The organism is Aequorivita sp. KMM 9714 (assembly GCF_011065475.1).
Lineage (GTDB): Bacteria > Bacteroidota > Bacteroidia > Flavobacteriales > Flavobacteriaceae > Aequorivita > Aequorivita sinensis.
In genome coordinates this window covers 230,686-288,356 of sequence record NZ_JAAGRO010000002.1, presented here as the reverse complement: position 1 = coordinate 288,356, position 57,671 = coordinate 230,686, and the positions used below count along the sequence as shown (strand labels likewise).

Annotated in this window: 54 protein-coding genes (1 of these 54 running past the window's edge); 30 read left to right on the top strand and 24 right to left on the bottom strand. The window is 34.4% G+C overall.

Annotated features, from left to right (window positions below; all coding sequences use genetic code 11):
• Positions 1–166 precede the first annotated feature (166 nt).
• The 10 genes from G3A46_RS07520 (at position 167) to G3A46_RS07475 (ending at position 11,248) form a co-directional block, all read left to right on the top strand.
• On the top strand, positions 167–988 hold the full coding sequence (locus G3A46_RS07520; RefSeq protein ID WP_165148298.1) for a hypothetical protein: 822 nt from the start codon (positions 167–169) through the stop codon (positions 986–988).
• Positions 989–1,035: 47 nt separating this feature from the next.
• A complete protein-coding gene (locus tag G3A46_RS07515; RefSeq protein ID WP_165148295.1) occupies positions 1,036–1,926 on the top strand; it encodes a hypothetical protein in 891 nt (296 codons plus the stop codon).
• Between the two features lie 191 nt (positions 1,927–2,117).
• The gene (locus G3A46_RS07510) at positions 2,118–2,957 is read left to right on the top strand and encodes an ABC transporter permease (protein WP_165148292.1); all 840 of its coding nucleotides are present in this window, start codon (positions 2,118–2,120) and stop codon (positions 2,955–2,957) included.
• 257 nt (positions 2,958–3,214) lie between these two features.
• Positions 3,215–4,441, top strand: a complete 1,227-nt coding sequence (locus G3A46_RS07505) for an ABC transporter ATP-binding protein (RefSeq protein WP_165148289.1) — start codon at positions 3,215–3,217, stop codon at positions 4,439–4,441.
• Positions 4,434–5,183, top strand: a complete 750-nt coding sequence (locus tag G3A46_RS07500) for a sulfotransferase (RefSeq protein WP_165148286.1) — start codon at positions 4,434–4,436, stop codon at positions 5,181–5,183. The genes G3A46_RS07505 and G3A46_RS07500 overlap by 8 nt, the downstream gene beginning before the upstream one ends.
• On the top strand, positions 5,180–5,860 hold the full coding sequence (locus tag G3A46_RS07495) for a sulfotransferase family 2 domain-containing protein (protein WP_165148283.1): 681 nt from the start codon (positions 5,180–5,182) through the stop codon (positions 5,858–5,860). The genes G3A46_RS07500 and G3A46_RS07495 overlap by 4 nt, the downstream gene beginning before the upstream one ends.
• 13 nt (positions 5,861–5,873) lie before the next feature.
• Positions 5,874–6,878: a hypothetical protein gene (locus tag G3A46_RS07490; RefSeq protein WP_165148280.1), complete on the top strand. Its 1,005-nt coding sequence runs from the start codon at positions 5,874–5,876 to the stop codon at positions 6,876–6,878.
• 12 nt (positions 6,879–6,890) lie between these two features.
• Complete coding sequence (locus G3A46_RS07485; RefSeq protein ID WP_165148277.1) at positions 6,891–7,874, top strand: glycosyltransferase; 984 nt, start codon at positions 6,891–6,893, stop codon at positions 7,872–7,874.
• A gap of 3 nt (positions 7,875–7,877) precedes the next feature.
• The gene (locus tag G3A46_RS07480; protein ID WP_165148274.1) at positions 7,878–9,128 is read left to right on the top strand and encodes a glycosyltransferase; all 1,251 of its coding nucleotides are present in this window, start codon (positions 7,878–7,880) and stop codon (positions 9,126–9,128) included.
• A 353-nt stretch (positions 9,129–9,481) separates the two neighbouring features.
• Complete coding sequence (locus G3A46_RS07475; RefSeq protein ID WP_165148271.1) at positions 9,482–11,248, top strand: ABC transporter ATP-binding protein; 1,767 nt, start codon at positions 9,482–9,484, stop codon at positions 11,246–11,248.
• Positions 11,249–12,255: 1,007 nt separating this feature from the next.
• Here G3A46_RS07475 and G3A46_RS07470 read toward each other — a convergent pair.
• Both G3A46_RS07470 and uvrA read right to left on the bottom strand, forming a co-directional pair.
• Positions 12,256–13,530: a hypothetical protein gene (locus G3A46_RS07470; protein WP_165148268.1), complete on the bottom strand. Its 1,275-nt coding sequence runs from the start codon at positions 13,528–13,530 to the stop codon at positions 12,256–12,258.
• Positions 13,531–13,894: 364 nt separating this feature from the next.
• Positions 13,895–16,666, bottom strand: coding sequence for an excinuclease ABC subunit UvrA (gene uvrA / locus G3A46_RS07465; RefSeq protein WP_165148265.1), 2,772 nt, complete (start codon positions 16,664–16,666; stop codon positions 13,895–13,897).
• Positions 16,667–16,932: 266 nt separating this feature from the next.
• Between uvrA and G3A46_RS07460 the strand changes: the two genes are divergently transcribed.
• Together G3A46_RS07460 and G3A46_RS07455 are read left to right on the top strand one after the other, a co-directional pair.
• The gene (locus tag G3A46_RS07460; protein WP_165148916.1) at positions 16,933–17,517 is read left to right on the top strand and encodes a sigma-70 family RNA polymerase sigma factor; all 585 of its coding nucleotides are present in this window, start codon (positions 16,933–16,935) and stop codon (positions 17,515–17,517) included.
• Between the two features lie 59 nt (positions 17,518–17,576).
• Entirely contained in the window at positions 17,577–17,729 is a 153-nt protein-coding gene (locus G3A46_RS07455) for a hypothetical protein (RefSeq protein WP_165148262.1), read from the top strand.
• A 106-nt stretch (positions 17,730–17,835) separates the two neighbouring features.
• On the opposite strand, the gene nth is transcribed toward G3A46_RS07455, so the two are convergent.
• Positions 17,836–18,495 (bottom strand): endonuclease III, encoded by a 660-nt coding sequence (gene nth, locus G3A46_RS07450; protein ID WP_165148259.1) that lies wholly within the window; start codon positions 18,493–18,495, stop codon positions 17,836–17,838.
• A gap of 30 nt (positions 18,496–18,525) precedes the next feature.
• Between nth and bcp the strand changes: the two genes are divergently transcribed.
• Positions 18,526–18,981 (top strand): thioredoxin-dependent thiol peroxidase, encoded by a 456-nt coding sequence (gene bcp, locus G3A46_RS07445; protein ID WP_139854858.1) that lies wholly within the window; start codon positions 18,526–18,528, stop codon positions 18,979–18,981.
• Here the strand turns inward: bcp and G3A46_RS07440 are convergent.
• Complete coding sequence (locus tag G3A46_RS07440) at positions 18,978–20,432, bottom strand: TonB-dependent receptor (RefSeq protein WP_165148256.1); 1,455 nt, start codon at positions 20,430–20,432, stop codon at positions 18,978–18,980. The two genes, bcp and G3A46_RS07440, sit on opposite strands and share 4 nt — an antisense overlap.
• Positions 20,433–20,511: 79 nt before the next feature.
• Between G3A46_RS07440 and G3A46_RS07435 the strand changes: the two genes are divergently transcribed.
• Together G3A46_RS07435 and G3A46_RS07430 are read left to right on the top strand one after the other, a co-directional pair.
• The gene (locus G3A46_RS07435) at positions 20,512–21,288 is read left to right on the top strand and encodes an MBL fold metallo-hydrolase (protein WP_165148253.1); all 777 of its coding nucleotides are present in this window, start codon (positions 20,512–20,514) and stop codon (positions 21,286–21,288) included.
• A gap of 4 nt (positions 21,289–21,292) precedes the next feature.
• On the top strand, positions 21,293–21,787 hold the full coding sequence (locus tag G3A46_RS07430; protein ID WP_165148250.1) for a hydrolase: 495 nt from the start codon (positions 21,293–21,295) through the stop codon (positions 21,785–21,787).
• A 704-nt stretch (positions 21,788–22,491) separates the two neighbouring features.
• Here G3A46_RS07430 and G3A46_RS07425 read toward each other — a convergent pair.
• From G3A46_RS07425 to G3A46_RS07390, 8 genes are all read right to left on the bottom strand, one after another.
• Positions 22,492–23,151, bottom strand: a complete 660-nt coding sequence (locus tag G3A46_RS07425; RefSeq protein ID WP_165148247.1) for an alpha/beta fold hydrolase — start codon at positions 23,149–23,151, stop codon at positions 22,492–22,494.
• Positions 23,152–23,231: 80 nt separating this feature from the next.
• Entirely contained in the window at positions 23,232–23,555 is a 324-nt protein-coding gene (locus G3A46_RS07420) for a hypothetical protein (protein ID WP_165148244.1), read from the bottom strand.
• A 52-nt stretch (positions 23,556–23,607) separates the two neighbouring features.
• Positions 23,608–23,928: a hypothetical protein gene (locus G3A46_RS07415; RefSeq protein ID WP_165148241.1), complete on the bottom strand. Its 321-nt coding sequence runs from the start codon at positions 23,926–23,928 to the stop codon at positions 23,608–23,610.
• Positions 23,928–25,184 (bottom strand): dihydroorotase, encoded by a 1,257-nt coding sequence (locus tag G3A46_RS07410; RefSeq protein ID WP_165148238.1) that lies wholly within the window; start codon positions 25,182–25,184, stop codon positions 23,928–23,930. Before G3A46_RS07410 ends, G3A46_RS07415 begins: the two co-directional genes overlap by 1 nt.
• A gap of 29 nt (positions 25,185–25,213) precedes the next feature.
• The gene (locus tag G3A46_RS07405; protein WP_165148236.1) at positions 25,214–27,136 is read right to left on the bottom strand and encodes a BatA domain-containing protein; all 1,923 of its coding nucleotides are present in this window, start codon (positions 27,134–27,136) and stop codon (positions 25,214–25,216) included.
• 69 nt (positions 27,137–27,205) lie between these two features.
• Positions 27,206–28,441 (bottom strand): GAF domain-containing sensor histidine kinase, encoded by a 1,236-nt coding sequence (locus G3A46_RS07400; RefSeq protein ID WP_165148233.1) that lies wholly within the window; start codon positions 28,439–28,441, stop codon positions 27,206–27,208.
• A 122-nt stretch (positions 28,442–28,563) separates the two neighbouring features.
• Entirely contained in the window at positions 28,564–29,328 is a 765-nt protein-coding gene (locus tag G3A46_RS07395; RefSeq protein WP_165148231.1) for a TIGR02757 family protein, read from the bottom strand.
• Between the two features lie 24 nt (positions 29,329–29,352).
• On the bottom strand, positions 29,353–30,012 hold the full coding sequence (locus G3A46_RS07390) for an ABC transporter ATP-binding protein (RefSeq protein WP_139854847.1): 660 nt from the start codon (positions 30,010–30,012) through the stop codon (positions 29,353–29,355).
• 121 nt (positions 30,013–30,133) lie between these two features.
• Here G3A46_RS07390 and folE point away from each other — a divergent pair, with 121 nt between their 5' ends.
• Together folE and G3A46_RS07380 are read left to right on the top strand one after the other, a co-directional pair.
• Positions 30,134–30,733 (top strand): GTP cyclohydrolase I FolE, encoded by a 600-nt coding sequence (folE, locus tag G3A46_RS07385; RefSeq protein WP_165148229.1) that lies wholly within the window; start codon positions 30,134–30,136, stop codon positions 30,731–30,733.
• A gap of 103 nt (positions 30,734–30,836) precedes the next feature.
• Entirely contained in the window at positions 30,837–31,139 is a 303-nt protein-coding gene (locus G3A46_RS07380; RefSeq protein WP_165148227.1) for a hypothetical protein, read from the top strand.
• 72 nt (positions 31,140–31,211) lie between these two features.
• Here the strand turns inward: G3A46_RS07380 and G3A46_RS07375 are convergent, their stop codons facing one another.
• The 8 genes from G3A46_RS07375 to G3A46_RS07340 all read right to left on the bottom strand — a co-directional run bounded on the left by G3A46_RS07375 (position 31,212) and on the right by G3A46_RS07340 (position 38,763).
• Complete coding sequence (locus tag G3A46_RS07375; protein ID WP_165148225.1) at positions 31,212–33,425, bottom strand: TonB-dependent receptor; 2,214 nt, start codon at positions 33,423–33,425, stop codon at positions 31,212–31,214.
• A gap of 138 nt (positions 33,426–33,563) precedes the next feature.
• Positions 33,564–33,893 (bottom strand): hypothetical protein, encoded by a 330-nt coding sequence (locus tag G3A46_RS07370; RefSeq protein WP_165148223.1) that lies wholly within the window; start codon positions 33,891–33,893, stop codon positions 33,564–33,566.
• The gene (locus G3A46_RS07365; RefSeq protein ID WP_165148221.1) at positions 33,890–34,192 is read right to left on the bottom strand and encodes a DUF6787 family protein; all 303 of its coding nucleotides are present in this window, start codon (positions 34,190–34,192) and stop codon (positions 33,890–33,892) included. Before G3A46_RS07365 ends, G3A46_RS07370 begins: the two co-directional genes overlap by 4 nt.
• Positions 34,189–34,608, bottom strand: a complete 420-nt coding sequence (locus G3A46_RS07360) for a DUF6146 family protein (RefSeq protein WP_165148219.1) — start codon at positions 34,606–34,608, stop codon at positions 34,189–34,191. Before G3A46_RS07360 ends, G3A46_RS07365 begins: the two co-directional genes overlap by 4 nt.
• A 124-nt stretch (positions 34,609–34,732) precedes the next feature.
• On the bottom strand, positions 34,733–35,374 hold the full coding sequence (locus tag G3A46_RS07355; RefSeq protein WP_165148217.1) for a DUF937 domain-containing protein: 642 nt from the start codon (positions 35,372–35,374) through the stop codon (positions 34,733–34,735).
• Positions 35,375–35,491: 117 nt separating this feature from the next.
• Entirely contained in the window at positions 35,492–36,445 is a 954-nt protein-coding gene (locus G3A46_RS07350) for a D-2-hydroxyacid dehydrogenase (protein WP_165148216.1), read from the bottom strand.
• A 51-nt stretch (positions 36,446–36,496) separates the two neighbouring features.
• On the bottom strand, positions 36,497–37,564 hold the full coding sequence (gene serC / locus G3A46_RS07345) for a 3-phosphoserine/phosphohydroxythreonine transaminase (protein WP_165148213.1): 1,068 nt from the start codon (positions 37,562–37,564) through the stop codon (positions 36,497–36,499).
• Between the two features lie 152 nt (positions 37,565–37,716).
• Positions 37,717–38,763 (bottom strand): acyl-CoA reductase, encoded by a 1,047-nt coding sequence (locus G3A46_RS07340; RefSeq protein WP_165148210.1) that lies wholly within the window; start codon positions 38,761–38,763, stop codon positions 37,717–37,719.
• 63 nt (positions 38,764–38,826) lie between these two features.
• Here G3A46_RS07340 and G3A46_RS07335 point away from each other — a divergent pair, with 63 nt between their 5' ends.
• Positions 38,827–39,177, top strand: a complete 351-nt coding sequence (locus G3A46_RS07335) for a 4Fe-4S dicluster domain-containing protein (protein ID WP_139854836.1) — start codon at positions 38,827–38,829, stop codon at positions 39,175–39,177.
• A gap of 159 nt (positions 39,178–39,336) precedes the next feature.
• Here the strand turns inward: G3A46_RS07335 and G3A46_RS07330 are convergent, their stop codons facing one another.
• A complete protein-coding gene (locus tag G3A46_RS07330; RefSeq protein ID WP_165148207.1) occupies positions 39,337–39,897 on the bottom strand; it encodes a hypothetical protein in 561 nt (186 codons plus the stop codon).
• Between the two features lie 186 nt (positions 39,898–40,083).
• Complete coding sequence (locus G3A46_RS07325) at positions 40,084–40,560, bottom strand: hypothetical protein (protein WP_165148204.1); 477 nt, start codon at positions 40,558–40,560, stop codon at positions 40,084–40,086.
• A 199-nt stretch (positions 40,561–40,759) separates the two neighbouring features.
• Here G3A46_RS07325 and ychF point away from each other — a divergent pair, with 199 nt between their 5' ends.
• The gene (ychF, locus tag G3A46_RS07320; RefSeq protein WP_165148201.1) at positions 40,760–41,854 is read left to right on the top strand and encodes a redox-regulated ATPase YchF; all 1,095 of its coding nucleotides are present in this window, start codon (positions 40,760–40,762) and stop codon (positions 41,852–41,854) included.
• 88 nt (positions 41,855–41,942) lie between these two features.
• Here the strand turns inward: ychF and G3A46_RS07315 are convergent, their stop codons facing one another.
• Both G3A46_RS07315 and G3A46_RS07310 read right to left on the bottom strand, forming a co-directional pair.
• Complete coding sequence (locus G3A46_RS07315; protein WP_139854832.1) at positions 41,943–42,233, bottom strand: chaperone modulator CbpM; 291 nt, start codon at positions 42,231–42,233, stop codon at positions 41,943–41,945.
• The gene (locus tag G3A46_RS07310) at positions 42,233–43,138 is read right to left on the bottom strand and encodes a J domain-containing protein (RefSeq protein WP_165148198.1); all 906 of its coding nucleotides are present in this window, start codon (positions 43,136–43,138) and stop codon (positions 42,233–42,235) included. Before G3A46_RS07310 ends, G3A46_RS07315 begins: the two co-directional genes overlap by 1 nt.
• A 297-nt stretch (positions 43,139–43,435) precedes the next feature.
• On the opposite strand from G3A46_RS07310, the gene G3A46_RS07305 reads away from it, so the two are divergent.
• The 11 genes from G3A46_RS07305 to ppk1 form a co-directional block, all read left to right on the top strand.
• Positions 43,436–45,286, top strand: a complete 1,851-nt coding sequence (locus tag G3A46_RS07305) for a DNA topoisomerase IV subunit B (protein WP_165148195.1) — start codon at positions 43,436–43,438, stop codon at positions 45,284–45,286.
• Between the two features lie 137 nt (positions 45,287–45,423).
• Positions 45,424–48,099, top strand: a complete 2,676-nt coding sequence (locus tag G3A46_RS07300) for a DNA gyrase/topoisomerase IV subunit A (protein WP_165148192.1) — start codon at positions 45,424–45,426, stop codon at positions 48,097–48,099.
• Positions 48,100–48,503: 404 nt separating this feature from the next.
• Positions 48,504–50,354, top strand: a complete 1,851-nt coding sequence (rpsA, locus tag G3A46_RS07295; RefSeq protein ID WP_139854828.1) for a 30S ribosomal protein S1 — start codon at positions 48,504–48,506, stop codon at positions 50,352–50,354.
• 148 nt (positions 50,355–50,502) lie between these two features.
• Positions 50,503–52,959 (top strand): zinc-dependent metalloprotease, encoded by a 2,457-nt coding sequence (locus G3A46_RS07290; protein WP_165148189.1) that lies wholly within the window; start codon positions 50,503–50,505, stop codon positions 52,957–52,959.
• Positions 52,960–53,136: 177 nt separating this feature from the next.
• Positions 53,137–53,676, top strand: a complete 540-nt coding sequence (gene pyrR / locus G3A46_RS07285) for a bifunctional pyr operon transcriptional regulator/uracil phosphoribosyltransferase PyrR (RefSeq protein ID WP_139854826.1) — start codon at positions 53,137–53,139, stop codon at positions 53,674–53,676.
• Positions 53,677–53,797: 121 nt separating this feature from the next.
• Positions 53,798–54,733, top strand: coding sequence for an aspartate carbamoyltransferase catalytic subunit (locus G3A46_RS07280; RefSeq protein ID WP_165148186.1), 936 nt, complete (start codon positions 53,798–53,800; stop codon positions 54,731–54,733).
• Complete coding sequence (locus G3A46_RS07275) at positions 54,723–55,058, top strand: ribonuclease Z (protein ID WP_165148183.1); 336 nt, start codon at positions 54,723–54,725, stop codon at positions 55,056–55,058. The genes G3A46_RS07280 and G3A46_RS07275 overlap by 11 nt, the downstream gene beginning before the upstream one ends.
• Before the next feature lie 67 nt (positions 55,059–55,125).
• Entirely contained in the window at positions 55,126–56,031 is a 906-nt protein-coding gene (locus G3A46_RS07270) for a ribonuclease Z (RefSeq protein WP_165148180.1), read from the top strand.
• A 145-nt stretch (positions 56,032–56,176) separates the two neighbouring features.
• Positions 56,177–56,821 (top strand): pyridoxamine 5'-phosphate oxidase, encoded by a 645-nt coding sequence (pdxH, locus tag G3A46_RS07265; RefSeq protein ID WP_165148177.1) that lies wholly within the window; start codon positions 56,177–56,179, stop codon positions 56,819–56,821.
• Between the two features lie 71 nt (positions 56,822–56,892).
• Complete coding sequence (locus G3A46_RS07260) at positions 56,893–57,378, top strand: histidine phosphatase family protein (RefSeq protein WP_165148174.1); 486 nt, start codon at positions 56,893–56,895, stop codon at positions 57,376–57,378.
• On the top strand, positions 57,378–57,671 hold the start of the coding sequence (gene ppk1 / locus G3A46_RS07255; protein WP_165148171.1) for a polyphosphate kinase 1. Its footprint extends 1,803 nt past the window's final position; 294 of the gene's 2,097 nt are visible here — the first part of the coding sequence; its start codon is at positions 57,378–57,380; its stop codon lies off the right edge, out of view. The genes G3A46_RS07260 and ppk1 overlap by 1 nt, the downstream gene beginning before the upstream one ends.

Below are 57,671 nucleotides of genomic sequence, written 5' to 3'. Positions count from 1 at the left end.
CTAAAACTTGACAATCACGTCTATCTTTCTTAGTTTTGTGGACTCCCCGCAAAAAAATATTTTAATCTCCTTTTATACTATATCCCTTATGAAGCTGTACTTCACGCTCCAAAAATCCTTTCTCTTATTATTTTCTGTATTATTTATTTCTCAAGCTGTCGCTCAGGTGGGGATTGGGACAGAAACGCCTACAACTACATTAGATATTAATGGAGCTCTGTCTTTAAGGGAGGGGAGTTCATTAAATTTAAATAATAGTACCCACATTGATATTTCGCTAGGCTCAACTCAATATTCTCAATATCTTATAACTGGACCTGATAATGGTGCTTTCTCTATTGATGGAATTTCTAGAATTAATTCTGCTGCTGACGGACAAATAGTAAGGTTAATAAATACTACGAATAGAAAGATGACTATAGTTCATAATAGCTCAGGCAACGCTTCTAAAATTATATGTCCTTCAAACACTAACCTAGTATTAGGTGGTAAGAATACTTCTGTTACATTGCAATACAGTAAAGCATTATCAAAATGGACAGTCTTATCTTATGCTTTGTCGTTAAGTGCCTCAAATAATAAATATACAGTATTTGGTTCAACAAATGTGCAAAAAGATGATGAAGGGTGGGAAAATATCCAAGGGTTATCTATAACGTTTACTCCAACTCAGTCACCAATTTATGTAACTTATAACTTATACGGAGAACATAAAGGAGAGGCAAGATTCCGTTTATCTTCAGCTACTCCTAATTTACCAGGTATCCCATATACTCAAATGAGAGCATCTCGTATAAACGATGGATATTATCACGTTTCACTTCCAATGTTTCCAGTTGAAGTGGTTGTGGGAGAACCAATAACCATAAGGGTCCAATGGAGAGTTGATGAGAGTAATAGTGGTTCAGTTATAGAAAATAATCCTAAATCACTTTTAAATCCTAATGGTGTTACGTATCATGGTAGATATTTAACCATAATTGATTAAATTCAATAGAATAAAACTAGCTTGATAAAATTCTAAATCAGTTAATTATGAGAAAATTTAATGTTCAGACACTCATTTCCTTCGCTTTTATTTATTCTACATTAAGTTTTACTTTTATGGGTTATTCTCAAGTTGGTATAAACACTGCCTCGCCTACAACAACTCTAGATGTAAATGGAGGTATATCTTTAAGAGAAAGTCCCGTTCCTTTAGTTGTATCTGGAGTTAATAATAATATTGATTTATCTACAGCACCCTATTCAGTTTATAGAATTGTAACAAATTCTCAAATTCCTATTTCAATAGGTAGTATAACCCCAGTGCCTGGAGCAGATGGACAAGTTGTAAGATTGATAAACACTACAAATCAAGACATAACTATTAAACACAATTATATCTTGGGTTCTTCAAAAATATTATGTCCGTCGGAAACTGATCTAAAATTGGTTGGTGAAAACTCTTCAGTAACATTACAATTTAGCAAAACACTTTCAAAATGGACTGTTTTAAGTTATTCAAAATCGACTAAAAAGAACCATACTATTTTTGGAACTGAAAATATAACTTTTCATAACCCTCAGTGGAGTGATATACCAGGGTTAGAAATAAAAATAAGACCTTTAACGTCTAAAGTATATGTAACATATAATTTATTCGGGGAGTTAAGCCCAAATAATCAACAAGCATTTGGTCAGATTCGATTAACCGTTAATGGTGGACCTATAGCAAATTCTGAAATGAAGTTGAATGATAGTGGTTATTATCAAATTGCACTCCCTATGTTTCCATTAGATAAAAAAGTTGATATAAACGGTTTGATGACTATAAAAGTTCAGTGGAGATTCCATGGTGGAGGAAACATAGTAAATAACCCAGGAAATGGATATCATCATAGATACCTTTCTATTTATACTGATGATGTATTGATAGTTAATTAATTAATATCTATAATTAATATTTAACGGTTTAATTATTCTATTTCTTTTGAGCTATAGATTAACACATACGTTACTTTTATTCTTTATTAGCGCTATAATCATTAAAATATCTAGTATTGCAACCCCAATAGTTTTCTTTTTAAATACCTATATTAGCTACATTAAAATATTTCTTGTCTAAATAATTATTCTTGGAAACCAAAGTTTACCAAAAAGAAAACAATTTACATCTCGGGAAGCTTTTAGTGGATAGCTTAAAAGATATTCGTCGGTCTCGTTTCTTGTCATTCCAATTAGCAAAAAGAGACATACAAGCACAATATCGACAGAGTTATCTCGGGATAATCTGGGCGTTTGTAACACCACTAGCAACAGCATTTGTTTGGATTTTTCTGAATAGCTCCGGTACAGTACAATTAACTGATACAGGAATACCTTATCCAGTATATGCTTTTTCAGGAACACTGTTGTGGTCCGTAATTACCGAAGCAATCAACTCGCCAATAAGTAGTACTAATAGCGCCAAAGGAATATTATCGAAAATTAATTTCCCTAAAGAAGCCTTGGTGATGTCGGGAATTTTAAAACTTCTCTTTAATAGCTCGGTAAAAGTAATATTGCTGCTGCTATTCATCTTTTTCTACGGGGTTGGTTTCAACTGGAGCCTTTTACTTTTCCCTTTTGTGTTATTTGCAGGTATTTTCTTTGGAACTACATTAGGCTTATTTATCACCCCTTTAGGGATGTTGTATAAAGACATAGGCAGAATGATCACTTTTGGATTGCAGTTTTTAATGTATGTAACTCCAGTAGTTTATGCAATTCCAAAAAGTGGAATTATGAAAACCGTAATGGAGTGGAACCCATTTACGCCAATTATTTTAACGGCTCGCGATTTTGCTGTTGGAATGCCTCCCGCGTACCTCACTTATTTTTTTATTGTAATCGCCTGCTGCATTCCTTTGTTTTTTATTGCATTAATTTTCTATAGAATTTCAATACCAATTTTAGTGGAACGAATGAGTGCGTGATTTTTTAGACGTGAGACGTGAGATTCTAGATTCTAGACTCTAAACTCTAAATTCCTGTGCATTGTTTGTCTCTAACATGGAGTAATTGCTTAGAGATTGAAAATTTTGAAATTGATTAGATATAAAATAAGTGATAGAAAGTTGAAGTTTGAAAAGTATATTGCTATTTTTCACAAACTATAAACCACAAACGACCAAAGACCAACGACCAAAGACCAACGACCAAAGACCAACGACCAAAGACCAACCACCATCTAATGAACGAAAGTGAAATTTTAGTAAAAGTAGAAAACCTCTCCAAAAAGTTTTGTAAGGATCTTAAAACTAGCTTGTGGTATGGGGTGAAGGATTTGGCTTCAGGTTTATCTGGAAACAAAAACGAGCGAGAGCTGCGGCCAAAGGAATTTTGGGCGGTGAAGGATATTAGCTTCGAGTTAAGGCGAGGGGAATGTCTCGGACTTATAGGCCACAATGGCGCAGGGAAATCTACTTTGTTGAAAATCCTTAACGGACTTATAAATCCAGATGCAGGAAAGGTTACCATTAGGGGGAGAGTTGGCGCTTTAATAGAGCTTGGGGCTGGTTTTAACCCTATTCTTAGCGGTAGAGAAAACATTTATAACAACGGGGCTATTCTTGGATTCACAAAAAAAGAAATAGACGAAAAGATTGATAAAATAATAGACTTTGCCGAAATACGGGAGTTTATTGATATGCCTGTTCAGAATTACAGTAGCGGGATGAAAGTGCGACTTGGCTTTGCAGTAGCCGCACAAATGGAACCCGATGTGTTGATTATAGATGAGGTTTTAGCAGTTGGGGATTTGGGTTTTGTATTAAAATGTTTTAAAACCATTGATACTATTTTACCACATACCGCTGTGATATTTGTAAGCCATAGTATGCCTATGGTTTCTCGAATTTGTAGTCAGATTATTTTAATGGACCAGGGCAAGGCGCAATTTCAGGGAGATGATGTTGGAAAGGCAATTGATTTGTATTATACTAGGTTTGCAGATAATGAGAGTAATATTGTTTTTGATGATGGGACTATATCACTTGAGAAAGTTAGTTTGATGAATGTTGATCAGGCGCAAGAAATAAGTAAATTAGAATGGGGTAAAGATCTTTCACTATATTTTAAGTTTAAACTCCAAAGAGAAATTGATTTTATACCGGTTTTCAAAATTATTATTTTTGATAAAGAGCAAAGACCTGTAGCTGTTTTAGAAGAAAATAAAGGTGATGAAAATCAAAGAATTACAATAATAGATAACGTCATTGAATTTATTGTAAAACATAATAAATTAGAATTATCTAAAGGGGTTTATTCAATTAATATTTTAGTAGCAAAAGGAAGAATAAAAGCACCGTTATTGAGGATGAATGACATTTTAAAATTTCAAATAATTCATGACGATGAAATATGGCCACCTTTCTTATTAAGTTCAACCTTTGAAAGTGTAAAGTTTTCTGATGTTTAAAAACTTCTTTTTAAAACGAAATAAAATTGATTTTATAGTGGTAGGGGTTCAAAAAGCTGGAACTACTGCACTAGATTCTTATTTACGACAACATAGTGAAATAGGAATGGGAAAAATTAAAGAGTTGCATTTTTTTGATAATGATAAATACTTTAATAAAAGAAAAATATCATATAAAGAATATCACAAGTTTTTTGATTTTGCGGAAGATAAAAAGGTTTTTGGTGAAATAACCCCTATTTATATATGGTGGAAGGATTCAATTAAAAGAATTTATGATTATAATAAAAACATTAAGTTAATTGTTATTTTAAGAAACCCCGTAGATAGAGCATTTTCTCATTGGAATATGGAGGTTTCAAGAAACAATGAAGAAAGAGATTTTTATACATGTATTTCACAAAGTAATTCTGGTTTGCAAAACAGGATTACATCCTATAAAGAAAGAGGCTTTTATTCAGAACAGATTGAGAACTTATATAAATATTTTAACAGTGATCAACTTCTATTTATTAAATACGAAGAGTTCTTAAAAAAGCAAGAATCATATCTTAAAATAATTTTCAAATTCCTAAATGTGTCGGATTCAAGTTTTAATTATAACTTCAATAAATCTCATAGTATAAAATACAAGTCCAAAATTGATGATGAAAGTAAAATACTTTTACTGAAAGCTTATAAAAATGATATAAACAAAGTTGAATCACTTCTGGGATGGAACTGTAATGATTGGAAGTTATGATATCACACGAACATAAATGTATTTTTATTCATATACCAAAGACAGCTGGTACAAGTATAAATGAGTTTTTTCATCCAGGAGTTAAATTTAAAGTTACACCACCAGATTATGAACGTTTATTTGGTTGGTGCCCGATACGTAAATTGCATATGCAACATGCTACTTCTAAACAATTATTAGAAACGGGTCTTGTAACAGAAGAGCAATGGAATACTTATTTTAAATTTACATTTATTAGAAATCCTTGGGACAGAACTTATTCTGACTATCTATGGATGCAAAAATATTCTGGTATCAAAGGAAGCTTCAATAACTACTTAAATAAATCAAACGAATTTGCTGAAATTTTAAACGATAGATCTACTGAGAAGTATTTAGGAGACCATCTTTTAAATCAAACAGATTTTTTTGATTTTGAAGGAAAGTTCAAACCTGATTTTATTGGTAGATTTGAAAATTTTGAAAACGATATTTCTCTTGTTTTAGAACATCTTTCTATAAATAAAACTTTTAATCTGCATAAAAACAAAACTAAAAGGTATAGTCATTATTCAAATTTTTATACCAATAGCAGACAAAAAAAAGTAGCTAATATTTTTAAAAATGATGTGTCTCTTTTAAGTTATAGTTTTGAAAATAGGAGGGAAGGATTAAAAAAAATTAAACGATTTCTTTAATATATAATATTTAATGAAACTAGCTTTTACCATTTGTGCTAATAATTATTTAGCGCATGCTAAGACATTGGCAGTGTCCTTTAAAAAACATCATCCAGATGTAACTTTTTGTATAGCTATACTTGATGAGCCTAATGCAAGCATAAATTATGAGAGCTTAGGTGCTGATACCATTTTATGGGTCCATAAATTATTTCCTGAATTGGTTGCAGGTATAAAAGACACTTATAACATTGCCGAGATATGTACTGTGGTAAAACCAAAGCTATTTACACATTTCTTTAATAATAGCTACAATACCGTTTTGTATATAGACCCAGATATTAAGGTTTTCTCAGCTTTTACTCATGTTTTTGATGCACTGAAAGAAAATGAAATGGTGTTAACACCACATATCTGTTCTCCAACTGGCGAAACAGGGCATCCACAAGACAAAGATTTGATGCGTACAGGTATTTATAATCTTGGGTTTCTAGCAGTAAATAATACAGAACCAATCAAATCATTTATTAAATGGTGGGACAAAAGGGTTCAAGCCTATGGATTTCATGATTTAAAGAAAGGTTATTTTTACGATCAGATATGGTTAGGTTATGCTCCTGCTTTTTTAGATAAAGTTTATGTTTTAAGGCATTTGGGTTATAATGTAGCAAATTGGAATCTGCATGAACGAAAAATTATAAGTAGTGGTGAAAAGTATTATGTGAACGATAAAACTACTCCTGTAGCTTTCTTTCATTATAGCCATTATAAGATGGAAAATTTTCCGAGTATAGCGGTTTATAACCAGAATTTCGATTTGGAAAACAGAGAAGATATTGTTCCTATTTTTATGGATTATAAAAATAGTTTGTTGCAGAACGATTATGAAAAACTAAAAGAGATACCTTATAAGTTTGGTAAAAGAAAAGTAGAAGCGAGTCAAAATTCAACAGAACTTAGAGCTAATAAAGGGAGGATTTATAAATCATTTCAATTGTTAAAAAAGTCTTTGAGAATGGTTTTAAAAGGGTATTAAACAGGATTTAAAATGCAAAAAGGGGTTTCAATTATAATATGCACCTATAATGGTAAGGCTAGGTTAGCAGAAACCTTAAGGCATCTGGCTATGCAAAAAAGTCATTGCCCTGTCGAAATAGTGTTGGTAGATAATAATTCTTCAGACGGCACAAGAGATTTTGCAGATAATTGGTGGCGAGATAATGGTGTTTCAACGATAGAATACACTTCTTTCAGTCAGCCAATACCTGGGAAGTCTTATGCTCAAGAATTAGGCTATGCTAAAGCAAAATATGAATATCTTTTAATTTGCGATGATGACAATTGGCTTTGTGACAGCTATGTGCAAACTGCTTTTGATATCATGGAAAACGATTCGAAAATTGGTGCTTTAGGAGGGTGGTGTGAAGCAGTTTTTGAAAAAGAAAGACCGAAGTGGTTTGATACTTATGCAAAGTATTTTGCAGTTTCTAAGCAAGGAACAGAAAGTGGTGATATCACAAATAAGAAAGGTTGTTTATATGGCGCAGGAATGGTGATACGAAAAAGCCATTGGTTAGAATTAAATAACTTAGGTTTTAAACCCTTGCTTACTTGTAGAAAAGGAGATTCACTAAGTTCGGGAGGTGACACAGAATATTCTTACGTATTGCGATTACTAGGATATAAAATGTGGTACGATGAAAGACTATATTTTCAACATTGGATGCCAGAAGGAAGGATGAATCTTGGTTATGTGCAAAGAATTCGTAAGGCCATTTCCGAATCTAATTTTGTGGTAAGTATTTACACCGATGCTCTAAACAACAAAGAGTATGGTAAAGTTGATTTTTATAAACGTGCCTACCACATGATGAAAAAGGATATAACTAGGCAAACTCTAAATCGAATTAATGGTTCCTTTGAAGAGAAAGAGCTAGCTAAAGAATATTTCAGAAACCTAAGTAGGCTGCTAACTAAATTTTCAGATTATAAAAAAAATAGGGATACAATAAAAGTTTGGTTGTTAAAATAATTAATGGGTAATGTAAAGTCATTAAATATAGCTGTTGTTGTCGGTGTTTTTCCTACGGTATCTGAAACATTTATTGTTAATCAGATTACTTCCCTTATAGATAAAGGGCATTCCGTTTATATATATTCCTACCAAAAGACAATCCCCCAAAAATTACATAAAAGTATTATTAGATATAACTTATTAGATAAAGTTGTTTATAGAGAAAAACCACCAAATGGTAAACTTAAGAAGCTGCGTAGCTTTTTATTAATAATGATTAAAAACTTTTCTAACATAAATTGGAAACTTTTATTTAAAACTTTAAACTATTCAAAATACGGTAAAAAGGCTATAAATCTTAAAACGTTTTATAATCGAAAATTTTTTGTGTTGAATAAAAAATTTGATGTTGTTCATGTTCATTTCGCAAATAATGCTCAAAGTATTGCAAGATATAAAAGAGAAGGATTTTTACAGGATGCTAAATTAGTAGTCTCTTTTCATGGCTATGACATAAACCCATCAAAAACTGAAGCATATAAATTACAGTATAGAATGTTATTTGAGGAGGCGAATCATTTTACAGTAAACACAATATATACAAAAGAAATTTTAGATAAGGTTAATTCAAGTTTGACTAATGTCTCTATATTACCTGTTGGATTAGACAGTTCCTTATTTAGAAAAAAAGAATCAAAATTAAATTCATTAGGTGGTTTTAAGTTAGTTTATTGTGGAAGACTTGTACCTTTTAAAGGGGCTATGCTTCTCCCAACCATAATTAAAGAGCTTATAAGTAGAGGCTTTGATGATATATCACTAAAAATTATAGGTAGTGGTGAGCTTAAAACTCAACTTGAAATAGAAATAGATAGATTAGAGCTTTCTAATACCGTAGAGATATTAGGAGCTATGACTCAGGAAGATATTATTGATGTTTTTAATGATTCTAATGCCTTTATTTTACCAGGTATTTATAATAAAGTTGATGGTAGAGCAGAAAATCAGGGATTGGTTATTCAAGAAGCTCAGGCCATGGAATTGCCTGTAATTGTCTCGGATGTTGGTGGTATGAAATATGGGGTAGTGCCAAACAAAACTGGATTTGTTGTTAAGGAAAATGATGTTAAAGCTTTTGCTGATTGTATAGAATTACTAATTAAAAATCCTGAAAAGGCTAAAAAAATGGGGAAAGAGGGGAGAGAGTTTGTTATTGAAAATTATAATTCAAAAATTTTAATAGATAAGTTATTATCCATTTATAGAAGCTAGTTTTTTCTTGTTTTTATCAAACTCTTCATCATTAAGTATAATTACTCTTACTAAATTTAATAAATTTCAAATCTTTTTTATTCAACTATCTCTTCAAAACCTTTTAGAATCCAACTTGCGTTCGCACAATAAATGTTCAATTTGGAGTTTTTATGGTGATAATGCTTTTTTTCAATTCACCCCAAACCAACAAAACTTTATCTTGGTCTAATACATCCAAAAGCCCTAAATTTGCAAGTCGCATAAAATCTAATTTTTAGGCGAGGTATTTAAATCCAAATTAGCGCATTACAAACGGTCTATAGCTAAAGACTTCTACCGTTAATTTTAAAAATAAATCAAGTAAGTAACTAGTGTCAGAAAACAAAGGCAACGCATTCGATTTTAAGCTCTTTAAACGATTAATGAGCTTTACTAAACCCTACCGAGGCATCTTCATATTTGTTGCTTTTGCTGCAATTGTTATGTCTGGTTTGGCGGTTCTGCGTCCTTATCTTTTAAAACTAGCCATAGACGATTCGATAGTACCAAAAGATAGCGAAGGCTTTATGACCTACGTTATTCTAATGCTAGTGGTGCTAATTCTGGAAGTGGTGTTTCAATTTGCTTTTATCTTTTACACCAACTGGCTCGGACAAAGTGTTATTCGGGATATGCGACAAAAGCTTTTCCGATTAATGACAAGCTTTAAAATGCAGTACTTCGATAAAAGTGCGGTGGGAAGACTTACTACTCGTGCAGTAAACGACGTTGAAACCATAAGCAGTATTTTTAGCGAAGGCTTGTTTATGATAATTAGCGACTTACTAAAAATGCTAGTTATTGCAGGGTTTATGCTTACACAAAGTTGGCGATTATCGCTTATAGTATTTATCGTATTGCCTTTTATCTTGTATGCGACTCGCGTCTTCCAAAAAGCGATGAAAGTAGCTTTTGAAGATGTTCGTAACCAAGTAGCCAATTTAAATTCCTTTGTTCAAGAGCGAATCACAGGGATGAAGATTGTACAAATTTTCACTCGAGAAAAAACAGAATACGAACGCTTTCAGGAAATTAATAAAAAACACCGAACTGCTTGGATTCGTACCGTGTGGTATAACTCTATATTTTTCCCTATTGCGGAAATGGCAGGTGCAATTGCAACGGGTCTTGTAGTTTGGTACGGTGGATTAAATGTAATTGGAGGAGGAGCTGTAACCCTAGGTATTATAACGGCATTTATTCAGTATGCCGAAATGCTTTTTAGACCTCTTAGGCAAATTGCCGATAAATTCAATACCCTGCAAATGGGAATGGTGGCTGCAAACCGCGTATTCGGGATCTTAGATACCAGATCGCATATAGAAGACAATGGAACTATAAACTACACCAACACTAAGGGTGAAATAGAATTTGTTGATGTACATTTTGGTTATATTGAAGGGGAAGAGGTAATAAAAGGTATTTCTTTTAAAGCGAATCCAGGGGATACCGTTGCCATAGTGGGAGCTACAGGAGCAGGAAAATCTACAATTATCAATCTGCTAAATCGTTTTTACGAAATAAATAGCGGAGTGATTAAAATTGATAATATCGATATAAAAGAGTACACCTTAGCCTCTTTAACGAGTCAGATAGCTGTTGTACTTCAGGATGTGTTCCTTTTTGCGGATACTATTTACAACAATATTACGCTCAACAATCCAAACATCACCGAAGATGAGGTTATAGCTGCAGCTAAAGAAATCGGGGTTCACAAGTTTATAGAAAGTTTGCCAGGGGGGTATAACTACAACGTAAAAGAACGCGGAAGTATGCTTTCTTCGGGGCAACGACAGTTAATTTCGTTCTTACGTGCTTATGTAAGCAAACCAAGTATTTTAGTGCTGGATGAAGCTACTTCGTCTGTAGATACCTATTCTGAAGAGCTGATTCAAACAGCTACCGATAAAATCACAAAAGACCGTACTTCTATTGTAATCGCTCACCGATTAGCGACAATTAAAAAAGCCGATAAAATTATCGTTATGGATGCTGGTAAAATTGTTGAAGAAGGCACCCACCACGAACTCCTAGAAAACGAAAACGGATTCTATAGAAACCTATACGAAGTCCAGTTTGCCGATGGAGGAAATCCTTAGTTTTTAGTTTGTAGAGAAAAAATTTTAAAATTCAAATTCCAAATTCCAAATTCGTAATTCTAGTTTCTAGTTTCTAACTTCTAACTTCTAGCTTCTAGTAGTGAGAGGGGAGTTAGTAGTTGGTAATAATTAGTTGGGAGTGGGTAGTGAAGAAGATTAATTCCAAACTCCAAATTCCAAAAACATAATTAATAAAAGATTTGAGATGTGAGATTTGAGACGCTAGATACTAGACGTTTCGTCTTGATTCTTGGCTCCTGACTCTAGCTTCTAACTTCTAACTTCTAATTTCTAACTTCTAGTGTTGAGTTGGTAGTTGGTAGGGGAAAAATTTTAAAATTCAAATTCCAAATTCCAAAATCCAGATTCCAAATTCGTAATTCTTGATTCGTAACTAATAAGATTTGAGGCGCTAGATTCTAGACGTTTCGTCTTGATTCTTGGCTCTTGGCTCCTGACTTCTGACTCTAGCTTCTAACTTCTAATTTCCAACTTCTAGTGGAGAGTGGTAGTTGGTAGGGAAAAAATTTTAAAATTCAAATTCCAAATACCAAACTTCAAATACCAAACTCCAAATACCAAACTCCAAATACCAAATTCCAAAAGCATTATTAATAAAAGATTTGAGACGTGAGATTTAAGATGCTAGACTGAAGTCTTGATTCTAGTTTCTAACTTCTAGTATTGAGTGGATAGTTGGTAGTTATTAGAGAAGTATTAAACTCCAAATTCCAAATAACAAATAACAAATTCCAAATAACAAATTCCAAATTCGTAATTCTATTTTCTAACTTCTAACTTCTAATTTCTAACTTCTAGTGTTGAGTGGGGAGTTGGTAGAGAAAAAATTTCAAAATTCAAACTCCAAACAACAAATTCTAAAATCATAATTCTGAATTCTGAATTCCGAATTCTGAATTTTTTAAATCTAAATTAAAAAAGCTAACCCCCCGAGTTTCACGTTTTGTGAATTACGAGGGGTTAACAAACCAACCAAAAAACTATTTTTATCCTCTTCCTCTAGATCCTTTAGAATTAGATTCTCTTGAAGAACTTCCTCTTGAGGTATTTGCTTTTGTTCTGCTAGGAGCAGGTGCACTAGATTTTTTTACTGAAGTACTACGGCTTGTTGTGGTGCGCGTAGGAGCTTGAGATTTATTTCTAGTTCCTGTTCTGTCGCTTTTATTTGTTGAAACATTTCTAGTTTGTGTTTTAACAGAACTGTTTCTATTCTGTGAAACTGTTGTAGATCTGCTGGTATTACTTCTAGTGCTTTTTACTGCTTTAGGAGTATTTCTTTGCTCCACATTTCTTGTTCTAGTGTTCGAGCTCTTAACAGGTGTGTTGTTATTTGTACGAGTTAAAACACTTTTCTTGTTGCGATCACTGTTAGCATTTACGCTACTATTTCTAACGTTTCTATCAGTTTTTACGGCACCTCTACTAGAAGTGCTTACATCTCTTTTGACTGTATTGCTTCTTGTGTTTGAACGTACAGCATTGTTTGATCTATCGTTATTTCTAACCGAGTTTTTAACTCTAGTATTGTTAGAAATCATAGTGTTTTCTCTATTTGGGTTGAAGTCTTTGTTAATAGACGCTCTTCCTCTTTTATCATATACACGGCTTCCAGGACGATAAAAATCTCTACGACCATTTTGGTATGCTACTTTATGACTCTTTTTGTAATACACTATGTGTTCGTGGTAACTATATCGTACAGGCTTGTAGTATCTTCTATAAGGTCTGTCGTAAACTACACAATGAGTATAGAGTGGTCTAGCATAATAATCATGCCACGGACGGTAAACGTAATATCTGTTGTAAGGGTTTATATACCCGCTTACATGTGAAAAATGACCGTAGTGGTTATAAATTACGTGTAAGCCACCCACACGCACTAGACGTCGGTTGTTATAACGAATATCTACATTCCCAGCTTGAATAATACGTCCGTATTCGTCGTAGTAAATTGGTACATTTTCTACCTGAATTACCGCTCCATAATCGTCGTACTGAACATAAGCGTCATAATTATACCCTGAGTTGAAACTTATATTAACGTTTCGGGAGGTTATAGTTACATTAGAACCTTTTTGAGGTCCGATATAAACGAAATCGAATTGTCCATCTGGGAAGACAGAAAACTCTACATCGCCTTCTACGAAGATGTATGCGTTGCCGTCATAACTTCTTCTAATATTGTTTTCACTTTCTGGCGATGCTGCAGTAGCAGATAATCCCATAAAAAGTATGCTGAAGATAAGTGCTAAGTTTTTCATAAGGTCAAGATTTAAAGGTTTGTACTTTCTCTAAGTTCTTTGGTAGTTCGGTACGTTTTAGATTATTCAACGACCGTGCCAAAGTTTTAAAGTGTTGATTATCAAGTGGGGGTTGAGGGGGCAGAGAGAAGAGAGAAGAGAGAATAGAGAATAGAGAATAGAGAGAAAAGAACAGAGAGAAGAGAATAGAGAATAGAGAGAAGTGATTGGGAGGGGGTGTTGTATTTACTTTAGCTTGTATTTTATTGATCAAAAAAAACCCGCTGAAATGTATTACCATTTGCAACGGGTTTTTAAAACTAACCAACCAAAAACTAAAAGTTTCTGTTAGTTGGATTTCAAATAGTATGCCAAATTAGAAAAATTATAGCTTCTCTTTTAAATATGCAGCAGTAAATGATTTTTTGCTTTTTACTACCTCTTCTGGAGTGCCTTGAGCTACAATTTGTCCTCCATTTTCTCCTCCTTCAGGACCGAGGTCTATAATATAATCGGCGCATTTAATAAGGTCTTGATTGTGTTCTACCACAATTACTGTATGTCCTTTTTCTAATAAAGCATAAAAAGAAGCGAGTAGCTTTTTAATATCGTGGAAATGCAGCCCCGTGGTAGGTTCATCAAATATAAATACTGTTTTTTCTTTTGAAGTTCCTTTTACCAGGAATGAAGCAAGCTTAATACGTTGTGCTTCTCCTCCTGAAAGAGTAGAAGAGCTTTGTCCTAATTGTACATAACCAAGTCCAACATCTTGTAGGGGCTGTAGTTTTGCAGCAATTTTTGATTGTGCGTGTAAGCCAAAGAAAGCCACAGCATCATCAACCGTCATGCTTAAAACATCGTCTATATTTTTATCTTGAAATGTAACTTCTAAGACTTCTTTTTTAAAGCGCTTGCCATTACAAGTATCACATACTAAATGTACATCGGCCATAAACTGCATTTCTACAGTTACTTCACCTTCACCTTTACAGGTTTCGCATCGACCGCCATCCACGTTAAATGAGAAATGTTTTGGTTTAAATCCGCGTATGTCCGATAGTTTTTGTGAGGCGAATAGATTTCGAATATCATCGTACGCCTTAATATAGGTAACTGGATTACTTCGGCTAGAACGACCGATTGGGTTTTGATCTATAAATTCAATACTTTTTATGGTATTGAAATCTCCACTGATTTCAGAAAACTGACCAGGTTTTTCACCATAACCACCAATTTCACGCAGTAGGGCAGGGTATAGTATTTTTTTAACCAAGGTACTTTTTCCACTTCCAGAAACACCAGTTACCGCTGTAAAAACATTGAGCGGAAAGGTAATATCGATGTTTTTTAAATTGTTCTGTCTGGCGCCGGTAATAGAAATTTTATTTTTTGAAGTCCGGCGTTTCTTCGGAACTTCAATTTCCATCTCGCCATTGAGGTATTTTGCAGTAAGCGAATCAGATTTTAGTATCTCTTTATAATTTCCTTGAGCTACTACCTCACCTCCAAATGTTCCAGCTTCAGGGCCGATGTCTATAATCTGATCGGCAGCTTTCATAATATCTTCATCGTGTTCTACAACAATCACAGTATTTCCTAAATCGCGTAATGCCTTCAACACCACAATAAGCCTTTCTGTGTCCTTTGGATGTAGTCCGATACTAGGTTCGTCTAATATATACATAGAACCCACTAAGCTACTCCCTAAGGATGTAGCGAGGTTTATTCGTTGCGACTCTCCACCAGAAAGTGTATTCGATTTACGATTAAGAGTTAAATAGCCTAAACCAACATCTCTTAAAAAGCTAATGCGATTGTTGATTTCCAATAATAAGCGCTTTCCTACCTTAGCATCGTATTCTGATAATTCAAGGTTTTTAAAGAAATTGGCAAGCTTATCAAGTGGTAGCTCAACTAATTCTTGAATTGAAGTATTGTTTATTTTTATGTAGCTAGCTTCAGGACGAAGTCGTTTTCCCTTACAAGTAGCACATTTCGTTTTTCCTCGGTAACGTGATAACATTACACGATTTTGAATTTTATAACTCTTCGATTCTAAAAATGAAAAGAATGAGTTTAAGCCTTCAAAGTACTTATTCCCCTCCCAAACCAATTGTTTTTGTTCATCAGTAAGTTGGAACCAAGGTTTGTGAATAGGAAAATCGAATTTATAAGCGTTATTCACCAACTGATCTCGATACCAGCTCATGCTTTCACCACGCCAAGGGAAAATAGCATTTTCGTAAACAGAAAGGGCAGTATTTGGAATTACTAAATCTTCGTCTATCCCAATTACATCGCCATAACCTTCACAAACGGGACAAGCGCCGTAAGGATTGTTAAAGCTAAACAAGTGAGCGTTGGGTTCCATAAAAGACATCCCATCAGCTTCAAAACGATTGTTAAATTCAGTGATTTTTTTAGAAGATAGCTCCTCAATATACAATTCACCTTTACCTTCAAAAAAGGCTATTTCAACTGCATCGGCAAGACGGTTGTAAAAATCTTCTTCATTTTTTGTAATAACGCGATCTACAACAACATCAATTTTTTCTGGAAAAGATTTCAACTCATCTATGCGTATCACTTCATCTTTAACTTTTACACGAGCATAACCTTGTTGCGCTAGGGCTTGAATTTTATTTTCCATTGTTCGTCCTTCTTCAAGATGAATAGGAGCGAGGAGCAATAATTTTTCGCCTTCTGAAAAGGTTTTGATGAATTTTATTACATCGGAAGTGGTGTCTTTTTTTACTTCTCTTCCTGAAATTGGAGAAATTGTTTTTCCAATTCGCGTGTAAAGTAATTTTAGGTAATCATAAATCTCGGTGGAAGTACCTACGGTAGATCTTGGATTTGTTGAATTTACCTTTTGTTCAATAGCAATAGCAGGAGAAATACCTTTAATAGAATCAACTTTAGGCTTGTCTAGTCTTCCTAAAAACTGACGCGCATAACTCGAAAGGCTTTCTACATAGCGGCGTTGCCCTTCAGCGTAAAGCGTATCGAATGCCAAACTGGATTTACCACTTCCAGAAAGTCCGGTAATAACCACCAATTTATTTCGGGGTATAGCAACGGTTATATTTTTTAGATTGTGAAGCTTTGCCCCTTGAATAAGGATGTTGTTCTTAGTATCTACAGTTTCTGTTTTCAATGTAATATCTTTCTTTTTTATTCCCACTTGCTATCGGGATTGCAAAGATACTATATAGGTTTGAGCAACACACTTTTGCCGATATTATTATTTATTATAGAAAATTTTAAGCATTTTTTTGCTTTTGTGAAGCGAATGTTGTTATATTTACGCTTTACAACGTCTTATTTATAAATTATTGCCTATAGCTGACCTTTACTTTTAACAAATAAACATTTTATTAAACAACCAAATCATTGTTGTTTATTTATTTAGTAAGTATTGGTATGGAGCAACAAACGAACACTGACGCGTTTTTGGTAAGCGCTTATATTAAGGGTAATGAATCTGCACTTGGCGAATTAATAACACGCCACAAACAAAGAATTTACAGCTTTATTTATTCAAAAGTCTACGACAGAGATATATCTGAAGATATATTTCAGGACACTTTTATTAAGGTTATTAAAACACTTAAAAAAGGTGGTTATAATGAAGAAGGAAAATTTCTTCCGTGGGTTATGCGTATAGCACATAACTTGGTAATAGACCATTTCAGAAAAAGCAATCGCATGCCTAAATTCGAGAATAATAATGATTTCAATATTTTTTCTGTTTTAAGTGACAGTTCTTTAAATGCTGAAAAACAAATTATTAAAGGACAGGTAGAAGATGATGTCCGAAGACTGATTGAAGAACTTCCTGAAGATCAAAAAGAAGTTTTAGTTATGCGTATGTATAAAGACATGAGCTTTAAGGAAATTAGCGAGCAAACAGGTGTTAGCATCAATACAGCCTTGGGTAGAATGCGATATGCTCTTATAAATTTGAGGAAAGTTATTGATAAACATAATATTATATTAACCAATTGATACAATAATATGATTTTTGTTGCGTTATTTGGAAATAAACCATTAAACAACAAGAATCTATGCAAAAATTTTACTCTAAAATATCACGTGTGGACGACGTGAATAAAAATCTCGTTCCAAAAGAAGAAACCATAAAATTTCTTCTGGATTATTCGATGGCTTTAAGTGTTATAGATTACCAAAACAAGAAGTTTGAAGCACTTCTTAACTAAACTTTGGAAAAGCCCTGAAACTTTTGTTTCAGGGTTTTTTTATGTTTTAGAATGTCTATCTAATCCAAATTGAGGCTGAGGTTGAATCTGAAAAGCAGTATAAAAACTACTTCTTTTTCTTATTCCAATACTCGTTAATTACCGATTTTCTGCCAATTGTTTTTGTGATGATATCTTTCTCTAAGTCCCATCCGCGAGCAGGGGAGTATTGCCTTCCATACCAGATCATTTGAAGGTGAAGTTTATTCCATAAATCCTTAGGAAATAATCGCTTCGCATCTTTTTCGGTTTGCACTACATTTTTCCCATTAGAAAAGCCCCAACGATACATTAGTCTGTGTATATGTGTATCTACAGGAAACGCTGGAATATTAAATGCTTGGCTTACAACAACGCTAGCAGTTTTATGTCCTACGGCCGGGAAAGTTTTTAAGATTTCTATATCTGCCGGAACCACCCCGTTGTATTTTTCAATCAATATCTGTGAAAGACCATGTATTCCTTTTGATTTCATAGGAGATAGCCCTACGGGTTTAATTATTTCTCTTATTTCTTCAACAGAGAGTTTAACCATATCGTACGGATTATCGGCAACTTCAAACAGCAAGGGTGTAATTTGATTAACACGTACATCTGTGCTTTGCGCCGATAGCAGTACCGCGATTAATAATGTGTACGGATCCTTGTGATCTAGCGGTACAGGTATTTGTGGGTAAAGGTTGTTTAACGTATCTATAACGAATTCAACCTTTTCTTTCTTTGTCATTTTAAGTACTTTTATACAAAAATAAGGATAATGAAAACATTACAAGCTGGCGATAAGGCGCCAAATTTTAAAGTTAACGATCAAAGTGGAAATCCTATATCGTCTGAGGATTATAAAGGTAAAAAATGGGTAGTTTTTTTCTATCCAAAAGCTAGTACACCTGGTTGTACGGCAGAGGTTTGCAATTTGAGAGATAATTATCAAGCGCTACAAGATCAAGGTTACGAGCTTTTAGGAGTGAGCGCCGATAGTGAAAAGCGACAAACAAATTTTAAAGAAAAGTACAAATTGCCATTTCCTCTATTAGCCGATGAAAATAAAGAGGTGCTTAATGGATTTGGAGTTTGGGGTCCAAAAAAGTTTATGGGGAGAGAATACGATGGTATTCACCGCAAAACTTTCATAATTAATGAAGAAGGTATAATAGAGCGCGTAATTGATAAAGTAAAAACTAAAGATCACGCAGCTCAAATCCTGGAAGATTAATCTTTTATTTCTTCGGGATGGGGATTATAGTTAAATAATCTCTTTTTCTTAATAGTTTCAGAGACACCGGCTGGTAACATTTCTTCCCAGCCGTCTTTGTTTTCTTCAATCATATGTAAGACTTCTCTTGAAAAAATATCCATGTGTTCTGGATTGTAATCTTTAATATCTACAACTTTTCCGTTGTATTTAAAGAATTTGTACAACTCCTTCATTCGTGGATGAACTTTTAGGTTTTCACTATTAATATACTCCCCGGTTTCAGAATCTTTCATTGGGTATAAATAAACCTTAAGGTCTTTAAAGAATAATTTTCCAAAAGCTTCAAGAATTCCCCCGCTTAAGTGACGATAGTATTTTTCATCAAAAATATCAATCAAATTACTTACGCCCATCGCTAGACCCATTCGCAATTTGGTGTAACGCGCGAAATATTCAACCAGCTTGTAGTATTCCTGAAAGTTTGAAATCATAACTGTATGGCCTAACGAACAAAGTAGTTTTGCTCTATCCATAAAGTCTTCTTCATCAATCTCTCCATCGGCACGTAAATTAGAAAGTGTAATTTCAAAAATCACCTCCGTCTTATTCTTATCAACTCTGTTTTCATTTAAAAACATTTCATAAGAATGCTTAAACATATCGATGTTTACCTTGGTTACAGGTCTAAAACTTCCACGTAAGGCTAGAATGTTTTTCTTATAAAGAATTTTAGCGGGTAACACGTTATATCCACTAGCATCAAACATTACAGCGTCGGTCATTCCATTTTTAATAAGCTGCAGACTCATCAACCTATTATCTACATTTTCAAAACGTGGACCGTAAAAGTTTATCGTATCTATTTCAATTTTATCTTGGTCTATGTGGTCGTATAAATAACGTAAAAGTTTATTAGGCTCATCGTATTTATAATATGCGCCGTATATAAGGTTTACTCCAAGTTTTCCTAAGGTTACTTGTTGCAATTGTGCATCATTTTCGTGAAAACGAATATGAAGTGTAATTTCATTATAAGGTTCGGTAGGGTCTATTTGAAAACGAAGACCTACCCAACCGTGGCCTTTATATTTTTTAGCAAAATCTATTGTTGCAACAGTGTTTGCAAAAGCAAAGAAAAGTCTATTGGGATGTTTTACACGATCGATTCGTTCTTCAATAAGATCGAATTCGTGTGTAAGCATTTTTTGTAGTCTAGACTCTGTAACGTATCTACCGTCGTCTTCAACACCATAAATAGCATCGCTAAAATCTTTGTCGTATGCCGACATCGTTTTAGCTACAGTCCCCGATGCACCTCCAGCTCTAAAAAAGTTTCGAACAGTTTCTTGTCCAGCACCAATTTCAGCGAAAGTGCCATAAATGTTTTCATTAAGGTTTATTCTTAAAGCTTTGCTTTTTATGGATGGTATGTTCTCAAACTCCTTATCTCCTAGTATGGATTCCGGCATAGTACGTTCTATTTATTCTTATTAACAAAGGTAGCAAATACAATAGGTAAACAAAAAAAATACTATTATTTTTGCGGGAATGAAATCTACAATCACAGTTACATTTTTAGGAACTGGAACATCTCAGGGAATCCCTGTAATTGGGAGTAAACACGAGGTTTGTTTAAGTAAAGACCCAAAGGATAAACGCTTAAGAGTTTCTGCGTTAATGTCTTGGGATGATTATAATTTTGTAATTGATTGTGGGCCCGATTTCAGATATCAAATGCTTCGAGAAAATGTTTCCAAAGTAGATGGTATTCTTATCACTCACGAACACAGTGACCATACTGCAGGTTTAGACGATATTCGCCCTTTCAATTTTAGACATGGCACTATGCCTTTTTATGCAGATAAGCGTGTTTTTAAATCCCTACGGGAACGGTTCGCATATATTTTTGCCACAGAAAATAAATATCCAGGTGCTCCAAGTATTGAAGCAATTGAAATAGATAAGAATACACCTTTCACCATCGGAGGGAAAAAAGTTATTCCTATTGAAGCGATGCACGATAAGCTTCCAGTATTAGGATTTCGCGTTGAAGATTTTACATATTTAACCGATGTAAAAACGATATCTGACGAAGAAATTGAAAAAGTGAAGGGAACTAAGGTTTTGGTAGTAAACGCGCTACGCGAAGAGCCTCACTATTCGCATTTTAATTTAACGGAAGCACTCGAGTTTGTTGAAAAGGTAAAACCAGAAAAAACGTATTTTACACATATCAGTCATATAATGGGTTTTCATGAAGAAGTAGAAAAGAAGCTTCCTAAAAACGCTCATTTGGCTTACGATACACTAAAGATTAATATATAATTACATGAGAAAGAATATTTATTTGTACCTGTTTCTATTTGTTCTACTGTTGATTCTTTTTCAGTATATGAATCAGAAGAAAATTTTTGAAAGACAAGAAAACAAAATCGAAGAACTTAGAGAAAAAGCAAACAAAGCTGAAGATTCTTTAGAGGTACTTAGTCTTGAAAACCACAATCTTAATTACTTCACCTTACAAGGCAATGAAAATGCAATGACCTATTTAGAAAGGTTAGGGTATGAAGCTGCTGATGTGGAGACTATGATTACTGAAAAAATCTACGATTTCAATCTACAGAAAGGTAATAATCCATTGGTGCCTTTTGAAGGTATGAATGGTGATATGAAGATTAACAAAGTAAAATTCCTAAACCACAAATGGATTCAAGCCGACTTTACAGATGGTAAATTCTGGGGTGAAATGATTTTAGAATATTACTTCAAAGAAAACGGCGATCTAGACCTTACTCCAATAGCATCTTTTCTGTATCAGAATTAGGAATTAGGAATTAGGAATTCAGAATTATGAATTATGATTTTGTAATTTGGAATTTATTCTTCACTTCGTACTTTTCACAAGAGAAAGAAACTAGAGGCTAGAGACTAGAATTAGTGTCTAGCCTCTAGCGTCTCAAATCTCAAATCTCACATCTATTATTTATTATGAATGAAGATTTATGATTTTGGAATTTGGAATTTGAAATTTATCCATCCACTACAAACTACCAACTCATCTCTCACCTCTCACCACTAGATTTAAGAGCCAAGACTTAACGTCTAGAATCTAGCCTCTAGCCTCTAGCATCTCAAATCTCCCGTCTCTTATTAATTATGAATTCAGAATACAGAATTATGAAAGATGATTTACGATTTTTGAGTTAAGAATTTATTTATTCACTACCAACTAATAAATCACCACTAGAATCAAGAGCCAAGACTTAACGCCTAGAATCTAGCCTCTAGCATCTAGCTTCTCAAGTCTCAAATCTATTATTAATTATGAATTCAGAATGCAGAATTAGGAATGAAGATTTTTGATTTTGGAATTTGGAATTTGTTGTTTAGAATTTATTCTTCACTTCGTAGTTTTCACAAGAGAAAGAAACTAAAGGCTAGAGACTAGAATCAGTGTATAGCCTCTCACTTCCAACTTCTAACTACTAACTTCTAACTTCTAACTTCTAACTTCCAACTTCCAACTTCTCAACTAACCTTTTCTAGCCAAGTTTTGAAGTCGTGGAAGTTTTGTGGGGCTACGCCGTGGCCAACAGGGTATTCTGAATAAGCACAGTTTATATTTAAATTTTTTAGAAACGGCTCTGTCTTTCTGGCCCATTGAACGGGAATAACTTGGTCTACGCTTCCGTGAGAAGTATAGACGTTTAAATGACTAAAATCGTTGTTTTTATAGCCTGCTTTTAAAATCTCTTCGTTGATATAACCGCTTAAGCCAATAACATTTTTCACTTTTTCTGGATAGCTTAAAGCTACAGCAAAACTCAAAATTGTTCCTTGACTAAAACCAAGTAGGGTTACATTATTTTCATCTACATTGTATTTTTCAACTACACTATCGATACATTTTGCAACCAATTCTCTAGAGCTAATGGCTTGTACGTCATCACTAAATTTTCCTTGGTCGTTATCAAAATAGATATTGTACCAAGCATTTCCGTATGGCTCAAGTTTTATAGGTGCTTTTAAAGAGATGATAGCATATTTTTCTGGGAGTTCAGAAGCGAATGAGAATAAGTCGTTTTCATCACTTCCAAATCCGTGTAGCATTATAATTACTGGTGCCTTTCCCGAAGTGTTTTTAGCGGCCCTATAGTTGTGTTCTAAAAGTAAAGTTTGTTTTTCCATAAGTTGCAAAAATAAGCAAGACCTTTCAATCTGAAAGTACTTCAGAAGAAAAGGTCTGTTTAAATATTGTTTTAAATAATTTAGATTCCTTTAAACCATTCTTGAAATTGTTCGCCTAATAGCGGCACGGGTTTCATTTCACCTTGAACAGCGCTAACTAATCCAAGAATCCACAGTACTAAAACTCCAATATTCACTATGGATGAAAGAATCCATAAGTTTAGAAAACCAGAAATTATTGCAAACACCACACCCACACACATAATTCCTAACGATTGGCGAACGTGAAAAGTTCCTAACGGGGTTTTATTACCGTTGTTCATTATAAGTGCAATAATCCAACCTATTAGAGTGATATATGAGATAATTGCAACTGTTTTACCATCATCTGAAGCTTTTTCCATAATATAAAAATTTAATTATAAATTTATGATAAGCTAAAGATAACCAATAGTTTCAATTTAAGAACGTAAACCATTGTTGAAATTTCTCACTTAAAAAAGGGATTCCTTTTTTTTGGTTTTTATAAGCCATAATCCAACTGTAAACCCAAAGTACAAAGGTCACAAACCATATAATATCACCAGTTTTTGTGTCTATTCGCGATTGTATAACCAGGGATGACATAAATAGCAATACCAAGCCGAACATGTTTTTTATATGCCAAGTAGGAAATTTGTGATTTTCATCGCGATTTATAAAATAAGCAATTATAAATCCTACAATGGGAGCATAGGCAATCATAGCAGTTGATTTGCCTGGAGGAGAAGTCTTCATTATTTATTTAAAATCAACTGGTTATTTGAATAAATCCCATAAGCTTTTCCTTTGAGTTTTTGTCCTAAAAGTGCTGCGTTTTTGGAAGTAGAAAGTATATTTTCTTCAGAAAATACCCAATTATCATCTGGATTAAACAATGTAATTGAAGCGGTATTACCTTCTTCTATAGCTTCTGATGCGATTTTAAATTCATCTTTTAAGCCTGTAAGTTTCTTAACAGAATCTTCAACTCCTAAAACTGAGTTAATTGCGCCAAAACAAGATTCTAGACCTATACTTCCAAAGTAAGCGTGGTCGAATTCTATTTTTTTGTGCTCGATGTCTATTGGATTATGGTCACTTGTAATAGCGTCAATAGTTCCGTCTTTTAAACCTTTAATTAAGGCTTTAGTGTCTTCATTTGTACGAAGAGGAGGAAGTAGTTTAAAGTTTGTGTCAAACTCTTCCAAAACATCATCGGTTAATATTATATTGAAAATACTTACGCTACAGCTTACATTTAGTCCTTTTTTCTTGGCTGCTCTAATTAGTTCTACCGATTTCTTTGTAGAAATTGTCGGGATGTGAAGTTTTCCACCTGTGTATTCTAACAGATACAAGTCACGAATAACCTGAAGTTCTTCAGAAAGAGCTGGAATACCTTTTAAGCCAAGTTTAGTGCTATTTTCTTCTTCGTTAACCACCCCATTTTTAGCCACCGATTTATCAAATGGAAATGATTGTACTAGCCCGTCAAAGTTTTGTGTGTACTGCAACGCGATTTTAAGCAAATTGGCATTAGAAACAGGATTCTTATAATCGTAGAAAGCTACTGCGCCTTCATTTTGCATATCGTATAGTTCGGCTAAGTCAACTCCTTTACTACCGGTTGTAAGTGCACCAATAGGGTAGAGGCTAACGGCATTTCCTTCGCCTTTACTTTTTAGAAACTTTATATGCCCTTTACTATCTGTTACAGGAAATGAGTTGGCGTTTACCGCAACACTTGTAAACCCGCTGTATGCAGCTGTTTTCAATCCATTTTCAACGTTTTCACGCTCTTCAAAACCTGGCTCTCCAAAAGAAACACTGCTGTCAAACCATCCTTGTGAGATATGAAGATTTTTCAATGAAATTTCCTTAACCTTTTCCGAAGAAGGAATTTTAGCGGCAATTTTAGAAATTGTACCATTCTCTATTAATACATCGCGTTTCTTTAAGTGATGCTTACTAGCTTCATCAATAATAGTTGCGGATTTAAGTAGTATCTTCATATATTAAGATTAATTTCTTTTTTCTCTTTCTATTTAATAAACTTTAAGATTAGCATTTCAAAAAGCAAAAAGAGCAGTGCAAAAATAGCAAACCATTTCCAAAAACTGTTGATAGAATTTGCTTCTGTTATCGATTCGAAGAGATTATCTATAGAGCTGTACACATTTACAGCATTCCATTCGTCTGGATTTAAATAGAGTAGTTCACTTTCGCTTCGACTATAATTATAACTTATATTTTCTAAAAATTCGTTTTCCTTTACAATTTGATAGTTTCCAGCATTTGTAGGCTCTTCAGTAGTAGTTATTAATACATAATTAGCTTTTGTTTGCTGCAATGGAATAAACTGACTTATACTATCTTTTACTTTTAAAATTTCGTTTTGCCCTAGTTTTACAGGTACTGCAACTGAATTCTGCTCACCAATAGTATAATAGAGGTGTGGAAGGGGTAAACTTTGTAAGGCCATATTGTAGATCGTGGGAACTATTAATGGCGAGTTTTGAAAATTAGAATTCTCCTTGTTTATTGCTGAAGTAAATAAATACGTTTTGTTTTTTTGAAGTAAAAATGGTTGGTTGTCCTCAAACCTTATCGCTGGGGTAGCATTGGTTGAAATAGTATAAAATGAACTAACCTTAGGATATTGAAAATTTGTTACTTCTTTTTCAAATACATCTTTAAATAAGGGGTGTGAAAAAACAATGTTTGTAATCTTTTTCTCTTGTGAATTTACTGTTGAAATACTTCCTAATCCAAGTGTTAATAGATGGTTGTTATAACTGTTTACATCGACTTCAGGATTAGGAATTATAAGAATACTCCCGCCATTATCGCTAAACGATTTTAAAGCAGTACTTAATGAAGCTGGAATCTCTTCTAACTCGTTTAAAATTATAAAATTCTGATTAGGAATTTCGTTGTAATTAAGTGTTTTGAACGTTTGTTGCGTAAATTGAAATTCTTCTTTTTCTAACAAGCGTTTTAAGAAATTGCCATTCGTTTCATTAATGGCTAAAACCTTAATTTTTTCTGGTTTGTTGATATTGAAGAATAGTGTGTTGTCAAAAGTTAAATTAGGATCGGTAACCTGAAGCTTTCCAGTAAATTCTTCTGAATTATCTATGTCGAAAGTAACAGTGCCATTTGTGCTAGTTGAAAAGTCAACTGCAGTTTTTGCAACTAACTTGTTATTGTCGTACAGTGAAATTGGAGCCTCTGAAAAATCATCCCCAGATTTTGAAGCTTTTACCTGTAACTGAATAGTAGAAGCATTTTTTGAAGTGATATAAACGCTGTCGATAGCGATATTTGAGTGTTTTACAGGTTTTAACTGTACTGCATCTACAATTATTTCGTCTGAAATAGTAGGAAAAGCTTCTTTTTGTTGAAAGTCTGAAATATAGATCAATCTTTTAATTACATCCTTTTCATTAGAAAAAAGCTGATTTGCCTTCAGCAATACTTGAGAGGGAGTGAGTTGATTTTGTGAGTATGCTACAGAGAGTATTTCGTTTTTAAAGTCTTGAGCCGAAGTGTTTTTTCGTTGAGCATTATTGGTAAACCAGCTTAGTTTTTCAGAGGTTTCAGATTTCTCAAACAAATCTTGTAAAGCGCGTTCAAGCAGTGGGCCTTGATTCCCTTTTGCTTGCATACTAAACGAATTGTCTATATAAATTACCGTTTCTTTTTCGTTTTTTAAAGCAGTTTTTGAAGCTGTAAAAGGTTGTGCGAAGGCAAAAATAAGTGCAGCCATTGCCAATAGGCGCATTAAAAGTGTTAGCCATTTTTTTAGCTGCGAACTTTTACGAGTTTGTATGTTTATTTTTTTTAGAAAAGCAACATTGGTAAACGCTACTTTTTGAAATCGCCGAAGTTGAAAAAGATGAATAAATATCGGTATCAGCAGCAGGAAAAGAGCGTAAAGAATTTCTGGGTGTTTAAACTGCATTCCTAAAATTATAAATTCAAAGATAAAAAACGGAACTTAATAACGACTAGTTTACTAGCCTAAAACCATTTAATTTTCCTTTAGTTGTTTAGGGGGCTTCTTTTTCGTTTTTTTAATGTAAAATTTAAAAGTTGTTCCTTTTCCTTTTTCTGAGGTAACCTCGATATCACCCCCTAATTTATTCACTAATTTTTTAACCGTAGAAAGGCCAATTCCGTTCCCTTTTTTCCCATATCGGTCTAATTCGCCAACAGTTTCAAAAAGGTTGAAGATGCTTTTAAGCTTATCCTTTTCAATCCCTACACCATTATCGGTGATTGTAAAATAGTAATAGCCTCTTTCTTTCCAACAATTGATATCTATTACGATAGTTTCTTTATCGTTATATTTTAGACTATTGGTGATTAAATTTAATGTAATCTGTTCTAAGGCAGCTCTATTTGCCTTCATCTCGATGTTTTCTTCAGGAAGATTTATTTCACAATCATAATTAATATTAAGAAGTTCGATAATATCTTCTAAAAGATCGTGACTGTCAAAAACTTCTTCACTTAAAGAAGCTGTTTTGTCACTCTCGTAATGTTCAAGCATTCCAGTGATGTATTCACTTAAAGTAAAAGAGGATTGCTTTATATATTCCAAATATTGCTTGCCTTGGTCGTCGAGATATTGACCGTATTTACTGCGAAGCATATCTGAGGTGATAATCATATTGGCGAGTGGCATTTTCATATCGTGAGAAACCATTCCTGCGAAGTTTTTAAGTTCTTCGTTTTTCTCCTTCAATTCATTTTGAATAACCATTAATTCTCTATTTCGCTTTTTAGCTTCAAAGAGATTAACCACTTGAAACGCTAAAGCGATTAGCGCCTTTTTCTGTTTGGAAGTAAGTTTACGAGGTTTAGTGTCGAAAACACACAAAGTACCTAAAGGATACCCATCGGAGTTTATTAGTCGAACGCCAGCATAAAAAATAGCATTCATTTCGGTAACAAGCGGATTATCTACAAATCGAGGGTCTTTTCTAGCGTCTTCAACTATAAAAATACTAGAATCATCTAATATGGCGTGGCCACAAAAAGAAGTGTTTCTTGGGCTCTCATTAAAGGGAATCCCGTAATGCGATTTCAAAAAGTTTCTGTCGGATTCTACTAAGGTAACCAATGAAATAGGCACATCACAAACAGTAGCGGTAACTAATGTAAGGTTGTCAAAGTCTCTTTCAGGTAAAGTGTCTAATAAATCATAAGACCGCACTGCTTCAAGACGTTGTTCTTCATCAATAGGAATTCGAGGCTCTATCAAGACTTTGTATACTTTGTTAAAAATATCAAATAAATGACATTTTTTAATTAAACGTAAATATACAATTTTTCACATTAAAAAATCAAGAAAAGACAAGGCTTAGCAATGTGTTAAATTGCTTGTCAAAATTGTTCAAAAACTCCAAGTCCAAATAACGCGAAATCGTATTTAACGGGGTCTTTTGGGTCTAATTTTCTAAGGGAAGCATCAAGTGCGGCCAAAGCTTTACCGTCGTTTTGTTTGCGTTTTAAAAGCTTTAATTTTCTAGCTACATTTCCACTATGCACATCTAAAGGACAAGAAAGTTGGGAAGGGGAGATGGAATTCCAAATTCCAAAATCTACACCAGCATTATCATTTCTTACCATCCAACGTAAGAACATATTTATTCGTTTGGCGGCTGAATTTTTTAAAGGGTCGCTAACGTGCTTTTGAGTACGAGGAAGATGTGGAAGTTCGAAAAATACTTTCTTGAACTGATGAATGGCAGTTTGTACAGAATCTTCTTCGGAATATTTTGCAAAAACACGCTCCAATCCGCCGTGATTGCTATAAATGTTTTGAAGTGATTTTAAAAAGTAGAACAAATCGTCGCTATTAAAAGTACGATGTACAAAACCGTCAAGCTTTTCAGAATCGTCTTCATCTAGATTCATTATGAAGTCGTAAGGCGAATTACCCATAATATCCATTAAACGATGTCCGTTATTGATGATACTTTTTCTGTTTCCCCAGGCTATAGTTGCAACTAAAAACCCTGCAATTTCAATATCTTCTTTTAACGTAAATAAATGTGGAATTTGAATGGGGTCACTATCAATAAAATCTGGGTTATTGTAGAGAATAACTTTTTCGTCGAGAAATTCTTTAAGCTGCGCCTTATTCATTGTAATACTTTGTTGCGTATAATTTTAAGTAAGTATTACTCCGTCTTGCATAACCAATTTTCTATCGGCCATATTTGCAAGCTCTTCGTTATGAGTAACAATTACAAACGTTTGTCCAAATTCATCTCTTAATTTAAAGAATAAGTTGTGAAGGTTTTCTGCGCTTTCGGTATCTAAATTTCCACTAGGTTCATCCGCTAAAATTATAGCAGGATTATTTATTAAAGCTCTTGCTACGGCTACACGTTGTTGTTCTCCACCAGAAAGTTCATTCGGCTTGTGATCTTCACGGTGTGAAAGCCCTAAGAAAGAAAGTAATTCTTTAGCTCTTTTTATTGCCTCAGCTTTAGGTGTGTTTTTTATAAAGGCAGGAATACATACATTTTCTATAGCGGTAAACTCAGGAAGTAACTGATGAAATTGAAAGATAAACCCTAAATTTTCATTGCGAAACTTAGCTAATTTTTTCCCAGAAAGTGAACCTATATCTACTCCGTTTATATCTAATTTACTTTGTGATTTATCAAAAGCATCTAAAGTACCTAAAATCTGTAGTAGTGTAGTTTTACCTGCACCTGAAGCACCTACAATTGATACAATTTCACTTTTTTTAATATGAAGATTAACTCCTTTTAAAACGTGGAGATTGTCGTAGTATTTATGAATGTTTTGAGCTTTAATCATCGCAAAATTTTAAAACGTGAAAGTACTATTTATGACGCTATAATACAATCTCATTGGGAATATTGTTTTTATTCGGACTTATGTGTTTATTTTTGATTTTCAATAATTAAACATATAATAAATGGCCACCTATAGATATTTTGAAGAGTATGATCAACCTGTAACCGACGATTTGATTGAGGATTACAGTAAAATTTTAACTTCAATAGGAGAAGATGTTAACCGTGAAGGAATTGTAAAAACCCCTGAACGCGCTGCAAAAGCAATTCAGTTTTTAACTTCAGGTAACCATCAAGATCCTGCTGAAATTTTAAAAAGTGCAATGTTTGCAGAATCATATCACGATATGGTAATAATAAAGGATATTGAACTATATTCTTTATGTGAACATCATATTCTGCCTTTCTTCGGGAAAGCACATATAGCTTACATTCCTGATGGACATATTGTCGGCTTGAGTAAAATTCCAAGAGTGGTAGATGTTTTTGCACGAAGACTTCAAGTGCAGGAGAGGTTAACTCATGATATCTTAGAATGTATCAACAACACATTAAAACCTAAAGGAGTTGCTGTGGTTATTGAAGCTTCACACATGTGTATGATGATGAGAGGAGTACAAAAGCAGAATAGCGTAACTACTACTTCTGGTTTTAGAGGCCAATTTGAAGCTATTGAAACTCGAAACGAATTCCTTAAACTGATAAGTCACGATCTTTCTTAAAGTAAATAAAAAAGGTTAACTCGCTTAAAAAGAAGTATTTTGGTGTTTGAGTAATATTTTGGAATGTTTTTTGTTTTAGATATAGAAACAAAAATTACTTATAATGAAAGACGAAAAATATAAACTTCTCCGCCAAGGAATACTTTATGATCTAATAGGGATGTCAACTATGGCTATTCCTGTGGTCGGACCATTTTTGGATATGCTTTGGGCACCTTTGGCAGCTAAGCAAATGTCTAAAATGTATAAAGGTAATGAAGGTAAATTAGCTTCTGTTATTGTGTTCTTGGAAGAAATTCTACCATTTACCGATATAGTTCCAACATTTACACTTATGTGGTTATATACTTTTGTATGGAAAAAACAGCCAGCACCACAAACAATTGAAATTAGAGTTGATGAATAATTAATGTAGTTAGAGCACAATAGGTATGAAATGTAAAACTTCAACTGTGCTCTAACTACATATATTTACTTTCTATATTTCTACTTTCAGTTTTACATTAACACTTCTTCCTATATCAAAAATGCCGTCTGGCTTAAATCTAGATAGGTGCGAAACGTACTCTTTGTTAGTTAAGTTTGTACCGTTTACAGCCAACTTCAGCATGACATTATTGAGTTTAAAACTACTCTCAACACCAGCACTTAATAGTGAATATCCACCAGTTCTTGTTTCAAAATTTCCGGTGTTTTTCTGGTCTAAAGTATTTTTTAGAGTTATAAACACCGAGCTTGACTTTCTAGATTTTCCATCTTGAAATTCTACTCTAAAGGTATTTCGAAGTGAATTTGCCGGAATTAGTGGTAGGTAATTGTCGTTTTTTAATTTCCCTGTTACGGTCTCAAAGCTACTCTCAAAGTGAAGCCAGTCTAATGGATGTGGGTGCAAGTGAAACCCGAATTCTCCACCATATAACGAGGCGTTATCTTGTAAGTAGTCGTAAACTGGAGTTTCATCAATAATTTCATCTGTAGGAGAAATAAAGATATAATCGTTTACAGCATTGTAAAAACCATTTGCAAAAATTTCGATGTGCTCATTTCTATATTCTATGGCAAGGTCTGTTTGAAAGTTTTGTTCACTCTTTAGTTTGTGATTTCCTCTTTCAAATCTATTTGTTCCTTCGTGTACACCGTTTGAAGTTAATTCGGCTAAGTTTGGCGCGCGGAATCCACTAGCAAGGTTTAACCGAGCTGAAATTTTTTCGAATAAATTCATTTTCGCCCCAAGTGCCGCAGCGAAACTATTGAAGTTTTTATCTAAAGCAGGAATGAAATCTTCTTCTAAAGGATTTCGAGCAGCTTCACTGTCAATTTTTCTAGAATCAAATCGAATTCCAGCTTGTAAGTCAATTTGGTCTAAGTGAAAGTGAGTTGTAGCGAAAACACCGATATCAGTAGTTTTTGCATCTGGAATTAAAATTTCTTCACCCTCATTTTTGTTGTTTTGAAACATTCCTTGTAAACCAACAATAGTTTCAAAGTTACCTAATTCTGGAAGGTGGTATTTTACATCGTAATTAAAAGTACTTAACTTTAATCTCAATGCCGCAGTCGATTGATCATCTTCGAACTCTCTACGGTCGTTAAACAAGTATCCTGCTTTTACATCTAAACTAGAGTTGTTGAAGAAAATAGTATTGTCTAAACTTACAATATGATTGTCCACTTCTTGAAAAGGCAATTCTAAATCTTTTGATTGTGTTTGCTCTCCAATTTCTTCAGGGATTCCGATGTTTGAACGATTGTAGTTATATCTAACAGTCGATTTAAATTTATTCCCTAAATACTGCAGCCCAGTTTTGAAATCCTTTTCGTTAAAACGAGAGTTTGTAACGCGATAATCTGCCCCTGTTTTATAATCGCTAAAAGAAGAGTAGGAGCCACGAGCTAAAAAGCTTAGTTTTTCACCAGATGTTTTTATCCCTAAGTTTGTAGAAGTTCCTAAAGTATTTGAGAAATAAGTACTGTTTAAATCTCCGTGAGTTTCTCCAGATCGTGCAAATCTTTCAGGGTTTAGGTATAGAACACCACCTAATGCATCGCTTCCGTATAAAAGTGAGGCAGGGCCTTTAATTACTTCAACACTCTCAATTCCTGCTTCATTAATTCCAAGTCCGTGCTCATCCCCAAATTGTTGGTTTTCTAAGCGAACGCCTTGAGTATAAGTAAGAACCCGATTGGAGCTCAAACCTCGAATAACAGGTTTTCCAATTCCTACACCAGTAGAAATTACATCAACTCCCGCTATGTTTTTTATGCCTTCTGCAAGAGTTACAGCGCCTGAAGCATTTAATGATTCGGTAGAAACACGTTCTACTTTCATCACATTTTCACTTTGTAATTTGTGGAAAGGTGTTGAGATAATTACCTCTTCCATTTCAACAGCACTTTCTTCTAACTGAATAGCTTTCGTAATAGTTTTACCTTTTGTAAATAGTATTTTCTTCGAGACAGTAGCATACCCCAATGCCGAGTAAACTACGTTATAGTTTCCGTCAGGTATATTATTTACGGTATAATTGCCATCAAAATCCGAGGTAGTTCCTTTTTCGAGTTGTGGGATATAAATTGTGGCTAATAAAGGTTCGTTTGAGTTTTTTGATATAATTGTTCCAGTTAAGGAGTTTTGTGAGTTTGCTGCTGTGTATAGCATAAGAGCAGCAACAAAAAATAAAATATTTTTCATTTCTTAAAAATAGTTGGGGATAAGGTTTATTAAATGCTCAAGCTGTCTATACTCTAAAAAGCATAAATATTTGTCAAGAGCGGATAATTGTCTTCCTTGAGTTTAAAATTGATTTAATAAAAGTGTGTAACTAGGTAATTAAGAGTGTAGGGGAGGACCTCTTAGGTAGTAGGCAGCGTACTCGCCTTCAATTTTAGGAAGAATATATAAAGTTTCCGTGTTTTGGAAACTGTGAATAGTTACAACCTCAGGTAATTCTTGAGGATTAAAATTAAAGATTGAAAAGTGAAAATCAAATATCGAACAGTCTAGTTGCTTTTCGTGAATATGTGACGATACGTCTGTACATACTTCGTGCTTATGACCTTCGAAACTATGCGCAAATTGAATTGCAGCAGGAAGCATCAAAGCAATCGAAAAGATTGTTGCTGTAAGAAGTTGCGTTATTTGATTCTTAAAAAAACTCATTCCTTAATTAAAAATCCGAGACCTAAGTTGCGAAGCATTTTCTTTTCAAATGTCCAAAAGAAATTAAACTGACCAAAAATCCAACCAAAGAACACTAAAAGCACTTGGTAGATAGGGAATATAATTAATATTCTAAACGGCCAATATACATACCAGCCCATTTCCTTTGAAATCCCAAAAAACTCAGTGACAGGTGCAGCTAATTTTGCGGCAGAACTTCCGGTAATAGCAAAAACTAAAAAAATTATATATAGTTGGGTGTTGGATTCAACATTCCAACGTTCTTTAAGCTTTTTCAATTTCTTCCTCCTATAAATTTCTGATTGTATTTCTGCTGAAAATAAACGAAGTAGTTATACAGTAAATAGTTTACTTCATATCCATAATCTACTGCTGTATCGTAATTTATTTGTTCAGTGTATAGGTTTCTAGAATAATTTTGAGGTTGTAGCACGCGACTGTTATATTCTGAAACAAAAAGTCTGTTTTTTGATTCTAAAAAAGATTGTCCGTAATGCCCTGGTTTTGGTTGTGAAATAAGCCAAGAGTCGAAACCAGGCTCAATAATCATTATTTCGTATTCCAAACTATCGTTAGCAATACGTATTGTATCGCTCTCAGTAGTTGCCGTAGAAGAGTTATCAATTGCTTTGTTTCCAGTTCCACAACTTAAAATTGCGAACGAAAAAGCAAATATGAGTAATAGGTTTTTCATAGAATTATGATTTTTGCAAAGTTAATCATTGTAAAACAAAGCTAAAGGGATTTAACTATGATTTAAAAAAAAATACCGTAACTTATTAGAAAGCACGGTATTTTTAATAGTTATAAAATCTAGTTTATTTCCCAAAGAAGCCACCTAAAATATTGCCTAAGCCTCCTTTTTTCTGACTTCCACCACCAAGAACCATTCCTGCGATATCATCAATAACACTTCCGTCGTTATTTCCATCAAGTAAAGATTCTATCATAGATTGTTGTTGAGATTGTCCACTTCCGCCGCCCATTAGGCCACCTAGTAAATCTCCAATTCCAGAATTTGAATTTACATTTTGTTGCTGCTTTTGCTTTCCTAAATAACCTAATAAAATAGGTGCTGCAACTTGTAAAATTTGCGTTACAGAACTAGAATCTAAGCCTGATTTTTGTGATAAAGCGTGTACGGCAGTGTCTTTAGACCCTCCTAATACATGGCCTAAAATTCCGTCACCGTCTTTTTTTACTTCTTCATTTACACCTCCGCTAAAAAGACTTCCTAAATTATCTAGAATACTTCCGTCGTGCTTGCTGTTTAAGGCATTCATTAAACTTGCAGCACCGCCTTCGGTATTTGCATTGCGTTTCATAGCACCCATTAGTATTGGCATTGCCATTGCAACTACCGATGCTGTTTTATCTTCTGGTTGGTGTGTTTCTTTACTAATGCCTCCTACAATTTGTTTTCCGAGGTCACTATTCAATAAATCTAAAATTCCTGACATGATCTTTTTTTAAAATTTTGGTTACTTACAAATGATTAATTCAAGTAAAGTTAAGTAAAAATAGACTAGAATTATAAAAATTGGCCTTACTTCATTGAATTTTAAGTGATGTTTAACTTATTTCTTCAATATCGAAATAATGCGATTTGCAAGTTCTATTCCAATTCTATCTTGAGCTTCATTTGTAGCAGCACCAATATGTGGTGTAAGTGAAATTTTTTCGTTCATAAGAACTTTAATTGAAGGAGTAGGTTCGTTTTCAAAAACATCTAATGCTGCAAAGGATACTTTACCATCTTCTAAAGCGTCTAAAAGTGCGTTTTCATCAAGTATCCCTCCGCGTGAAGCATTTATAATACCTACACCATCTTTCATTTTTGCTATTTCATTCTTCCCGATTAGATACTCTGATTGGGAAGGTACGTGTAAGCTGATGAAATCACTGTTTTTTAATAATTTATCAATTGGAGCGGTTTTAATTTTTAGGGTTACTTCTTGACCGTCGTAAAATTCTAATGTGATATCCGCCTCTCCAACTTCATAATCGCTTGCAATAACTTTCATCCCACAACCTAAAGCTATTTTAGCAACTTGGCGACCAATTCTACCAAAACCAATAATACCAAGAGTTTTGTTGCGCAGTTCTCTCCCTCCTGCATAATTCTTTTTCATTTCTTTAAACCTGCTGTCGCCGTCTAAAGGCATGTTTCTATTAGAGTCGTGTAGATATCTTACTCCTCCAAATAGATGTGCAAAAACAAGTTCGGCTACAGAGCCAGATGATGCTTCTGGAGTGTTTATTACTTCTAGTCCGTTTTTAAGAGCATAATCAACATCAATATTATCCATGCCCACACCACCGCGACCTATAATTTTTAGAGACGGGCAATTGTCTATTAAATTCTTTCTAACCTTAGTTGCACTTCGAACTAAAAGCACATCAATTTTATGTTCATTAATGTAGTTTTGAAGCTGTTCTTGAGCTACGTGCACTTTTAAAACTTCAAAACCTTCTGCTTCTAAAATTTTTATTCCGCTTTGTGATATTCCGTCGTTCGCTAATATTTTCATTTAAATATATTACTAAGTTTATAATCTTTAATTCTTCTGTTCGCTCTAGAATTAGGCGCGCTTTTCAAAATCTTTCATTACCTCGACCAACAGCTGTACGCTTTCTAATGGCATGGCGTTGTACATGGATGCGCGATAACCCCCAACACTTCGATGTCCGTTAATACCGCTTATTCCAGCTTCTTTAACTAGGCTATCAAAGAAATCTTTTAATTCTGGTTTCTTAATATTAAAAGTGGCATTCATTTTAGAGCGATCTTCTTTATTGACCACAAACCCTTCAAATAATGGATTTCGATCTATTTCTTGATAAAGGATTTTAGCTTTTTGATTATTCACTTTCTCAATTGCCGAAATGCCTCCTAAATCTTTCAACCACTGTAGCGTTAACATTGATACATAAACTGGAAAAACAGCAGGGGTGTTAAACATACTGTCTTTTTCAATATGCATTTTGTAGTTAAGCATTGATGGAATAGCTCGAGAAACTTTACCTAGAATTTCTTCTTTTATAACAACCAGAGTAGTTCCTGAAGGCCCCATATTTTTTTGTGCTCCCGCATAGATTAAACTAAATTTTGAAAAATCTAACTGACGAGAAAAGATATCACTACTCATATCGCATACTAAAGGCACATTAGTTTCGGGGAAACTTTGCAATTGTGTGCCAAAGATGGTGTTGTTACTTGTACAGTGAAAATAATCTACATCTGAAAGTATGCTGTAGTTTTTCGGGATAAAATTGAAATTCTCATTTTTTGAACTAGCTACTTCAACTACTTCTCCTAAAACCTTTGCCTCTTTTATAGCTTTATCACTCCAAGTTCCTGTATTTAAGTAAGCAGCTTTGTTTTCTAAGAGATTGTATGCCGTCATTAGAAACTGAAGACTTGCACCACCGTGTAGAAATAAGGCTTTATATCCCTTTTCTTGTAACCCAAGGTGTTCTAAGGCTAGATTTCGGGCGGTTTCCATAACTTCCACAAAATCTTTACTCCTATGCGATATTTCTAATATTGAAAGACCTAAATCATTAAAATTTAAGACAGCTTCAGAAGCTTTTTGAAAAACGGGTTGTGGTAAAATACACGGACCTGCACTAAAGTTATGTTTCTTCATTTAAATAGTAAATTTGAGATAGTAAATGTAGCATTGTAAAACATTCAAAATAAATCTATTGAATGTGTTTAGTCTAAACTACATTTACTAAAAGCTTATACTGCAAAAGTGCAAAATACAACCCTAAAAATGTTGTATATACTTGAAATTTATTAAGATAATTTCAATAAAAATTCGATTGTATCCACACCATCTGCATAATCCCATAATTCAGGATTTTGAGCCTTTCCAAATGGAATTTCGTTTGGTAATCCTGCTTTGGTAACCACGCACTGAATATTATCTGCTTCAGTTTCTAGTATTTTTTTCACAGCATACTTTGAAGTGTATTTTTCAAAGAAAAGTACTGAGATAGGAGAGGAGAAGTCCGAGTCTTCTTTTAATAACATAAACTCATTGTCCAGCAGCGGAAAGCTGTCCATTAGATAAACAGCTTTGTTATAGTCGTAATTATTTATGTATTTGTGATTATGGATTATTTCTTTCCAGCTATACATTCCTTTAAAAAATGGCTCGAAATCATAGTCTTCTGGAATGTATATTTTTGAAACATTACGGCAACCAAGTCCGAAATATCTAAATACATCATCAGCGAGGTTTTTTAGATCTTCTTCTGTTTCTTCTCCAGTTAATACAGCAACTGAGTTTCTGTTTTTACGAATGATATTAGGATACTTTCCGAAGTAGTAATCAAAATACCTAGCGGTATTATTGCTTCCTGTTGCGATTACAGCATCAAATGTCGTTAATCGTTCGTCGGTAAATTCAATATAATCTTTAAACCTAGGTTCGATTGAAATTAAAATTTGCCCAATGAAAGGCAGAAGCGTTTTGTCGTTTGATGAAAGCTTAGCTAATGCTTTATTTCCTGTAATTAATACTGAAAGGAAATCGTGAAACCCTACAAGCGGAACATTTCCAGCCATAATAATAGCAACGGTTTTTGGTTCAACCGATTCTATTTTATAATTAGAAATCCATTGTTGTAAGTTTTCTTCGGAAAGAGCATTGCCCCAACTATTAAGTGCAAAGTGTATATTTTCCTGAGTAAACCAACCGTTTTCGGCTTCAGCTCTTCTTAGAATACTTTCAATATTAAGGTTGTTTATTTCTGGACGCTCTTGTGAAGATTCAGTGTTTATTTCTCTAAGAAACTTACCTAAAGCTGTAAAAGCGTTAATTCTATCTTTTAATTGCATACTTAGTTTGGAGTTGCCCTTTATAGGCGTTAAATTTGCACAAAGTTAAAAAAAGTAAATACCATGGCAATTATAATAACAGATGAATGTATAAACTGCGGTGCGTGTGAACCAGAATGCCCTAATACAGCTATTTACGAAGGTGCAGACGATTGGCGTTATGCCGATGGTACTGATCTAGATGGTGATGTAGTGCTGCCAAACGGTAAACAGGTTAATGCAAATGAAACCCAAGAACCAGTTAGCGACGAAATATATTACATAGTTCCAGATAAATGTACCGAATGTAAAGGTTTCCACGATGAGCCGCAATGTGCTGCTGTTTGTCCTGTAGATTGCTGTATTCCTGACGACGATCACGTAGAAAGTGAAGAAGAACTACTGGCAAAACAAGCGTTTATGCATAAAGAATAAAATTTCTTAATTCTAATAAAAAAGCAACCTAGTAGGTTGCTTTTTTTGTTTATTTAAAATTGTGTTATTCCAAATATATCAAAATTGAGATAATCTATAAAATGAAAAATGCCCTTTAAAATATATTAAAGGACATTTTTAGGATTGAGGAGTTATATTCTATTTATCCTGTTGTTGGATATTTACTGAATTACTCTTCATTGGCTTTATACCACCAGTTTCATTTAATCTATAGATTACAGAAACCACAGCATCTTTGTCAGTGTCGTATTTCTCTACAACAAAATCACCATTATCATTAAAATATCCGAAAGATGATTTCCCGTTTTGAGACATGATGTAGTAACCATTCTTTGAAGTAGGCTTGATAATAGCATACTCTTCGTGAGTTGCATTATCTTTTACAGTCATCATTCTGTAACCGTCTTTATCTTGCTGATTTATGAATTTAAATCTATTTCCTTCATAACCGTAATTAACTTCAGTGTTAATTGTTGCAGGTTGAACTACCATTTCTTGATTAGTTCTATTGGCATCTTTTTCAGATAATGAAATTGCCTGCTTTTGAGTTTTAGTTACAGCTTTAGTTGAAACATCTACACCTTTTTCGCTTTTAACTGCGGTTTTAGTAGTAATAGTTTCCTGTTTTTGATTCTTGTTGTCTTGAGCAAATACTGTAGTAAATGCTGCTAACGCTATAATTGTTAATACTTTTTTCATAATGGTTGTTTATTATTTGTATTGATTTATTCAAAAGTACAATCATAAAATGTTAAAAAAACCTAAAACATTGATAATCATTTCACAATCTTGACGAAAACCTAATTTTGGGAATACTATTTTGTAGTATCCCTAATAGGAGTTTCATAAATTGGAAATTATATAAGTTGTTTGTTAAGGTGCTGCCTAATTACTTTTTTTCAGCTTCGACATTCTTTTTGGTCTTGCTTCAAGTTTAGCTCTTCTTTCGGCTAATTCCTTTTCTTTTTGTAATTGAATTTGTTCAAATTCTTTTCTCTTTTGTGCAGCTAACTCTTTCTGCTGTCTAATAGAAGCTTCTAGCTTTTCCTCTTGTTTTCTTTTATTCTCAAGGATTAACAATTCATTTTTCTCGTCGGTATTCAATTCATCTGTAAGTAATTTATTGTCGCGATTTTTTTTACTTTCAATTCTAAACTCTTGATTAGTTTGATTGTCGTCACTCACTATTACAGCGCCGCTTTCAGTATCAGTTTCTTTAACTTCTTTTACTTCAACTTCACTTCCTTTTTTAGTAACTACACGTTTAATTGTTGACTCTTGTTTTACTGTCTTGTTTTCTTGAGCTTGAACTCCAGCAAGTGTTAGAATGGCTAAAGCAAGACTCATTACTGCATTTTTCATGGTATTGGTATTAATGGTTATTGAGTAAAATTAAGTGAATAGTTGCTGATATACTCTATAAGTTTAGTGAAATAAAACATAAACTTTTTTTAAAAACCATTTGAAATCAATTATTGAAAGTCTGCTTTGAAGATGTATATTTGCACCTTCGTAAATCAAAATTGACTTTTTCTTGATTTACCCTAAAAAAATATAATAAATGAAAGCAGGTATCGTAGGATTGCCAAATGTTGGAAAATCCACTCTATTTAATTGTTTGTCTAATGCCAAGGCGCAAAGTGCGAATTTCCCATTCTGTACAATTGAACCAAATATTGGAGTAGTAAATGTGCCGGATAAACGGTTATTGAAACTAGAAGAATTGGTAAAACCAGAACGTGTGCTTCCAGCTACTGTTGAAATAGTTGATATTGCAGGATTGGTAAAAGGAGCGAGTAAAGGGGAAGGACTAGGAAACCAGTTTTTGAGCAACATTAGAGAAACCGATGCTATTCTTCACGTTTTACGTTGCTTTGATAATGATAATATTGTGCACGTTGACGGTAATGTAAACCCTATCCGTGATAAAGAAACTATCGATATCGAACTTCAGTTAAAGGATTTAGAGACTGTAGATAAAAAACTTGAAAAAGTAAAACGTGCAGCTCGTACTGGAAATAAAGAAGCTCAAAAAGAAGAGGCGGCTTTATTAAAAGTAAAAGCAGGTTTGGAAGCTGGTATATCTGTTCGTGCTATCGATTTAACTGAAGACGAAAGAGAAGAATATATTAAAGGTTCTCAATTTATTACAGACAAACCAGTAATGTATGTGTGTAATGTTGATGAAGACTCTGCAGTAAATGGAAATGCTTATGTTGAGCAAGTTCGTGAAGCTGTAAAAAATGAAAACGCAGAAGTGTTAGTTTTAGCAGTTGGTACTGAAGCCGATATTACCGAATTAGATTCTTTTGAAGAGCGTCAAATGTTCTTAGAAGATTTAGGTCTTGATGAAGCAGGTTCAGCAAAACTAATTAGAAGCGCTTATAGACTATTAAACCTTCAAACGTATTTCACTGCTGGAGTAAAGGAAGTTCGTGCTTGGACTATCCCTGTTGGGGCAACAGCACCACAAGCTGCAGGAGTAATCCATACAGATTTTGAAAAAGGATTTATTAGAGCTGAAGTTATTAAATATGAAGACTTCGTAGCATACGGTAGTGAGGCTAAAGTAAAAGAAGCTGGAAAAATGGGCGTAGAAGGGAAGGAATATATCGTTAAAGATGGCGATATTATGCACTTCCGCTTTAATGTTTAATACTGAAAATGATTTAAGCAGTGAGTTGAATTTATCGCAACTGCCTGCTTAAGAATCAAAATATAGGTGGATTTATTTCTTGAAGAAACTATTCGTATAAACGGAGTTTTTTCTGAAGTAAATCCATTTCTTTTTCCATCTTATCCATTCGATTAAGCATTCGTCTTATAACGTCAAGTCCTTCAAAGTTTATCCCTAAATCGTTGTGTAGTCTAAACATACGTTCGATTTCTGAGATATCGTTCTCATCTATAAAAAGGTCATTTTGTTTTTCTTCAAATACAATCAAACCGTATTCGTGAAGTCTATTAATAAAAGTGTCTTCAATATTTGAGTGTTTGCAGTATTGCTCCACTAGTATGTATTTTTCTCGTGCCATTATCTCAGTTTTGAAAGTTCGGTAAACAGTTCTTTTTCTTTTGCTGATAGGTTTTTAGGAAGTTCTACCTTATATGTTATGTATAGATTTCCAAATTGTCCGTCCTTTTTGTACTTTGGAAGGCCTTTACCTGTGAGTTTTACTTTAGTATCGTTTTGAGTTTCGGGCTTAACATTCAATTTTACTTTTCCAGTTAGGGTTTCTATAGTTATTTCACCGCCTAGAAGCGCAGTGTACAACGAAATGTTTTCGGTAGCATAAATGTCGCTTTCGAGTCTTTTAAATCGGGTGTTATTGAATATCTCGAAGGTGATGTATAGGTCTCCCTTAGGGCCTCCATTCATACCCTCACCACCATAACCTCTAATTTTAATTGTTTGTCCGTCTTCAACTCCTGCAGGGATTGTAAGTCTAATTTTTTTATCTCCTACACTTATGGTTTGTTTTTGATCATGAAAAATATCGGTTAAATTTAATCGCAGTGTAGCATTCAAATCTTGACCTTTAAATTGAGCTGTTCGTCTGCGTCCACCGCCACTAAATCCACCGCCGCCAAACATCGATTCAAAAAAGTCTGAAAACTGACTCTCATCAAACCCTTGACCGCCACTTGTATAAGTTCTCTGATTGCTATATCCCTGTGAGCCTTGTTGTTGTCTAGTTTTTTCAAAGGCATCGGCGTGTTGCCAATCTTTCCCGTATTGGTCGTATTTTTTTCGCTTTTCAGGATCGCTCAACACTTCATTGGCTTCGTTTATTTGCTTAAACTTTTGCTCGGCCGACTTGTCGTTGGGGTTTAAATCAGGGTGATATTTTCGAGCGAGTTTTCGATATGCTTTTTTAATATCGGCTTCACTAGCGCTTTTTGTGAGCCCAAGAATTTTGTAGTAATCTATAAATTCCATTTGTGTTATAAGATTAGACCTATGAAGTTATAAAAATAAATGCTAGCAATCAACATAGTGCCGTATTCTTTACAAAAGTTTAGCAGTCTGTGTAGATTTTTGATTAGGAAAAAATATGTTATTGTTTTTAATTAAAATAAGTGTTATTTTATTCAGAAGTATAAAATATATTTGCGCATTAGTGGCTAAAAACTAATTACTAACAATATTATACATTTTATTGTTAATTACTTTCCGAAGTATTGGTTTCACAAGTGCTCACGTATATTTATATTAGCAACCCTACACAAAATTTTTATGGCCGAAACACAATATACCGAAGATAACATACGCTCCCTCGATTGGAAAGAACACATTCGTATGCGTCCCGGGATGTATATTGGTAAGCTTGGTGATGGATCTTCGCCAGATGACGGAATTTACATCCTTCTAAAAGAAGTGCTTGACAACTCTATTGATGAGTTTGTTATGGGCGCGGGAAAAACTATCGAGGTTCGCATAAAAGAGAAAGAAGTGAGAGTTCGCGATTATGGTCGTGGAATTCCGCTAGGAAAAGTGATTGATGTAGTTTCAAAAATGAACACCGGAGGTAAGTACGATAGCCGTGCATTCAAGAAATCTGTTGGATTGAATGGGGTGGGTACTAAAGCCGTGAATGCGCTTTCTTCATTTTTTAAAGTAGAATCTGTTAGAGATAACCAAATGAAAGCCGCAGAGTTTTCACTTGGAGAGCTTACAAATGATTTGGCGGTTGAAGAATCATCAAAAAGAAAAGGAACCAAAGTGGTTTTTATTCCAGATGAAAAAATTTTCAAAAACTTCAAATTCCGTACAGAGTATGTTGAAAGAATGCTCAAAAACTATGTCTATCTAAACCCTGGATTGACAATAGATTTTAACGGACAAAAATTCTATTCCGAAAATGGATTAAAAGACCTTCTTCAGGAAACTATTAGTGAAGAAGATATGGCGTATCCAATTATTCACTTACGAGGTGATGATATTGAGGTAGCTATAACGCATAGTAAAACGCAATACAGCGAAGAGTATCACAGTTTTGTAAACGGACAAAACACTACGCAAGGAGGTACGCATTTGGCTGCTTTCCGTGAAGCTATTGTAAAAACCGTTCGTGAGTTTTACAACAAAAATTACGATGCTAGTGACGTGCGAAAGTCAATCGTTTCGGCAATTAGTATCAAGGTTATGGAGCCTGTTTTTGAAAGTCAGACAAAAACTAAACTCGGTTCTACCGATATGGGTGGCGATTTGCCAACTGTGCGAACCTATATCAACGATTTCGTAAAAACTCATCTCGATAACTTTCTTCACAAAAACCCTGAATCTGCAGACGCTATTCAGCGAAAAATAGTTCAAGCAGAAAGAGAGCGTAAAGAGCTTAGCGGTATCAGAAAACTCGCTAAGGATAGAGCTAAAAAAGCTAGTCTTCACAATAAAAAATTACGCGATTGCCGTGTGCATTTGGGAGATGTAAAAAATGAAAGAAATTTAGAATCTACGCTGTTTATTACAGAGGGGGATTCTGCAAGTGGTAGTATTACAAAGAGTCGCGATGTAAATACTCAAGCCGTATTCTCACTTCGAGGAAAACCATTGAATACTTATGGTATGACTAAGAAGATTGTGTACGAAAACGAAGAGTTTAACTTACTACAAGCAGCATTGAATATTGAAGATTCAATGGAAGACTTGCGATATAACAATATTGTAATTGCAACGGATGCCGATGTGGATGGGATGCATATTCGTCTATTACTGATTACATTTTTCCTTCAGTTTTTCCCTGAGTTGATAAAAGAAGGACATTTGTATATATTGCAAACACCACTTTTCCGTGTTAGAAATAAAAAAGAAACTATTTACTGTTATTCAGAAGAAGAAAGAGTAAATGCTATAGAGAAACTTAAGCCAAAGCCTGAAATTACACGATTTAAAGGTTTGGGGGAGATTTCGCCAGACGAATTTGTGCATTTTATTGGAAACGATATTCGTTTAGATCCAGTAATGTTAGATAAGTCTATGAGTATTGAAGAATTACTTTCATTTTATATGGGTAAAAACACACCGGATAGACAGGAGTTTATTATCGATAATTTGAAAGTGGAATTGGATAGAGTAGAAGAGTAATTTATTTAGAACACGCTTAATCGCGTGCTTATTTAAAAACATACTTTAGTGTTCTTTCGGCCTCTTAGGTGAAAGTTTACCGCAAGACGCAGAGAGCGCTGAGTGAAAAAATAAAATAAAGAATACAGCATATAAAAATGAGTGACGAACTCGACAATAACGAAGAAGAAATTACAGGTCCAGATTATTTAGGCTTAAACGACGATACTTCCGGAGATACTATAAAAAAGGTAACTGGAATGTATCGCGATTGGTTTTTAGACTACGCTAGTTACGTAATCCTAGAACGTGCCGTACCTGCAATTGAAGATGGATTTAAGCCTGTGCAACGCCGTATTATGCAATCTATGAAAGATTTGGATGACGGGCGTTACAATAAGGTGGCAAATATTGTTGGGCATACTATGCAGTACCACCCACACGGAGATGCAAGTATTGCAGATGCCATGGTGCAAATTGGTCAAAAAGACTTGCTAATAGACACTCAAGGTAACTGGGGTAACATCCTAACGGGCGATAGTGCTGCGGCTTCTCGTTATATTGAAGCTAGGCTCTCAAAGTTTGCTTTAGATGTTATTTACAACCCAAAAATTACAAAGTGGCAAGCTTCTTACGATGGACGTAGAAAAGAGCCAATCAATCTACCTGTAAAGTTTCCACTGCTTTTAAATCAAGGAGGAGAAGGGATTGCTGTTGGTCTTTCAACCAAAATTCTTCCACATAACTTCCTTGAATTAATCGATGCTTCTATAAAGCATTTACAGGGCAAAAAGTTTCAAATTTATCCAGATTTCCCAACAGGGGGAATAATGGATGTAGCCAATTATAACGATGGTTTACGCGGAGGGAAAATTAGAAGCCGTGCCCGAATAAACCAACTTGATAAAAACACACTAATAATTACCGAAATTCCTTTTGGAACAAATACTTCATCGCTAATAGACACTATCTTAAAGGCGAATGAAAAAGGGAAAATTAAAATTAAAAAGATAGAGGATAATACGGCTGCTGAAGTTGAGATTCAAATTCACTTACCTAGTGGGATTTCACCAGATAAAACTATAGACGCCTTATACGCATTTACAGCCTGTGAAACTTCAATTTCGCCCTTAGGCTGTGTTATTGAAGACAACAAACCTCTATTTGTTGGAGTTTCTGAAATGCTTCGCTTAAGTACCAATCGCACGGTTGAGCTGTTAAAAAGTGAGTTGGAAATTCAATTATCTGAATTAGAAGAACAATGGCACTTTGCTTCATTAGAGCGTATTTTTATTGAAAATAGAATTTACCGCGATATTGAAGAAGAAGAAACATGGGAAGGTGTTATCAAGGCGATAGACAAAGGATTACAGCCACATATTAAACACTTAAAACGCCCTGTTACCGAAGAAGATATCGTGAGATTGACAGAAATTCGAATTAAAAGAATTTCAAAATTCGACATCGATAAAGCACAGCAAAAAATTGATGCGCTTGAAGATAGTATTGCTCAAGTAAAACATCACCTAGACAACCTGATAGAATATGCAATCGATTACTTTAAGCGATTGAAAAAGGATTATGGTGAAGGTAAAGAGCGTAAAACAGAAATTAGAACCTTTGAAGATATTGAAGCGACTAAGGTTGTAATTCGCAACACTAAGCTATACGTAAATCGCAAAGAAGGTTTTGTGGGTACAAGTTTAAAACGCGATGAATACGTAACCGATTGTAGTGATATAGACGATATTATTGTTTTTACCGAAGATGGTACAATGATGGTTACTAAAGTGGATGCTAAGACCTTTGTTGGTAAAAACATTATTCACGTTGCTGTATTTAAAAAGAAAGATAAACGCACCATATACAATATGATTTACCGCGACGGAGCTCGTGGCTCGAGTTATGTTAAGCGTTTTGCTGTTACATCAATTACCCGTGACAAAGAATACGATATGACCAATGGAACGAAAGGTTCCAAGGTGTTGTATTTCACCGCCAACCCTAACGGTGAAGCCGAATTGGTAACAATCTATTTACGTCAGACAGGTAGTATAAAGAAATTAAAATTCGACTTTGATTTTGCCGATCAATTGGTAAAAGGAAGAAATTCTAAAGGAAATATTGTTTCCAAATACTCAATAAAAAAGATTGAGCTGAAAGAGAAAGGACTTTCTACCCTAAAACCAAGAAAGATTTGGTTTGACGATTCTGTACAGCGATTAAATGTCGATGAGCGTGGAGAACTTTTAGGTGAATTTAGAAAAGAAGACCGATTGTTAATTGTGAATCAAAAAGGTGTTGTTAAGACTGTTGTTCCAGACTTAATGTTGCGTTTTGATAGCGATATGATTGTGCTTGAAAAGTGGGATCCTAAGAAACCGTTAAGCGCTATTTATTGGGAGGGTGAAAAAGAATTATTCTACGTAAAACGATTCCTAATTGAAAACCCAGACAAAGAAGAAACCATTATTACAGATCATGCCGATTCGTATTTAGAGAAAATCTTTACCGATTACCGTCCTATGGCTGAAGTGGTTTTTGTGAAGAAAAGAGGGCAGGAGCGAGATGAAAATCTTGAGGTTAATTTAGAAGAATTTATTGCCGTTAAAGGAATTACTGCAATGGGGAATCAGTTAACTAAGGAAAAGGTTTTAGAAATTAATACCATGGAGCCTTTACCATACGATCCGCCAAAACCTGTAGATGCTAAGGAAATGGATGTTGTTGATGAAGAAAAAATGACTTCAGATAGTGGGGATTCAAAAACTAATAAAGATTCTGACGACGAGGATTTAAAAACTGACGAAGGCGGACAAGGCTTGCTGTTTTAGCTCTTGTAATATTTTCTAGATGTGATGAGGTTTGATTGGAGTTTAATCATTTCTTCTATTCACTATATAGTAGGCTATTCTGGAAATCAGGTTTTTTAAGTTATGTAGTTGTCCTCTTGTGTTTTACATCTTGACACAGCATTCATATAGGGTATTGACTTTGTTTTTTTTAACAAAAGTCTAAAATTCTAACTTTCTGTGACTAAACCTTTTGATTTTCAAAAGAAAAACATTATTTTTGCACCCCTCTTAGCGACGAGTCAAGATTAAGAGGAATTGAAACAAAACAAAAAGAACCCTTCTGTGGGATAGTCGCATTAAAATCTTGTAACAGCGCAGAATACAAAACGTTGATTTTTAAATTGTTCTAATTTTAGAAGTTTAGAAATCAATTTCACAAACAAATGGCTGATAAAGCAAACAAAGAAGAAGTGCAAGTAGAAGATACTGCAACTCAAAACGAGGCATCTACAAAGCCTCAAAGGGAAGTTTCATTAAAAGAAAGCAACCCTGAAAAATTCCTAGAAGAATTTAACTGGCACAACTACGAAGAAGGAATTGATCCTATCGACGATGGTAAACTAGAAGAATTCGAAAAATTAGTAGCTGAGAATTTCGTTGACACACTTGATGATGAAGTTGTTGAAGGTAAGGTAGTTTACATTACAGACCGTGATGCAATTATCGATATCAACGCGAAAAGTGAAGGTGTTGTTTCATTAAACGAATTCCGTTACAATCCAGATTTAAAAGTTGGTGATAAAGTAGAAGTATTGATCGATGTTCGTGAGGACAGTACAGGTCAGCTTATCCTTAGCCACCGTAAAGCAAGAACTATCAAGGCGTGGGATCGCGTAAATGCAGCTCACGACGAAGGTACAATCGTAAATGGATACGTAAAATGCCGCACAAAAGGAGGTATGATCGTAGATGTTTTCGGTATCGAAGCTTTCTTACCAGGTTCTCAAATTGATGTTAAGCCTATCCGTGATTACGATGTTTACGTTGGTAAAACAATGGAATTCAAAGTTGTTAAAATTAACCACGAATTCAAAAACGTTGTTGTTTCTCACAAAGCGCTTATCGAAGCAGATATTGAAGAGCAGAAAAAAGAAATCATCGGGCAGCTTGAAAAAGGACAAGTACTTGAAGGTGTTGTTAAAAACATCACTTCTTACGGAGTATTTGTTGACCTTGGAGGTGTTGATGGACTTGTACATATTACAGACCTTTCTTGGTCTCGTATCAACCATCCAAACGAGATCGTTGAACTTGATCAGAAATTGAACGTTGTAATTCTTGATTTCGATGAAGATAAAACACGTATCCAATTAGGTCTTAAGCAACTTAACCCTCACCCATGGGAAGCTCTTGGTGATGAGTTAAAAGTTGGAGATAAAGTAAAAGGTAAAGTAGTTGTTATTGCAGATTACGGTGCTTTTGTTGAAGTAGCTGAAGGTGTTGAAGGTCTTATCCACGTTAGCGAAATGTCTTGGTCTACTCACTTACGTAGCGCACAAGATTTCGTAAATGTTGGTGATGAGGTTGAAGCTGTTGTTCTTACAATGGACAAAGAAGAGCGCAAAATGAGCCTTGGTATTAAGCAAATGACTCCAGATCCATGGACTGATATTACTACTAAATACCCTGTAGGTTCACGCCACAAAGGTATTGTACGTAACTTCACTAACTTCGGTGTATTCGTTGAGTTAGAAGAAGGTATCGATGGTCTTATCTACATTAGCGACCTTTCTTGGACTAAGAAAATTAAGCACCCAAGCGAATTCACTAACATTGGTGATGAGCTAGATGTTGTTGTTCTTGAGTTAGATGTTGAAGGACGTAAACTAAGTTTAGGTCACAAACAAACTGAAGAAAACCCTTGGGATAAGTATGAAGCTGAATTTGCAGTTGGTACTAAGCACACTGCTACTATTGACGAAATGGTAGATAAAGGAGCTACAATCAACTTCAATGACGACATTACTGCTTTCATTCCAAACCGTCACCTTGAAAAAGAAGATGGTACAATGTTGAAAAAAGGTGATGAGGCTGAATTCCAAATTATTGAGTTCAACAAAGAATTCAAGAAAGTGGTTGCTTCACATATGAGTATTCATAAAGAAGAAGAGGCTAAGATTGTAAAAGACGCTGTTAAGAAACAAGAAGCAGCTGAAGCAGAAGCAAAACCAACTTTAGGTGATGCAAACTCTGCACTTCAAGCCCTTAAAGATAAAATGGACGGTAAAAAATAATCGTTGCATTTATAGCTAATAAAAAGCCTTCTGGAAACAGAAGGCTTTTTTGTTTATAGCTTGTTTTTATCACTTTTAGTGCTTTTGTTATTAAAAAGATTTCTCAATATATTAAAATTGACTATTTTCAAATTTTTTAAATTTTAATATGAAAATAAGAGCCCTTACCCCACTTTTGTTACTGTTTATCCTTTCATGTGCTGCTCCTAAAAAAGCCATAAACGGAAAAGCAGATAACGCTAATGCAAAAACAGAAAAAGACAAATCTTCAATCAAACCTTATGACAAGGTGATAACCAAAGATGCAATAACAGACGATGGTTTGTTTAAAGTGCATACTGTAAAAGAAGATTTCTTTTATGAAATTCCCGATTCTCTTTTTGGAAGAGAAATGTTAATGGTTACCCGAATCGCTAAAACCGCTACTAATATTGGTTTTGGTGGAGGAAAAACAAATACCCAAGTACTTCGATGGGAAAAGAAACCAAACAAGGTGTTGTTGCGAGTTGTTTCACATCAAATATTTGCAGCCGATTCACTTCCTATATATGAGGCTGTTGTAAACTCAAACTTTGAACCTGTTCTTTTTACATTCGATGTAAAAGCTTTAGGGAAAGACAGTACATCTACTGTAATTCAGGTGAATAAACTTTTTGAAAGTGACGTTAGACCGCTAGGGATGCCTAAGCATTACCGCGATAGGTATAAAATCACCTCTATGGATAAGGAACGTTCGTATATCGAAACTATCAAATCTTATCCATTAAACATTGAATCTCGTCACGTAAAAACATACGCAGCAAAAGAGCCGCCTAGCAATTCAGCTGTAGGTTCAATTTCTGTTGAAATGAATAATAGTATGGTGTTGCTACCTAAAGAGCCAATGAAACGTCGTTATTTTGATGAACGCGTTGGATGGTTTGCTCGTGGACAAACCGATTATGGATTGGAAAACCATGAAAGTAAAACCGTTAAATATCTTGACAGATGGCGTTTAGAAGTAAGAGATGAAGATAGAGCTGCATTTGAAAGAGGAGAATTAGTAGTTCCTAAAAAGCAGATTGTTTACTATATCGACAGAGCTACTCCGGTAAAATGGAGAAAATATATCAAACAAGGAATTGAAGATTGGCAAGTGGCTTTTGAAGCTGCGGGCTTTAAAGATGCTATAATAGCAAAAGATCCGCCAACAGTTGAGGAAGATCCAGATTGGTCTCCAGAAGATGTGCGTTATTCGGTAGTGCGCTACTTGGCGTCTCCTATACCAAACGCAAACGGTCCTCACGTAAGTGATCCGCGTAGTGGTGAAATATTGGAAAGTGATATTAATTGGTATCACAACGTTATGACATTATTGAGAAACTGGTTTTTTGTGCAAACTGCTGCAATTAATCCAGACGCGAGAGGCGTAGCTTTTAAAGATGAAATTATGGGTAGGCTTATCCGTTTTGTTTCTTCACACGAAGTTGGTCATACCTTAGGATTGCCACATAATATGGGAAGTAGTGTTGCTTACCCTGTAGATTCACTGCGTTCTGTAGATTTTACTAAAAAGTACGGAACAGCTCCTTCAATTATGGATTATGCACGTTTCAATTATATTGCTCAGCCAGGAGATGGAGATGTAGCACTAATGCCAAATATTGGTGTTTATGATAAGTATGCGATAAATTGGGGATATAGACCATTGCCACACCTAACTGCTGAAGAGGAAAAAGAAACTCTCGATTCTTGGATTTTAGAGCACGCTGGTGACCCTATGTATCGATTTGGAAAACAACAGTCAGGAGGTGTGATAGATCCTAGTAGTCAAACTGAAGATTTGGGTGACGATGCTGTAAAAGCGAGTATGTACGGTATTTCAAACCTAAAATTACTTGTGCCAAAACTTATTGAATACACCAGAGAAGATGGTAAAAACTACGATGATCTTTCAGAAATGTACAATCAAGTAGTTGCTCAATTTAATAGGTATATGGGGCACGTAACAGCAAATATTGGTGGTGTTTACGAATACTATAAAACCTACGATCAGGAGGGCGCAGTTTATACGCATGTTGCAAAAGAAAAACAAGAAGAAAGTTTGGCATTTTTACAAGAACAACTATTTGAAACTCCAGAATGGTTGTTGGATGATGATATCTTCAATAAAATCCAATTCGATGGAAGTATTGAGAATATTAGAAAAATGCAAGAAAGAACGCTAAATGATATTCTTGACTTTGGAAGAATGGCTCGAATTATTGAAAACGAATCTATAAATGGAAAAAACAGTTATTCATTATTAGAAATGATGGAAGACTTGAGAAAAGGAATTTTCGAAGAGCTTAGAACTGCTGCGCCTATAGATACTTACAGAAGAAATTTACAGCGAGTATATATCAATAGACTTTCGTATTTAATGTCGAATGAGCAAAAAGGTAGAAATAGAACAAAAGTTGATGTTAACTTAAGTGATATTCGTTCGGTAGCAAGAGCAGAGCTTATAGCTTTAGATAATGATATTAGAAGAGCTTTAGGAAGAACTACAGATAGAATGAGTAAGATTCATTTGTTAGATCTTCGTGAAAGGATTGATGTTATTTTGAATCCATACGCTAAATAGTTTCGGATTTTCTTATTAAAACAAAAGAGCCTGTCTTATATAAGACAGGTTTTTTTATGCAGTAAATTGAATAGTTTCAAAAGTTTACGATTTATTGGTTTTAAACGAAAATAAATTCTTTAGTTTTAAATAAATAATTCTGTATTTTTGTTTCCTGAATCTAATTCAGACTTTCCTATGAGCCAAAAAGTGTTACTAAACGCAACCGAGATTAATATTGCGCTTAACCGTTTGGCTTGCCAATTGATTGAAAAGCACGACGATTTTTCCAAAACAGTACTTATCGGAATACAGCCACGAGGAGTCTTTTTAGCTGAAAGACTTAAAACCTTGTTGGAAACTGAATACAAAATAAAAAACATTCAACTTGGTTATTTAGACATCACCTTCTTTAGAGATGATTTCCGAAGAAGTGGTAAGCCGTTAGAAGCGAATAAAACCAAAATTAATTTTATAGTTGAAGATAAAAACGTTGTATTCATAGACGATGTTCTTTTTACTGGAAGAAGTATTCGTTCTGCGTTAACCGCAGTGCAATCTTTTGGAAGGCCATTAGAAATTGAATTACTCACACTTATAGATCGCCGTTTTAGCCGTCATTTACCAATTCAACCCGATTATAGAGGAAGACAAGTAGATGCGATTAATGGGGAAAAAGTAAAAGTGTGCTGGAAAGAAAATGAAGGGGAAGACGCTGTTTATTTAGTTAAGAGTTAAGGGGGAGAGAAGAGAGCAGAGAACAGAGAGTAGAGAGTAGAGAGTAGAGAGTAGAGAGTGACTAGTGTAGAAAAGACAACTGTCAATAGATAATCGATAACAGATAACCGAAAACCAAACAATGGAACTAAGTGTAAATCACTTACTGGGAATAAAATACATAACCGAAGCCGATATTCAACTCATCTTCGAGACGGCCGATCATTTTAAAGAGGTTATTAACCGACCTATTAAAAAAGTGCCATCGCTTCGAGACATTACCATTGCCAATCTCTTTTTCGAAAATAGTACGCGAACGAAACTTTCGTTTGAGCTTGCTGAAAAAAGACTTTCTGCAGATGTTATAAATTTTGCATCTTCGAGTTCTTCTGTTGCAAAAGGAGAAACGCTTATCGATACCGTAAACAATATCCTTTCTATGAAAGTTGATATGGTGGTAATGCGTCATCCAAATCCAGGAGCAGGAATATTCTTATCTAAGCACGTAAATGCTAGTATTATTAATGCAGGAGATGGAGCACACGAGCATCCAACTCAAGCCTTATTAGATAGCTATTCTATTCGTGAAAAGTTGGGTGATGTTGCAGGGAAAAACGTGGTTATAGTTGGTGATATTCTTCACTCTAGAGTTGCATTGTCAAATATTTTTACACTTCAAAAGCTTGGAGCAAAGGTTAAGGTATGTGGACCTAAGACGCTTATTCCTAAATATATAGGAAAATTAAATGTAGAGGTGGAAACTAATTTACGTAAAGCGTTGGAGTGGTGCGATGTAGCAAATATGCTTCGTGTTCAAAACGAGCGTATGGATATTAGTTATTTTCCAACAACTCGAGAATACTCACAACAATTCGGACTTAATAAAGCAATGCTCGATTCTTTAAATAAGGAAATTGTAGTAATGCATCCAGGGCCAATTAATCGCGGTGTGGAAATCACAAGTGATGTTGCAGATAGCAAGCAATCTATTATATTAGGTCAAGTAGAAAATGGAGTGGCCATCCGTATGGCTGTAATTTATTTATTAGCTTCAAAAATTAAACATAATGAAGATTGAGAATCATCCAAATTTTGTTGTCCTTGAAGATGAGAAGGATGATATAATAGATTTTGCCTCATTTATTGAGAGTCAAGTTCCTTCAAAGTACAAGGGTCAAAATGTGGTTTTGAACTTATTGAAGTATGACTCTTTATCCTTACCAGAATTATTACAATTCTTAAAAACGTCAAACCTTCATCGTAAAACAAATTACTCCTTTGTTATCGTAAACGATGCAATTGATATAGATGAAGTTCCTTACGAATTAGTTGTAGTGCCAACACTTCAGGAAGCTGGAGATATCGTTGAGATGGAAGAGATTGAGCGTGACCTCGGTTTTTAGTCTAAACTGAGCTGTATACTCGTAAAGCTTCTGATACGAGAAAAAATAATTTTTTAAAAATCAAATTTTGAAATTAACTATCCTAGGATGCCATTCAGCAACTCCAACTGCTTCTACGCACCCAACAGCGCAGATTTTGGAGATTAAGGGGCATTTGTTTTTAATTGACTGTGGGGAGGGAACCCAGATGCAATTAAGAAAATATAGGGTTAAATTTTCGCGTATTCGTCACATATTTATTTCACACTTACACGGCGATCACTTTTTTGGCTTACCAGGATTAATTTCAACTTTTTTACTATTAGGAAGAGAAGCTGAATTGCATATTTACGGTCCAAAAGGCATAAAACAAGCTATATTATTGCTTCTCAAATTGGGGAAAGCATATACAAATTACCCTTTGTATTTCCACGAACTAGAAGAGACCTCTCCACAAGTAATTTTTGAAGATGATAAAGTTACGGTGGAAACAATTCCTTTAAAACATAGAGTGTATACCAACGGATTTCTTTTCAAAGAAAAACTGGAATACCGAAAGTTAGATGTGGATGCTGCTCGAAACCTGAATATCGATTTAAGTTATTACAACAAAATCAAACAGGGTTTCGACGTGGAAAATAAGGACGGTAAGTTGATATCAAACAAAGATATTACTTTCGATCCACCTGCACCAAAATCGTATGCTTATTGTAGTGATACAGAATATAACCCAGAGATGGTTCCTCAAATTGAAGCAGCAACTGTTTTGTATCACGAATCAACCTTTCTGGACGAACACTACCATCTTGCTGAAAAAACCAAGCACAGCACCGCTAAGGAGGCTGCTGTTATTGCGCGGAAAGCAAACGTTGGAATATTAATTCTCGGTCATTATTCAGGACGTTACGGTAAACTTGAACTTTTCCGCAAAGAAGCTCAAGAGGTATTTGATAATGTAGAATTAGCTGAAGACGGAAAATCCTTTCAGTTTTAATTTACTATTCCTTACTAGTTCGGTTTTATCTTATCGTTTAAATTCACTTTTGAATCTTTTCTAAAGGAAAATATTTAATACATATTTAATAAACTGCTATTTCAAAGAATATTTAAAACTCTTAACTTGCGTTAAAACTTGAGAAATGGCCGAAAAGCTTCACGACTACCGAAAATCTTATGAAAAGGGCGAGCTATCCGAAAATTCGGTAGATGAAAACCCGATGCAACAATTCCGTAAATGGTTTTATGAGGTGCAGGACAGTGGTGGTGTAGATGAAGTTAATGCAATGACGGTAAATACTATTGGAACCGATGGTTTCCCAAAAGGAAGAGTGGTTTTACTGAAGAAATACGACGAATACGGCTTTTACTTTTACACTAATTACGAAAGTGAAAAGGGTAGGGCTATTACAAATAACAACAAGGTTTCCTTGTCTTTCTTTTGGCCGAATATGGAACGTCAAATTATAATTAAAGGAACTGCTGAGAGAACTTCAGAAGCAGATTCAACAAATTATTTTCATTCTAGACCTAAAGGAAGTCAGCTAGGAGCAGTTGTTTCACATCAAAGTGAAGTAGTGGAATCTCGAGAAGTTTTAGAGAAAAATTTGGCAGAACTCGAAAAGAAATACGAAAAAGAAGAAGTTCCAAAACCAGATAATTGGGGAGGAATATTAGTAAAGCCAATATCGTTAGAATTCTGGCAAGGAAGACCAAATAGGCTGCACGACAGAATTCGATATAGATTAAAAGACAACGATTGGGTGATTGAAAGGTTAGCTCCTTAATGAGGTAATTGAATTAAGGAAGCGCAGAGATAGTCTTGTTGCCATCTAAAACCTAGAATTAATAAAACGCAATGAAAACACTTTACATACTAAGACACGCAAAATCATCCTGGAAACACGATTTACATGACCATAAGCGTCCTTTAAAAGGGCGTGGTAAACGCGATGGAAAACTAGTTTCAGAAAAAGTTGCGAAAGAAGTTAAGCCTCCTCAAAAAATTGTTAGCAGTGACGCTACTCGTACACTCTCAACGGCCCAATTTTTTAAAGACGCTTTCAAGATTGATGATGCAAATTTTGAAACCAATCATAGTCTTTACGATTTTAGCGGACAGAGTGTAATGCGAATTATTAAGTCGTTCGATGATAATTTAGACACTATGATGTTAGTGGGGCATAATCACGCCTTAACATCTATAGTAAATATGTTAGGTGATAAATACATAGAAAATGTTCCAACTTGTGGTTTTGTAATGTTGCAGTTTGATGAAGAAAAATGGAAAGACATTACCAGGGGTAAAACAATTAAAACAATATTTCCACGAGATCTTAAGTAATGACAGGAAAAACAGATACTAATAAAACTAATCGTAATCAATATTACAATAGAGAGTTAAGCTGGCTTCAGTTTAATGCTCGAGTGTTGCAAGAGGCAAATGATGAAAAGTTACCTTTAATTGAAAGACTTCGATTTTTGGGTATATTTTCTAATAACTTAGATGAGTTCTTTAAGGTTCGGTATGCAACTATAAAACGTATTGTAGAAGCTGGTAAGACAGGGAAAAGCTTTCTTGGAGGGTATTCAGCCAAGGAGCTTTTGGAGGTAATTACGCAAACAGTAATCGATCAG

Bases quoted from the DNA above. Each gene is read 5' to 3' on its own strand.
- G3A46_RS07470 (WP_165148268.1), bottom strand. From the start codon at position 13,530: ATGAAAAACTTAGCACTTATCTTCAGCATACTTTTTATGGGATTATCT.
- ychF (WP_165148201.1), top strand. From the start codon at position 40,760: ATGAAAGCAGGTATCGTAGGATTGCCAAATGTTGGAAAATCCACTCTA.
- G3A46_RS07380 (WP_165148227.1), top strand. From the start codon at position 30,837: ATGAAAGACGAAAAATATAAACTTCTCCGCCAAGGAATACTTTATGAT.
- G3A46_RS07340 (WP_165148210.1), bottom strand. From the start codon at position 38,763: ATGCAATTAAAAGATAGAATTAACGCTTTTACAGCTTTAGGTAAGTTT.
- rpsA (WP_139854828.1), top strand. From the start codon at position 48,504: ATGGCTGATAAAGCAAACAAAGAAGAAGTGCAAGTAGAAGATACTGCA.
- G3A46_RS07395 (WP_165148231.1), bottom strand. From the start codon at position 29,328: ATGAATAAGGCGCAGCTTAAAGAATTTCTCGACGAAAAAGTTATTCTC.
- G3A46_RS07300 (WP_165148192.1), top strand. From the start codon at position 45,424: ATGAGTGACGAACTCGACAATAACGAAGAAGAAATTACAGGTCCAGAT.
- G3A46_RS07310 (WP_165148198.1), bottom strand. From the start codon at position 43,138: ATGGAATTTATAGATTACTACAAAATTCTTGGGCTCACAAAAAGCGCT.
- G3A46_RS07390 (WP_139854847.1), bottom strand. From the start codon at position 30,012: ATGATTAAAGCTCAAAACATTCATAAATACTACGACAATCTCCACGTT.
- G3A46_RS07355 (WP_165148217.1), bottom strand. From the start codon at position 35,374: ATGTCAGGAATTTTAGATTTATTGAATAGTGACCTCGGAAAACAAATT.
- G3A46_RS07260 (WP_165148174.1), top strand. From the start codon at position 56,893: ATGAAAACACTTTACATACTAAGACACGCAAAATCATCCTGGAAACAC.
- G3A46_RS07455 (WP_165148262.1), top strand. From the start codon at position 17,577: ATGCAAAAATTTTACTCTAAAATATCACGTGTGGACGACGTGAATAAA.
- G3A46_RS07275 (WP_165148183.1), top strand. From the start codon at position 54,723: ATGAAGATTGAGAATCATCCAAATTTTGTTGTCCTTGAAGATGAGAAG.
- G3A46_RS07485 (WP_165148277.1), top strand. From the start codon at position 6,891: ATGCAAAAAGGGGTTTCAATTATAATATGCACCTATAATGGTAAGGCT.
- G3A46_RS07460 (WP_165148916.1), top strand. From the start codon at position 16,933: ATGGAGCAACAAACGAACACTGACGCGTTTTTGGTAAGCGCTTATATT.
- G3A46_RS07335 (WP_139854836.1), top strand. From the start codon at position 38,827: ATGGCAATTATAATAACAGATGAATGTATAAACTGCGGTGCGTGTGAA.
- serC (WP_165148213.1), bottom strand. From the start codon at position 37,564: ATGAAGAAACATAACTTTAGTGCAGGTCCGTGTATTTTACCACAACCC.
- G3A46_RS07370 (WP_165148223.1), bottom strand. From the start codon at position 33,893: ATGAGTTTTTTTAAGAATCAAATAACGCAACTTCTTACAGCAACAATC.
- G3A46_RS07330 (WP_165148207.1), bottom strand. From the start codon at position 39,897: ATGAAAAAAGTATTAACAATTATAGCGTTAGCAGCATTTACTACAGTA.
- G3A46_RS07420 (WP_165148244.1), bottom strand. From the start codon at position 23,555: ATGGAAAAAGCTTCAGATGATGGTAAAACAGTTGCAATTATCTCATAT.
- G3A46_RS07500 (WP_165148286.1), top strand. From the start codon at position 4,434: ATGTTTAAAAACTTCTTTTTAAAACGAAATAAAATTGATTTTATAGTG.
- G3A46_RS07415 (WP_165148241.1), bottom strand. From the start codon at position 23,928: ATGAAGACTTCTCCTCCAGGCAAATCAACTGCTATGATTGCCTATGCT.
- G3A46_RS07425 (WP_165148247.1), bottom strand. From the start codon at position 23,151: ATGGAAAAACAAACTTTACTTTTAGAACACAACTATAGGGCCGCTAAA.
- G3A46_RS07350 (WP_165148216.1), bottom strand. From the start codon at position 36,445: ATGAAAATATTAGCGAACGACGGAATATCACAAAGCGGAATAAAAATT.
- pdxH (WP_165148177.1), top strand. From the start codon at position 56,177: ATGGCCGAAAAGCTTCACGACTACCGAAAATCTTATGAAAAGGGCGAG.
- G3A46_RS07430 (WP_165148250.1), top strand. From the start codon at position 21,293: ATGAGAAAGAATATTTATTTGTACCTGTTTCTATTTGTTCTACTGTTG.
- G3A46_RS07290 (WP_165148189.1), top strand. From the start codon at position 50,503: ATGAAAATAAGAGCCCTTACCCCACTTTTGTTACTGTTTATCCTTTCA.
- G3A46_RS07410 (WP_165148238.1), bottom strand. From the start codon at position 25,184: ATGAAGATACTACTTAAATCCGCAACTATTATTGATGAAGCTAGTAAG.
- G3A46_RS07490 (WP_165148280.1), top strand. From the start codon at position 5,874: ATGAAACTAGCTTTTACCATTTGTGCTAATAATTATTTAGCGCATGCT.
- pyrR (WP_139854826.1), top strand. From the start codon at position 53,137: ATGAGCCAAAAAGTGTTACTAAACGCAACCGAGATTAATATTGCGCTT.
- G3A46_RS07505 (WP_165148289.1), top strand. From the start codon at position 3,215: ATGAACGAAAGTGAAATTTTAGTAAAAGTAGAAAACCTCTCCAAAAAG.
- G3A46_RS07360 (WP_165148219.1), bottom strand. From the start codon at position 34,608: ATGAAAAACCTATTACTCATATTTGCTTTTTCGTTCGCAATTTTAAGT.
- G3A46_RS07405 (WP_165148236.1), bottom strand. From the start codon at position 27,136: ATGCAGTTTAAACACCCAGAAATTCTTTACGCTCTTTTCCTGCTGCTG.
- G3A46_RS07495 (WP_165148283.1), top strand. From the start codon at position 5,180: ATGATATCACACGAACATAAATGTATTTTTATTCATATACCAAAGACA.
- bcp (WP_139854858.1), top strand. From the start codon at position 18,526: ATGAAAACATTACAAGCTGGCGATAAGGCGCCAAATTTTAAAGTTAAC.
- G3A46_RS07435 (WP_165148253.1), top strand. From the start codon at position 20,512: ATGAAATCTACAATCACAGTTACATTTTTAGGAACTGGAACATCTCAG.
- G3A46_RS07325 (WP_165148204.1), bottom strand. From the start codon at position 40,560: ATGAAAAATGCAGTAATGAGTCTTGCTTTAGCCATTCTAACACTTGCT.
- G3A46_RS07315 (WP_139854832.1), bottom strand. From the start codon at position 42,233: ATGGCACGAGAAAAATACATACTAGTGGAGCAATACTGCAAACACTCA.
- G3A46_RS07480 (WP_165148274.1), top strand. From the start codon at position 7,878: ATGGGTAATGTAAAGTCATTAAATATAGCTGTTGTTGTCGGTGTTTTT.
- G3A46_RS07440 (WP_165148256.1), bottom strand. From the start codon at position 20,432: ATGCCGGAATCCATACTAGGAGATAAGGAGTTTGAGAACATACCATCC.
- G3A46_RS07515 (WP_165148295.1), top strand. From the start codon at position 1,036: ATGAGAAAATTTAATGTTCAGACACTCATTTCCTTCGCTTTTATTTAT.
- folE (WP_165148229.1), top strand. From the start codon at position 30,134: ATGGCCACCTATAGATATTTTGAAGAGTATGATCAACCTGTAACCGAC.
- G3A46_RS07305 (WP_165148195.1), top strand. From the start codon at position 43,436: ATGGCCGAAACACAATATACCGAAGATAACATACGCTCCCTCGATTGG.
- G3A46_RS07375 (WP_165148225.1), bottom strand. From the start codon at position 33,425: ATGAAAAATATTTTATTTTTTGTTGCTGCTCTTATGCTATACACAGCA.
- nth (WP_165148259.1), bottom strand. From the start codon at position 18,495: ATGACAAAGAAAGAAAAGGTTGAATTCGTTATAGATACGTTAAACAAC.
- G3A46_RS07280 (WP_165148186.1), top strand. From the start codon at position 53,798: ATGGAACTAAGTGTAAATCACTTACTGGGAATAAAATACATAACCGAA.